We start from the raw sequence: 57,671 nt of genomic DNA on the forward strand, positions 1-57,671 counted from the left end.
TAGTGGAGTCGTCGAGCACCTGGGCCCGCCCGGTGGCCGCCCCGGCCAGTAACACCACAAGCAGCACCAGTAGCCGGATATTCATACGCAACGAAGGCAACAATAAGTCAGACAACAGCTTGGGGCTGAATGAAGGGTGACAGCAGCTGGCGCAGGCGGGCAGCGCCATCGGCCAGAAACTCCACGGTGATAGGAATGTAGAAAACGGGCAGGCGGGCTATTTCCGTATGCAGCGCGGGCGCCAGCAGCCGGGTGGCGTCTTTCTGCGTGGTAAAAATACAACGTCCGGGCCCGCAATGCGCGGCCACGGCTGCAATTTCCGCGGCCGTGAAGCTGTGGTGGTCGGCGAAGGCGGCGTGATGCACCACCTGGAAGCCCGCCGCCGTGAGGTACTCCAGCAGCGGTCCGGGCTGGGCAATGCCCGTCAGGAGCACGATTTCCGGCCCGCCCGGGGCTGGCGGGGCCGCGCTGCCGGCCAGCGGCACCGGCGCGGCGTAGGCATAAGTGGAAAACAGCACTGGCACCTCGGGGCGGGCGTAGCGACGGATGCGGCGCGCAATTTCCTGCTGCCGGGCGGCGTCAAGGTCAGCGTCGCACTTGGTCACCACCACCACGTCGGCGCGGCGGGCGCCGGCACGGCTTTCGCGCAGGCGCCCGGCGGGCAGCACGTAGTCATCGTAAAAAGGCCGGTGCTGCTCGGTGAGCAGCACGCTGAAATCGGGCTGCACGCGGCGGTGCTGGTAGGCGTCGTCGAGCACCACCGCCCCCACCTGGGGCAGGGCAAACAGCTGGTTGAGGCCGGTCAGGCGGTCTTCGCAGACGGCCACCGGCACGGCGCCGCCAAAATCCTGGTAGTGCTGCAGCGGCTCGTCGCCGAAGGTTTCGGCGGTTTCCTGGGCGTTGCCGAGGCGGAAGCCGCGGGTGCGGCGGCCGTAGCCGCGGCTCAAAATGGCCGGCTGCCGGCCCTGGCGCAGCAGCTCGCGCACCAGCCAAGCCACATGCGGCGTTTTGCCGGTACCGCCCACCCGCAGGTTGCCCACGCTCAGCACCGGTCCCGGCCAGAAATTCCCGGACGACTTACGGCCCGTATCATACAGCCAGTTGCGCACGGCCATCACGCCGGCATAAAGCCAGCTGAAGGGCAGCAGCAACAGCGTCAGGAACGGGGGCATAGGCGGCAAAGGTAGCGCAGCAGGGCCTTGTGTACCGTAGAGACGCAATATTTTGCGTCTCGTCGTTGCTGATGTTGTTTTAGCTGTGATTCCGGGCCGGGAAGTTGTACTCGTCGGGCAGCGCGAGGAGTCCAGCCAGCGTGGCAAACAACGTCAGCAACGAAGAGACGCGAATACGCGTCTCTACAGGCCATGCCCGATACCTTCGCCAGCCGATTGCTGCAACTGCTTACCACGTTTCCGCCGGCCCCCACCCTGCCTGACGGAGTGCAGGCCTACAACCCCTATCAGGAGCCGGCCGTGGCGGCGCTGCTCACGCAGTTTGCGCAGAAATTCTACGCCGACCACCAGCCGCGGGTGGCGCTGCTGGGCATCAACCCGGGCCGGTTCGGGGCAGGCCGCACCGGCGTGGCCTTCACCGATCCGGCCGCCCTCTCTGAGCACTGCCACATCCCCAACGACCAGCCGCGCCACCCCGAGCTCAGCAGCCAGTTTGTGTACCGGGTAATTGCCGAGCTGGGCGGCCCGACCGAGTTCTACCGCCACTTCTACCTGGGCTCCCTCTACCCGCTGGTGCTGCTGCGCGACGGCAAAAACTACAACTATTACGACTCGCCGGCCCTGCAACGGGCCCTGGAGCCCGAAATCCGGGTGGCGCTGCAACGGCAGGTAACTGAGTTGGGACTGGCTCGGCACGCGGCCGTCTGCCTGGGCCGCCGCAACGGGCTGCTCTTCGAGAAGCTGAACCAGGAGCTGAAACTCTTTGACAGAATTGTTGTGCTGGATCATCCGCGCTACCTGATGCAGTACAAGCGCCGCGAGCTACCCGATCAGGTAGCGCGCTATACAGATGTGTTGCTTGAAGTAAAAACGATGAATTGAAGCCAGCGGCGCAACTTGCGGCGGACCGGCGCAATAACCGTATGCGAAAACCGAACGGCCGCCTCCCGCGCCGAGACGACCGACGGTCAAATTTTTAATTCTCAATTTTTAATTGACTCCCATGCCAACCGTTCAGGATCTGGCCCGCGCGCTGGAAGCCGCGGCGCCCCTCGCCTACCAGGAATCCTACGATAACGCCGGCCTGCAGTGCGGCAACCCCCAGCAGGAAATCACCGGCGTGCTGATTGCGCTGGACTGCACCCCGGCCGTGGTCGACGAAGCCATCCGGCGCGGCTGCAACGTGGTGGTGGCCCATCACCCGCTCATTTTCAAGCCCCTCAAGCGCCTCACCGGGGCCAACGAAGTGGAGCAGACGCTGCTCAAAGCCATCCGGCACGACGTGGCGCTCTACGCTGCTCACACCAACCTCGACAACGTGCGCCACGGCGTCAACCGCAAGCTGGCCGACAAGCTGGGGCTGCAGAATGTACGCATCCTCGAGCCCAAAACCGGCCTGCTGGCCAAGCTGGTCACCTACGTGCCCGCCACCCACACCGAGGCCGTGCTGGCCGCCCTGTACGCCGCCGGCGCCGGTCAGATCGGCGACTACTCAGGGTGCAGCTTCCGCACCGATGGCACGTTCACGTTCACGCCCGGCCTAGGCACCAACCCGTTTGAGGGAAAGCCGGGCCAGCCCCACACTGGGCCCGAGCAGCGCGTGGAGGTGCTGCTGCCGTTGCACCTGCAGCGGGCCGCCCTGCAGGCCTTACGCCAGGTACACCCCTACGAGGAAGTGGCCTACGAAATCATTCAGCTGGAAAACGAAAACCAGGAAGTGGGCTCCGGCATGGTGGGCGAGTTGCCCGAGGCCCTGAGCCCGCAGGCGTTCCGGCAGCGCCTCAAAGACGCCCTCGGCGTGCCCGTCGTCAAGCACACCGACTTCGACCAACCCATCCGGAAAGTGGCCATTTGCGGCGGGGCGGGCAGCTTCCTGATTGGCAAGGCCCGCGCCGCCGGCGCCGACGCCTACGTCACCGGCGACCTGAAATACCACGAATATTTCCTGGCGGAAGGCCACTTACTGCTCTGCGACGTAGGACACTTTGAGAGCGAACAATTCACCGGTGAAATCTTCCGGGATTTGCTTACCGCCAAGTTTGGAAGTACTTTTGCGCTCTTCATTGCCGAGACCTACACCAACCCCGTCCGATATGACTGCTAAGACCGTCGCCACTGCCCCGGCCGATGCCCCCGTTGCCAGCAAGCTGGAAGCCCTGCTCAACCTGCAACGCATTGACTCGCAGCTCGACGAAATCCGGCGCGTGCGCGGCGATTTGCCCGAAGAAGTACGCGACCTGGAAGACGAAATTGCCGGCTACGAGGTACGCGTAAGCAAGTTCGACGAGGAAATCTCCGGCCTCAACGACCAGATCAAACAGCGCAAGCAGGCCGCCAAAGATGCCGACGGCCTGATCAAGCGCTACGAAGACCAGCAGCAGAACGTGCGCAACAACCGCGAGTACGAGGCTATTGCCAAGGAAATCGAGTTGCAGAAGCTGGAAATCCAGATTTCTGAAAAGAAAATCAAGGAGGCCCAGTACCAGATCGACATGAAGAATGTGGAGATTGGTGGCACCAAGCAGAAGCTGGAAGAGCGCAAGAAAGACCTTGAGAACAAGAAAGGCGAGCTGAACGTCATCGTGGGCGAAAGCGAAGCCGACGAGAAAAAGCTGCTGGATGAGCGCGAAGGCGCTAAGCAGCCTATCGAGGAGCGTCTCTACACCGCCTACACCCGCATCCGCGGCAACGTGCGCAACGGCTTGGCCGTGGTGACGGTGAAGCGCGACGCTTGCGGCGGCTGCTTCAACACGGTGCCCCCGCAGCGCCAGGCCGACATCATCGCCCACAAGAAAATCATCGTGTGCGAGCACTGCGGCCGGGTTCTGGCCGACGTGGAAGCCCGGGCGTAAGCGCTTTTTAGTTGAAAACTGCGAAAGGAACGGCCTTGTGTCGTTCCTTTTTCTTTTGCCTGAATGACGATGGTTTTTCTCGCTGAGGTTGGCCGAGAGGTGCGTAGAGGGTTGCTAAGGCTGGTGTGGCTGCTGGTGCTGGCCTTCGCGCCCCTCGGCGTAGCCTTCGGCACCTCCCAGCTGGAAACTGCGCGTCTGCCCGAAGCCAGCAGCATCACGGCGGCGCAGGCCCGCGCCTACGCTGAGGTGCTGAAGCTGCGCCCCGACGCCGCCCGGGCCCAGTTGAAAGACGCCTCGGCCGGCTCGTTGCTGGTGCTGGATGCGGCGGCCATTACGGAGCTGCTCGTCACGCAGGATGCCGGCCTGTACGAGGCCACGGTGGCGGGCCAGAACCGGCGCCTCGCGCAGCTGGAAAAAACGGTGGAGCGCGGCGCCCTGCCCGAGTACGCCCGCGCGGAAATCCGGCTGCACCAGGCGGCGGCGCAGGTGGTGTTCGGGCATGAGGTGCAGGGAGCCTGGAGTTTGCGGCAGGCCTACCAGCAGATGGCGACCGTAGTGCAGCGCTACCCCACCTATCTGCCTGCCCGCAAAACCCTGGGGCTGATGCAGTTCTTTATTGGCTCGCTGCCGGAAGGCTACCGCTGGTTTCTGAAGCTGCTGGGGCTGCCCGGCAGCGTGGCGGGTGGCCTGAGCAACCTGCGCGCCGCCGCCCGCCAGCCCAACGACTTCCAGCCCGAAGCCCGGATTCTGCTGGCGCTGGTGGAAGAAACCTACTACAAAAAGCCCGACGAAGGCCTGCAGCTCATCCGCCAGCTGCACCAGCAGCAGCCCGACAATCTGCTCTACGCCTACCTGCTGGTGAGCATACACAAAAAGCAGCACCACACCGAGGCCGCACTGGCCGCCTACCGTGCCCGCCCCACCGGCCCGGGCTACGTGGCCCTGCCCTACCTGCGCCACATGGCTGCCGACCTACTGCTCTACCAAGGCGAATATGCCGCTTCGCGCCGTGAAAACGAGCTGTTTCTGCAGCAATACAAAGGCCAGCACTACCGCAAAGACGCCTGGTTCAAGCTCTACCTGGCCGCCTGGCTGAGCGGCGACGCGCCGGCTGCGGAACGCTACCGGCGCCAGATTGACGCTGGCGGCCGCACCGTGGTAGAAGAAGATACCTACGCCCAGCGCTTCGTGGAAAGCCGCCTGCCGCTCAACCCATTGCTCACCCGGGCCCGGCTGCAGATTGACGGCGGCTACTACCGCGAGGCCCTGGCCACGCTGGCCGGGTTCCGGAGCACCGCCGCCACGCCCCTGCGCGACCAACTGGAAGACCCCTACCGCCGCGCCCGCGCCTGGCACCTGCTCGGCCGCCCCGACTCGGCCCGGCTGCTCTACGCCCGCACCATTGCGCTGGCCGGCAACGCGCCTTACTACTTCGCGCCCCAGGCCGCGCTGCAGCTCGGCTACCTGTACCAGCTGGAAGGCCAGCGCAATACGGCCCGCGTGTATTTCCGCAAGGCCCTGAGCTACCTGAAGCACGAGTACAAAAACAGCACCGACACCAAAGCCAAGCTGGCGCTGAAAGAGCTGGAATAACGCTTCCCCAAGGAACGGGAGAAGCTGGTCCCGGCCGAAAAACTGGCCCCGGTCTGCGCCGACGCAGTCGGCAAGACCGGCGGCCGCCAAACCACCCCGGTCTCCGACCGGAGGGCGCGCAGCGGCCATCCGAAACCGCGCAAACCCAGCGGGCACACCCACGCCGCCGGCCCCGTATCTTTGCCGCGTGCTGTCTATTCCCCTTGCTGAGCTTCCAGCTGATTTCCGGGCCCGCGCCCTGCGCTGGGCCGCGCAGTTCTCACACTGTGCTTACTTCGAGCCCAACGGCCAGGCCTACCCCGAAGGCCCCTTCGACCAGCTGCTGGGCGTAGCGCCCGCCGCACCCGACGCGCCCCGCACGTTGGATGAACTGCGCGAGTGGCTGCCGCGCCCCCAGGATGGAGCCCCGCGCCTGGGCTTCCTCACCTACGACCTCAAAAACGAAATCGAAGACTTGGACAGCGACAATCCCTCGGGCCTCGACTGGCCTACGCTGCACTTCTTCCACCCGCAGACCTGGCTGATCTGGCGGCCGGAGACGCTGGAACTGCACGGCTTCACGGATGGCGTACTGACCACCATTCTGGCCACGGAACTCCCGGACTGGCCCGCACCCGCCGTGCCCGCCTTCACGCCCCGCATGCCCAAAGCCGACTACCTGCGGGCCGTGGAATCCGTGCGCGAAGACATTCTCAACGGCGAGGTGTACGAGTTGAACCTGTGCCAGGAATTCTATGCCGAAGGCGTGCAGCTGGACCCGGTGGACGTGTTTTTGCGCCTCAACGCGGCCTCACCGGCGCCGTTTGCGGGTTTTTTCCGGCACGAAAGCCACTTTCTGCTGTGTGCCTCGCCCGAGCGGTTCTTAGCCCACTCCGCGCCGGTTATCGTCTCCCAGCCCATCAAAGGCACCATTCGGCGCGGCAACACGCCGGCCGAGGATGAGCAGCAGCGCCTAGCGCTTCTCCACGACGAAAAAGAGCGCGCCGAAAACCTGATGATCGTGGACCTGGTGCGCAACGACCTGGCCCGCGTGGCCCAAACCGGCACCGTGCAGGTGCCCGAGCTGTTCGGCCTCTACCCGTTCCGGCACGTCTGGCAGATGATTTCGACGGTTACCGCCGAGCTGCGCCCAGGCGTGGACCTCCCGGACGTGCTGCGCGCCACCTTCCCAATGGGCTCGATGACCGGCGCACCGAAAATCCGGGCCATGCAGCTCATCGAGCACTACGAAACCGCCCGGCGCGGCCTCTACAGCGGCAGCATCGGCTACGCCTGGCCCGACGGCGCGTTTGAGTTCAACGTGGTCATCCGCAGCCTGCAATACCGCCCCGACACCGGCTACCTCAGCTTCCAGGTCGGCTCGGCCATCACCTACGACTCCGACCCGGAGCGCGAGTACGCGGAGTGCCTGCTAAAAGCCCGCGCCATCCTGGACATGCTGGGCGCAGTGGTGGCGGAGTGATGAGGTGAAAAGAACGTCATGCTGAGCGAAGCGAAGCATCTCGCCCGCCAAGCTAACCCCAACCGTCAGGCTCCCCCTCTCTGAAGTAGAGGGGGCCGGGGGGGTGAGGCCCACCGTTAGAACGAAGCGGTAGAGATGCTTCGGCAAGCTCAGCATGACGTTCTTTTTACCTCATCACCCCATCACCTCATCACCAACCCACTCAGCCGCCGCTCGAATTCCTGCAGGAACAGCCCGACGTGGTAGCCGTCGGCCAGGGCGTGGTGCACGTTCACCGAGACGGGCATGTAGGTGGCGCCGTTTTCCTCGTAGAGTTGGCCGAAGGAGATTTTGGGGCAGCTGTCGGGGTGCGAGAAGCTGCGGGCGTGGGTGAGGCCGCTGAAGCGCACCCACGGAATGGCCGAGCAGTGCAGCACATCCACGCGGGCCGTGGTGTCACTCAGGCGCAAACCGGTGCTGGCCTGCACGGCCGCAATTTCCGCCTCAGCCGAGGCCACAAACGTGGTCAGGTCTGGGTTTTGCTCGATGAAGGAAAAGGAAAACGTGTGGTCGGGGCGGCCCAGCGTGGCCGAAACGTGTACCTCGTCATACTGGTATACCTGCCCGTCTTCGATGCGGGTGCGGAACTCGGGCACGGCGTTGGCCGCCTGCGCAGCGTGGTGCAGATAGTAGAGAAAGAACGACACGCCCAGCCGCTTGGCCTCCGCCTGGGCGCCGGTGCAGTTCACGGGGGCCACCAGCCCGAAAAACGGTTCCTCGAACTGGGAGAAGAAGGCAAAATGCTCGCGGCGGTTCCAGGCGGCCTGGTTGATTTGCTGTTTCATGGCCGGCAAGTTCGGTAACTTTGCCGGCTCTCCGGGCCGGTGGCGCGGGTTGAAAGCCCTTTCCTGCCCATGTCCGCTCCCCTACTTGTTGCCTTCGACGCCGACGACACGCTCTGGCCCAACCAGCCCCACTTCGACCAGGTGGAAGCCCGCCTGTTCGAAATCATGGCCCACTGCGGCGACGCCGCCCACATCAGCCGGCACCTCAACGACGTGCAGCGCCGCAACATGCAGCTGTTCGGCTACGGCGCCAAGTCGTTTATGCTGTCCATGATTGAAACCGCTATTCAGCTCACCAACGGCAACGTGCGCGGGTCCGACATTCAGGAAATCCTCGACATGGGCAAGGACCTGCTGCGCTACCCCATCGAGCCCCTGCCCGGCGTGGTGGAGGTGGTGACGGAGCTGCGCCAACGCGGCCACCGCCTGCTGGTGCTCACCAAAGGCGACCTGTTCGACCAGGAAAGCAAAATTGCCCGCTCCGGCCTCGGCGACCTGTTCGACCACGTGGAAGTGGTCAGTGAGAAAAACGAAGCCACCTACCAGCGCCTGCTAACCCGCTACAACGCCTCCGCCGCCGACTTCGTGATGATCGGCAACTCCCTAAAATCCGACATTCTGCCCGTGGCGCGGCTAGGCCTGCGCGCCGTGCACGTCCCCTACCACGCCAACTGGATTTTCGAGCACGTGGAGCCCGAGCAGTTGGCTGGCCTGGCGTTCCATACCGTGCAGGACGTCCGCGAGGTGCTGGATTATCTGGGGTGATGAGGTGATGGGGTGATGGGGTGATGGGGTGATGGGGTGATGAGGTAAAAAGAACGTCATGCTGAGCTTGTCGAAGCATCTCGCGTGCTGATGTTGTAATACTATTCAGCTGTCAGCACGCGAGATGCTTCGGCCGCGCCTCTGCATGACGTTCTATCACTCCACCACGCCACAAACCCACTAATCCAGCTTCTGCCATTCTGTCATTTTCGCCCCGAAAAGCCTACCTTTGCCCTCCACCGAACCGTGAAGCTGACGCCGCCGAGGCCTTTTTCCATGTCCCAACCGCTGATTACGCTCGACTTTCTCGATACGCCCACCCTGCCCACGCCCGCCGTGGATGCTACCACCCACGCCCACGAGCCCTCCGGCGAGGTGCGCGTGAGTGCGGCCACCCGCACCGGCCAGGGCCGCAAGCTCTACATTGAAAGCTACGGCTGCCAAATGAACTTCTCGGACTCGGAAATCGTGTCCAGCATCCTGTTTGAGCAGGGTTTCGATACCACCGACGACCTGGCCAGCGCCGACCTCGTGCTGCTCAACACCTGCTCCATCCGCGAGAAGGCCGAGCAGACCGTGCGCATGCGCCTCTCCCAAATCAACAGCTACAAAAAGCGCCGCCCCAGCATGCTGGTGGGCGTATTGGGCTGCATGGCCGAGCGCCTGAAAAGCAAGTTTCTGGAAGAAGAAAAGCTGGTGGACCTGGTAGTGGGCCCCGACGCATATCGCGACCTGCCCCAGCTCATCCAGCAGGTAGACGGCGGCCAGAAAGCCGTGAACGTGCTGCTGAGCCGCGAGGAAACCTACGCCGACATCACGCCCGTGCGCCTGAACTCCAACGGCATCACGGCCTTCATCAGCATCATGCGCGGCTGCGACAACATGTGCTCGTTCTGCGTGGTGCCCTTCACCCGCGGCCGCGAGCGGAGCCGCGACGCCTACAGCATCGTGCGCGAGGCGCAGGACCTGGTGGCGGCTGGCTACAAGGAAGTTACCCTGCTCGGCCAGAACGTAGATTCCTACAAGTGGGCTTCTGAAGACGGCCAGGAGCACGTAAATTTTGCGCAGCTGCTGGAGCGCGTGGCGCTGGTGAGCCCGGAGCTGCGGGTGCGCTTCTCCACCTCGCACCCCAAGGACATCACCGACGAGGTGCTGCACACCATGGCCCGCTACGACAACATCTGCAAATACATCCATTTGCCGGCCCAGAGCGGCAATTCGCGCGTGCTGGCCCTTATGAACCGCACCTACGACCGGCCCTGGTACGAGGAGCGCGTGCAGGCCATCCGCCGCATCCTCGGCGACGACTGCGCCATCAGCACCGACATGATTTCGGGCTTCTGCTCTGAAACCGAGGAAGAGCACCAGGACACGCTCAGCCTGATGGAATACGTGAAGTACGACATGGCCTTCATGTTCTTCTACTCCGAGCGCCCCGGCACGCTGGCCGCCCGCAAGCTCGAGGACGATGTGCCGCTGGAGGTGAAAAAGCGCCGTCTGGCCGAGGTCATTGCCACGCAGCAGCAGCACAGCCGCCTGCGCAACCTGGCCGGCGTAGGCAAGGTGCACCGCGTACTGGCCGAAAACTTCTCCAAGCGCAGCAACGAGCACCTCAGCGGCCGCAACAGCCAGAACCAGGTGGTCATCTTCCCCAAGAAGCACTATCAGAAAGGCGACTACGTGAACGTCCTCGTGCATGAGTCCACGACGAACACGCTGCTGGGCGAGGCAGTGGACTAAGCAGTCTATCATCCTGAACTGGCAAAGAAACCTGTCACGCTGAAACGACATCGTTCGGCAGTAACTCCTGCCTGACTGGAGCCTTCACCAGCTCAGGATGACGGATTTTCTTTGGTCTGCCTGAAAATAAACCGCCCCGCTTTTCGTCTACCCTACGAAAACCCTCCCGACTTGACACCTTCCGAAATACAAAGCATCAAACAGCGGTTCGGCATCATCGGCAATGCGCCGTCGCTGAACTACGCCATTCAGGTGGCCACGCAGGTAGCGCCCACCGACATGACGGTGCTGATAACGGGCGAAAGCGGCTCCGGTAAGGAGTCGTTTTCCAAGATTATTCATGCCCTGTCGCCGCGCAAGCACGGGCAGTTCATTGCCATCAACTGCGGCGCCATCCCGGAAGGTACCATCGACTCGGAGCTGTTCGGGCACGAAAAGGGCTCGTTTACTGGTGCCCAGGAAGCCCGCAAAGGCTACTTCGAGGTGACCAACGGCGGCACCATCTTCCTCGACGAGATTGGCGAGATGCCGCTCGGCACCCAGGCCCGCCTACTGCGCGTGCTCGAAAACGGCGAGTTTATCCGCGTCGGCAGCAGCAAAGTGCAGAAGACCGACGTGCGCGTAGTGGCCGCCACCAACGTGAATCTGCTCGACGCCGTGCGCGAAGGCCGCTTCCGCGAAGACCTCTACTACCGCCTGAACACGGTGCCGATTACGGTTCCACCACTGCGTGAGCGTGGCGATGATATTTATCTGTTGTTCAGAAAGTTTACCACTGATTTTTCTGACCGTTACCGCGTCAAGCCGATTACGCTGACGCCCGATGCGGTGCAGGAATTGCAGCGGTTCCGCTTCCCCGGCAACATCCGCCAGCTCAAGAACGTGGCCGAGCAGTTGTCGGTGCTGGAGACGGACCGCGAGATTGACAGCCGCCGCCTGCGCCAGTACCTGCCGCAGGAGCAGGCCAGCCAGCTGCCCATGCTGCTGCACGCCGCCGGCCCCGACGCGGCTGGCAGCGGCTACTCGGAGCGCGACCTGCTCTACAAGGTGCTCTTCGACATGCGCCGCGACATGACCGACCTCAAGAAGCTGGTGCTGGAAATGGCCGCCGGCCAGCGCCCGCAGGACTCGCAGGAGTTGCTGCGCCAGAACAGCCACCTGTTCACCAACCTCAACGCCGCCCCCTACGACGGCGGCGCCCGCCCGCTGCGCCAGCCCTCGCCCGATGGTGGTGCCACGGAGTACATCCTCACCCCCGGTCAGCTTGATGACGCCACCGACTACGAGGACGAGGTGCAGCGCGTGGAAGATATTCCGCACGAAACCGAGGAGGAAACCCTCTCGCTGGAAGCCAAGGAGAAGGAAATGATCCTCAAGGCCCTGAAAAAGCACCACAACAAGCGCAAATACGCCGCCCACGACCTGGGCATCTCGGAGCGCACTCTCTACCGCAAACTCAAGCAGTATGATCTGGAAAACGCGTGATTATGCGCTACAAGCCGTGAGCTACAAGCTGCAAGCTTTTATCCGCCAGGCCAGAACCACGTGGACTTCCCTCCTGGCTTGCAGCTTGTGGCTTATAGCTTGCAGCTTTTTGAGCGGGTGTTCGGTTTACTCGTTTTCGGGCACCAATATCGACCCGGAGGTGAAGACCATTTCCATCAGCACCTTCCAGAATAACTCCAGCAACGGCCCGTCTTTCCTGGCCCAGCGCTTCACCGAGGACTTCAAGGACTACTTCCAGCGCAACACCACGCTCAAGCTGGTGCCGCGCGACGGCGACCTGCAGTTTGAGGGCGCCATTACGGCCTATGACTATGCCCCGGCCGCCATTCAGAACCAGAACGGCATCGACCAGGCCGGCGTCAACCGCCTTACCATTCAGGTGCGCGTGCGCTACTCCAACACCAAGGACCCCAAGCAGGACTTCGAGCAGACGTTCCAAAGCAACGGCGACTTCCCGGCCGACCAGGACATTACGCGCATCAACAACGACCCCACCGCCACGCGCCGCATCACCCAGAACATCATCACTGATACGTTCAACAAGTCGGTGGCAAACTGGTGAGGGAAACCAGCCGGATGGTTAAATGGCTAAATTGCTGTATCGTTGCGGCCCCATAAGGCGCCGGCAGGTTTTGCCTTGACAGGTTTTGCTTCGACTGAATTAGGCTGACTATCCAGCCCTTCAGCTATTTAAATAATTCAAAGGAAATGACCCGCGCGTCGCTGTTACATATTCTGGACCACGTAGGCGGGATTTCGGAAACGGAAATCCGGGAGCTGGAGCAGCTGGCCGCGGCTTTCCCGTATTGCCAGACGGCCCACCTGCTGCTGGCCAAAGCCGACCACGACCGGGGCAGCATGCTGGCCAGCCAGCGCCTGCGCCGGGCCGCCACCTACGCCGCCGACCGCCAGCTGCTGCGCCACTTGCTGGAGCAGCCGGTGCAGGAGCGCTTGGCTGCCCCCGCGCCGCAGCATCTGGTGGGCACGGCTGCCGCGCCGCAGGCAGCGCCCGCCCAGCCTGCCGGCAACACCGCCGCTTTCCTGCAGACGCTGGAGCCTGAAGACGTGCTGCCGCTGGACAACACGCTGGAAGACACTGACGGCAGCAGCGCTACGCTGGTAGAAGAAGAAGCCCCCACGCCCCTTGCCGCCACCATTCCGGCAGAAACGGTCGCCCCACTGGCCCCGGCCGCCGCAGCTGCCAGCGCTGATACCACAGTCGCAGCAGATGCCGTAGAGCCCACCGAAACGACCAGCACTGAAGCTGCAGTTTCTCTGGAGCAAGTGGAGCACATTGAAGCGGTTGGTAATGAAGCCGCAGTTGCTTCAGATACCGCCGTGTATCCGGAAACGGCTGGTGCTGAGGCCTCAGCAGCCACTGGAGCTGCGCCGGAGCCAGCCGTTCCAGCCGCCTCAGAAATGGACGCGCCGGCCGAAACAGCAGCTTCCACAGATGAGGCAGCTACCCTAGACGCTTCTGAAGAGACGGAACCAGCCGCCGCCCCAAACGAAACCGACAGCCCAGCTGCCACCGCCAGCGCAGAACCCACAGTAGCAGCAGAAGAAGCGCCAGCCGCCAGCTCGCCGGAAGCCACCACGGAGCCGGTTCCGGCGGAGGAAGAGTTGCTGCCCCCGGTGGCGCCGCCCATCCGGCCGCCGGCAGAAGCCGGTATTTCCCGCTTCGAGTTTGGGCTGGCCGTGCCGGATGCTCTGCCGGCACCGTCCTCCTACCAGCTCACCGGTGCCGATTCCGACGACGACCTGGCACTGCTGCTCCCGCCCGCGCCCAAGCCGGTAGTGCCTGCTTTCCACTCGGATGCGGCGCTGGCATACGCCCTGATGGGCGGTGGCAGCCGCCTCGGCTACGCCCTGCAGATGCAGGACGGCGAGCTGACCACCGGCCTGCCCACCGACGAGTTCTTCGCGCCCGATGCCCTGCTGCAAGCGCACGCTGCCGCGCATCAGCCCAAGCGCCGCCCGGCCCGCTCCTCCCTGGCCCTCATCGACCAGTTTCTGCAGAATCAGCCGCGGCTGAAGTCGGCGGCCAAGCGCCCGGCCCCGGCCGAAGAGCAGGACGATCTGTCGGTGCGCAGCACCAGCGTGGTGCCGCAGCTGGCCTCTGAAAGCCTGGCCAAAATCATGGTCAAACAGGGCAAAATCGATAAAGCCATTGAAATATATGAACGGCTAATAGTGCGCCAGCCGGAAAAAAGCGCGTACTTTACCGACCAAATTCACCAACTGCAAACTCCGGAGTAGATGTACACTGCGCTCATTATTGTAATCCTTCTTGTGTGTTTCCTGCTGGCCCTGGTGGTGCTGGCCCAGAACCCCAAAGGGGGCGGGCTTTCCAGCCAGTTCGGCTCGGGCGGCGCCGCCAACCTGATGGGCGTGAAGCGCACCGGCGACCTGCTGGAGAAGCTCACCTGGGGTTTTGCCATTGCCCTGATGGTGCTCACGCTGGGCACCCACGTGCTCAACGGCACCACCGATGCCGGCCCCGGCCGCAGCATCAACCAGCAGAAAGCCCTCGAAACCCGCCTGCCCGCCGCTCCAGCTCCGGCAGTACCCGGTGCTCCGGCCCCTGGTGGCGCAGCTGCTCCAGCTACTGCCCCCACTCAGGCACCAGCCCAGGCCCCCGCACCCGCTCCGGCCCAGTAGTCAGCTTCGGCTTTCCACAGTCTGCAACGGCGGCTTCCTTCACCGGAAGCCGCCGTTTTCTGTGTTGGCTGGTGTTCTGCCGTAATGGGCAGCAGGCTGCCACGGCCCGAATGCTGCACTTTCGTCAGCCCTGCGTTCTGCTACCTTCGGGCCGCCAACTGCCGTGGCGGGTGGTGGTGGAGCCGTATTTTCTGTCAGCTTTGGCAGGCTGGCGTAGCAAGCTGACCGATTTAAGGCCATTCTGGCGTTCATTCTGTCAGGTTTGGCGGGCTGGCACGGGAAGTGCGGAACGCTCGGCACCACCTTGTTTCAAGTAAACCTTTCAACCAAAACGTACAATATGTCGCTTAGCATCAAACCGCTGGCTGACCGCGTGATTGTCGCGCCGGCCGCTGCCGAGGAAAAAACCAAATCGGGCATCATCATTCCCGACACGGCCAAGGAGAAACCCCAGCGTGGCGAAGTAGTAGCCGTGGGCGAAGGTAAAGTTGCCGACAACGGCACCACCATCAAGCCCCAGGTAAAAGCAGGTGACCAGGTGCTGTACGGCAAATACGCCGGCACCGAAATTACGGTGGATGGCCAGGACTACCTCATTATGAAGGAGTCGGACATCTTCGCCGTACTGTAGGCCTCCCTTTCTCTCTTTCTGAATTCCCCATACCCGAATAACTGATGGCTAAGAACATCCAATTCGATACTGACGGCCGCGACAAGCTGAAACGCGGTGTAGACAAACTGGCTAACGCCGTGAAAGTAACCCTCGGCCCCAAAGGCCGCAACGTGGTTATCGACAAGAAATTTGGCGCCCCGAGCATCACCAAAGACGGTGTGACGGTAGCTAAGGAAATTGAGCTGAGCGACCCGGTGGAAAACATGGGCGCCCAGCTGGTGAAGGAAGTAGCCAGCAAAACGGCTGACCAGGCCGGCGACGGCACTACTACCGCCACCGTACTGGCCCAGGCTATCTACGCCGCCGGTTCCAAGAACGTGGCCGCTGGTGCCAACCCCATGGACCTCAAGCGTGGCATCGACAAGGCAGTAATTGCCGTGGTTGCCAACCTGAAGGCTCAGAGCAAGAAGATTGAAAACTCGTCGGAAATTGCCCAGGTAGGCGCTATTTCGGCCAACAACGACATGGAAATCGGCAAAATGATTGCCGACGCCATGGACAAAGTGGGCAAGGAAGGCGTTATCACGGTAGAAGAAGCGCGTGGCACCGAAACCGAAGTGAAAACGGTGGAAGGCATGCAGTTCGACCGCGGCTACCTCTCCCCTTACTTCGTGACCAACCCGGAGAAGATGGAGGCCGAGTTCGATAACCCCTACATCCTCATCTACGACAAGAAGGTGAGCACCATGAAGGAGCTGCTGCCCGTGCTCGAGCAGGTGGTGCAGACCGGCAAGCCGCTGGTTATCATCTCCGAGGACGTAGACGGCGAAGCCCTGGCGACGCTGGTAGTAAACAAGCTGCGCGGCTCGCTGAAAATTGCGGCCGTGAAGGCTCCCGGCTTCGGCGACCGTCGCAAGGCCATGCTGGAAGACATTGCCGTTCTGACGGGCGGTACGGTTATTTCGGAAGAGCGCGGCTACAAGCTCGACAGCGCCACGCTGGAGTATCTCGGCACGGCCGAGAAAGTTATCATTGACAAAGACAACACGACCATCGTCAATGGTAAAGGTGAGAAGGAAACAATCACCGCCCGCATCAACGAAATCAAAGCCCAGATCGTCACCACCACGTCGGACTACGATAAGGAGAAGCTGCAGGAGCGCCTGGCCAAGCTGTCGGGTGGTGTAGCCATCCTCTACATCGGTGCCAGCACTGAGGTGGAAATGAAAGAGAAGAAAGACCGCGTAGACGATGCCCTGCACGCTACCCGCGCCGCCGTTGAGGAAGGCGTGGTACCCGGCGGTGGCGTGGCTCTGGTGCGCGCCCTCGATGCCCTGGAAGCAGTTGATACCCTCAACGGCGACGAGCGTACCGGCGTGAACATCATCCGCACGGCCCTGGAAGCTCCTCTGCGTACCATCGTGCAGAACGCCGGTGGCGAAGGCTCGGTAGTAGTGCAGAAGGTGCGCGAAGGCAAAGGTGACTACGGCTACAACGCCCGCGAGGACCGCTACGAAAACCTGATGGCCGCTGGTATCCTCGACCCAACCAAAGTAACGCGCCTGGCGCTGGAGAATGCCGCTTCGATTGCCGGCCTGCTCCTGACCACCGAGTGCGTGATTTCGGACGAGCCAGAGGCTGAGAAAGACCACGGCCACGGCGGCGGTGCCCCCGGCATGGGCGGCATGGGCGGCATGATGTAAACATCAGCCGCTAAGCCAACCGCTTAGACAAAAAGCTCCGCTGGACGCTGGTCCGGCGGGGCTTTTTTGCGTCCGATGACAGTACGCATTACTTTCTTCGAATCAGTTGATTAATGCAGACAACGAGAGTAACTACGGCCCCTATTGCGGCCCAGCTTAGCCATTTCAGTTACTCGTAGTCAGCAGGTAGTAGCGCGAACTTTGTAGTTCGCGTCTTCGCGCCGTGATGGTCGTCCGAATGGCCTTGGGTCGCGAACTACAAAGTTCGCGCTACTAGTCATCCACCGAAACTCCACAAAAAAGCCCTGCCAGATAATTCTGGCAGGGCTTTTCAACACTCAGTAAGCCTTACGCAGCCGTTGCTACGGGCTCGTTCATCATGGTGGTGAGCTTGCGGTAGAGGAAGAACAGCACCAGCGAAGCAGCAGCCGACAGCACCACGAAGATCAGGAAGAACTCGTAGAGGCCGGTGATTTCGAAGCCCACGAAGTGCGGAGCGGCTTTGCCGGGCTCGGGATACAGACCGCTCAGTACGCCCGCAAACTTGTTGCCGGCGGCCGTAGCCAGAAACCAGACGGCCATCAGCAGCGACGCGAAGCGGGCCGGAGCCAGCTTGTTTACCAGTGCCAGGCCAATCGGCGACAGGCAAAGCTCGCCGAAAGTGTGCATCAGGTACATCGTAATCAGCCAGAACATGCTCACTTTGGTGCTGGCATCTACCCCCTTCACGCCGAAGGCAATAATGAGGTAGCCCACAGCCAGGAACATCAGGCCAATCGACATTTTCAGCGGCGAGGAAGGCTCCAGGCCGCGCTTGCCCAGCATCGTCCAGATAACGGCAAAAACCGGCGCGAAGATGATGATGAACAGGGCATTGGCCGACTGGAAGTAAGAAGCCGGTACCACGTAGGAACCCAGCGTACGGTCGGTCTGCTCGTCGGCGAAGAACGTGAGCGAGGCCCCGGCCTGCTCAAACGCGCCCCAGAAGAAGATTACAAAGAAGCTCAGAATCAGAATCACGTAGATTTTCTCCCGCTCCCGCGGCGTCAGCGAAGCGTCCGACAGCACGGCCATCGGCATAACCACCATGGCCGAGAACACCAGGGCGCCAATCCAGTCGTAGTCCATGAACCAGGCAATGCCGGCGTACACCACCACGAAAATGCCGATCAGCTTGGGTAGCTGGCTGGCGAAGCTCTTGGTGGGTTGAGCAATGGTTTCGGAGCGCACCGGCGAGTCGGTGTTGACCGGTACCACCGGCGCGTGCTCTACGGTGCGCTCGGGCTTGGCGCCCAGGGCCGCGCCGTCGGGCGTCACCACGTACTTGTTTTTGAACATCTCAAACGTGAGCGAGCCAATCAGCATGCCGAAGCCGGCGGCCAGGAAGCCCCATTTGAAGTCGGCGGGGTTGCCGGTGTCGCCGAGCGTGCCGCACACCAGCGGCGAGAAGAACGCGCCTAGGTTGATGCCCATGTAGAAGATGGTGTAGGCCGCATCCACGCGCCCGTCGCCCTTGGGATAGAGCGTGCCCACCATCGAGGAAATGTTGGGTTTGAAGAAACCGTTGCCGAAAATCAGCAGTCCCAGACCCAGGAAAAACAGCGCCAGCTGCGCCGTAGAGGCCGACGTCTGGCCGGCCGAGTACATCGAGGCCGAGAAAAACAGCGCAAACTGCCCCAGCGCCATCATCAGGCCGCCGGTCAGGATAGAGCGGCGGTTGCCCCAGTAGCGGTCGGCCATATAGCCCCCGAGCAGCGGCGTCAGGTACACCAGGGAGGTGTAGTCGCCGTAGATGCGGGAGGTAAGTTCTTTATCGAAGAACAGGGCTTTGCCCATGTAAAGCGCCAGCAGGGCGCGCATGCCGTAGTAGCTGAACCGCTCCCACATCTCGGTGGCAAAGAGCACATAAAGGCCCTTCGGATGGCCGGTGGAAGCGGCCATCGGGGGCTGCTCCCGCACAGCGGAGGTCGTTTGCATGTAATAGAAATGAAGTGGTAGAAAGGAAGGAAAAGCCGCCGGCTGCAACCGCACGGAGGTTGGTAAAGCTACAAAAGTTTCCCAACCCCCGAATAGCCCGCCCCGTTTGCCTGGCTTGAGTCTTTCATCGACCGGCCGGCGCCAGCGAATTTTCGCAAAATTTCTGCTGGCAACGTTGCCAGCCCGGCGTTTTGCCTATTTTTGTCTTACCGTTCCCCCATTTTCCCACCCAACCCAGTTTTCGGCTTCTGATATGCTAGATTCCGCCGCTACTACCCGCCTGGCTCCGCTGGGCATCACGCAGGCCGCGCAGGTGCACCTGAACCTCACGCCTGAGCAGCTCACCCAGGAGGCTCTGCGCCGCCACGAAGGCGTGCTCACCGACACCGGCGCCCTGATGGCCGACACCGGCCAGTTCACCGGCCGCTCCCCCAAAGACCGTTTCGTGGTGAAAGACGCCGGCACCGCCGACAGCGTGTGGTGGGGCGACATCAACATCCCCTTCGCCGAAGACAAGTTCGACCAGCTCCACCAGAAAATGGTGCAGTACCTGGCCGACAAGGAGATTTACGTGCGCGACGCCTACGCCGGCGCCAACCCCGACTACCAGCTCAAGCTGCGCGTGGTAAACGAGCTAGCCTGGCACAACCTGTTCTGCTACAACATGTTCCTGCGCCCCGCCGAGGGCGCTGACACCAGCTGGACGCCCGATTTCAGCATCATCTGCGCCCCCGGCTTCGAGGCTGACCCGGCCGTGGATGGCACCCGCCAGAAGAACTTCGCCATTCTGAACTTCTCCAAGAAGATGATTCTGATTGGCGGCACAGGCTACGCCGGCGAGATGAAAAAGGGCATCTTCGGGGTTCTCAACTACCTGCTGCCCCACGAGCGCGCCACGCTGCCGATGCACTGCTCGGCCAACGTAGGCAAAGACGGCGACACGGCCATCTTCTTCGGCCTCTCGGGCACCGGCAAAACGACGCTTTCCGCTGACCCCAACCGCGGCCTGATCGGCGACGACGAGCACGGCTGGACGCCCGATGCCGGCATCTTCAACTTCGAGGGCGGCTGCTACGCCAAGGTTATCGACCTGAGCGCCGAGAAGGAGCCCGAAATCTGGAACGCCATCAAGGCCGGCTCCATCGTGGAAAACACGCGCTTCGTGCCCGGCACCACCACCGTGGACTACGCCAACAAGAGCGTGACCGAAAACACCCGCACGGCCTACCCGATCAACTTTATTCCGAACGCCATTGAGCCCAGCGTGGCCGAGGCGCCCAAGAACATCTTCTTCCTGACGGCCGACGCCTTCGGGGTGCTGCCTCCCATCAGCAAGCTCGACAAGAGCCACGCCATGTACCACTTCATGAGCGGCTACACCGCCAAGGTGGCCGGCACGGAAATGGGCGTTACGGAGCCGCAAACCACGTTCTCGGCTTGCTTCGGCGCCGTGTTCCTGCCGCTGCATCCCACCAAGTACGCCGAGATGCTGGGCAAGAAGATGGACGAAAACGAGGTGAACGTGTGGCTGGTGAACACCGGCTGGAGCGGCGGCAGCTACGGCGTCGGCTCGCGCATGAAGCTGGGCTACACCCGCGCCATGATTACGGCCGCCCTCAACGGTGAGCTGAACGACGTGGAGTTCAAGAAGCACCCCATCTTCGGCGTGGAAGTGCCAGCCTCGGTGCCGGGCGTGCCCACCGAAATCCTGGACCCACGCGCCACCTGGGCCGATCAGGAAGCCTACGACAAAACGGCCGCCGACCTGGCCCAGAAGTTTGTGGCTAACTTCCAGAAGTACGCCGATTTCGCCAACGACGAAATCCTGGCCGGCGCCCCCAAAACGGCCGTTGAAGCCAGCGTATAACGCTTGACACATACAGAAAAGAGCCCCGCTGGCGTTGCCGGCGGGGCTCTTTTTTTTACGGCAACATTGTGCTTTCTATGGGGTGGCCCAGTGATGTCAGCCAGTGACGCAGGCCCGCGTAGGTGGCGGCATCTGCAGTCAGCTCTTCTCCCTCCTGCGTCACGATGGTGTCGCACCCCAGGCAGATGTTGAGCACGCCCACCACCTCATCAGCCGCGCTGTGAAAGACAATACCATCCCGGTAAACGGGCACACACATCCAGTCAAACATCTTGATAGCGGGTAGGCTCAGCAACTCCAGCAACGCCTGAACCCGTGAGTCGGAACTGGGCAGAGAGACTATGGGCGTGGCCGTGAGATTGTATGCGCCGGGCACTTCCATCAGGGTGGAGGTAGCTAGGTCGTTGGTACTTCGCAGTCGGTTCAGATACGCCCGCAATGCAGGCAGATCCGGGGCGGCACAGGTCAGCAGACACTTACGGGCCTGTTGCAGCCGTTCCCACTTCGGCCCGCGCAGCAGTGAATAGGTAGTTAAATAAGCAAATGACAGCGTAGCAATATAGTCGGCAGTAGTTTTCATGGGTCAGTTAGGATGCGGCCGGCGAAGCTGCGATGATTCCTCATGTTTGCCGCAAGTTTAAAAGGAAGATTGCCGCAAATCCTTGAAATGCCAGTAATTTGCCCAACTTTTCCAACCCTTCCACCTTCCCTTTCTGATTATGCGCAAGCTTTTGCTGCCGCTGTTTCTGTTGTTTCTGTCGCCGCTGAGCTTGTGGGCCTGGGGCGTTGACGGCCACCGCGCCGTGGGCCAGATTGCCGAGCAACACCTCAACCGCAAGGCCCGCCGCGAAGTACAGCGCCTGCTGGGCACCGAAACGCTGGCTTTGGTGAGCACCTGGCCCGACGAAATCCGCTACTATCCGGAGTTCAAGGAAACCGCCCCCTGGCACTACGTCAACTCGCCCGCGGGCCTGAACGAAACGCAATATCTGCAGGACCTGAAGAGCCAGACCGGCCCCAACGCCTACAACATGCTGCAGGCCAAGCTCAAAGAGCTAACCGATTCCAGCAAGACGCAGGCCGAGAAGCTCGCCGCCCTCAAGTTTGTGGTGCACCTCGTGGGCGACGCCCACCAGCCCCTGCACGCCGGCCATGCCGAGGACAAGGGTGGCAACGACATCAAAGTGAAGTACCGCGGCAAGGACACCAACATGCACAGCCTCTGGGACAGCGGCCTAATCGACTACCAGGGCCTGACCTACACGGAAATGGCCACCAAGTACGATGGCCCCATCCGGCGCCAGCAGGTGCGCGAGTGGCAGGCGTCGTCGCCGGAAAGCTGGTTCTGGGAGTCGTACCAGGCCAGTGAGCAGGTGTACCGCAGCGCCCCGGCCAACGGCGACGTAGACTACAACTACTACCCGGCGCACTCCGAAATGATGAAGCAGCGTATCCAGCAGGCCGGCGTGCGGCTGGCGGGGTTGCTGAACGAGGTGCTGGGCTAGGCCCTTCTGTTGCTGAATTGAACGCCAAACGGCCCCGCTGACGCGTGTCAGCGGGGCCGTTTGGCGTTTTATTGAAGGCTGGCTTACGCGTTTTGCTTGGCCTTGCCGCTCAGCCAGGCGGCGGCCGCCACGCCGGCTCCTACCAGCAGGGCCGCTTTAAGGCCGGTGTTGCCGCGCGTTACGGCCTCGGTGTAGTAGCTGGTTTCGCGGGTGCTGCCGGGGTAGTTGCCGCGCTCCTCCAGCTGGCCCACGGGCCGGTCGAGGCCGTTTTGCTGCAGCGGGCGCCGGGCGTAGTCGGCCTGCTCCTGCTTGGCGAAGGATTTCTCCATGAACTGGTCGAGCAGCGCGGGCGTCCAGCGGTTCAGGCCGATGAAGGCCCGGCCGCCGCCGCCCACCACCACGTCGCGCTCAGGGTTTTCGGCAGCGTACAGGATGGCGCGGGCCACGGTTTCGGGGGCGTAGGCGGGCGGCGCGTGCTGGGCTTCGCGCTCCATGTAGTTTTTGGCGTGCAGCGGGTAGGGCGTGTCGATGGCGGCGGGCTGAATCAGGGTCACCGAAATCGGGGCCTCGTCCATTTCCAGCTCCATGCGTAGGCCGTCGGTGAAGCCCTTCACGGCGTGCTTGCTGGCCGAGTAGATGGTTTGCAGAATAGCCGTGACTTCAGACAGGATGCTGCCCACGTTGATGATGGCGCCGCCCTTGCCTTTCAGGTGCTTGGCAGCTTCCAGCGAGCCATTCACCAAACCCCAGAAGTTCACGTCGAACAGGCGGCGCATGTCCTCTACCGGCACCTGTTCCAGCTTGCCGTAGATGCTCACGCCGGCGTTGTTGATCCAGGTATCGTAGCCACCATAGCGGCTGGCGGCCTCCCGGGCTAGGCGCTGCACGTCTTCGGGCTTGCTCACGTCGGCCACCACGTAGTCGGCCTGGCCGCCGGCCTGCCGGATTTCGCTGGTTAGCTGACGCAGGGCGTCTTCGCTGCGGGCCGCCAGAATCAGGCGGGCGCCGGCTTTGGCAGCCATGCGGGCCGTTACGAGGCCGATGCCGGACGAGGCGCCGGTGATGACGATGGTTTGCCGGGAGAGTTTTTTGAGCTTGACGGACATAGTGAGATTATGCAAGGTGGAAGGAATAGCGTAGCGCGCTGCCACTGGCAGGCACCTTCTGGCATACGCACCCGCCGGCCAGGCGTTATGTTGAGCTTGGCGCGGCCCAGCCGGCGGCGCGTGCTTTTCCGGTTTACCTTTGCCCCATGCCGCACACTTTCTTCGCCCCCGACCTCTCCGGCCTTACCTACACGCTTCCCGAAGACGAAAGCAAGCACGCCGTGCGGGTGCTGCGCCTGAGCGCCCCCGACCCCGTGGTGCTGGTGGATGGCCGCGGCGGTGTATTCCAGGCCGAAGTAGCCGATGCCAACCCCAAGCGCTGCCAGCTACGCATCACCCACGAGGCGCAGGTGCCGCGCCGCGCCTATTTCGTGCACGTGGCCGTGGCGCCCACCAAAAACCTCGACCGGATGGAATGGCTGGTGGAGAAAGCCGTGGAAATCGGCGTCGACCGCCTCACGTTTCTGCGCTGCGCCCGCTCCGAGCGGCGCGAGCTGAAGCTGGAGCGCCTGCACAAAATCGCCGTCAGCGCCCTTAAGCAGTCGGGCCAGGCGTGGCTGCCGCAGCTGGACGAGCTGACGGACTTTGCCGACTTCCTGCCCACCATTGATGGCGCCACCAGCTTCATCGGCCACCTCGAGGAAGGCGACCGGACGCCACTTTCCCGCGTGGCGGCAACCGGAACTAGCTGCTGCGTGCTCATCGGGCCCGAAGGCGACTTCACGCCCCAGGAAATTGCGGCGGCCTTTGCCCGCGGTGTCCGGCCCGTGACGCTGGGCGCCTCCCGCCTGCGCACCGAAACGGCCGCCCTGGCCGCCGTGCACACGGCACACGTGGCCCGGGAGTTGGCCGAAAACCGCTAAGTTGAACGCCTGCCGCTCTCTTCTGCGTTTCTGTCTGAACACCGCTGCCCCCACCTTTCTCGCCCACATATGCTGAAGACCCTCTGCCTGGCCGTTACGTTTCTGCTGCTGCTCACGGCCGCTGCGCCGCCCGCCGCGGCCCCCAGCTTCCGCATTGCCAAGCTGCACTACGGCGGCGGCGGCGACTGGTACGCCAACAAAACCAGCCTGCCCAACCTCATCCGCTTCTGCAACCAGACGCTCAGCACCAACATGGCCCCCGACGAGGCCACCGTGGAGCTGGACTCGCCGGAGCTGCTCAGCTACCCGTTCGTGCACATGACCGGCCACGGCAACGTGCTCTTTTCCGATGCTGAGGCCAAAAACCTGCGCCGCTACCTGATGGGCGGCGGCTTCCTGCACATCGACGACAACTACGGCCTCGACAAGTTCATCCGGCCCGAGATGAAGAAGGTGTTTCCGGAGCTGGAGTTTGTGGAACTGCCCTTCTCCCACCCCATCTACCACCAGAAGTTTCAGTTTCCCAGAGGCTTGCCCAAAGTACACGAGCACGACGGCAAGCGCCCTCAGGGCTTTGGCCTGCTCTATAAGGGCCGGCTGGTGTGCTTCTACAGCTTTGAGTGCGACCTGGGCAACGGCTGGGAAGACCTGGGTACCTACCCCGAAGACACCCCCGCCACCCACGAGGCGGCTCTGAAGATGGGCGCCAACCTGGTAAGCTACGCCCTGACCCAGGACTAAGTCCCGCCGCATAATTCTGCCTCCGTTTCTGTGGGTAGCCGGCCAGCCGCCCGGGCTGGCTGGGCCTGGGCGGCTGGCCGGCATTTTTTTGGCAAAACGCGGCACCTCGGGCGGCTTTGCCGTAGTTTTAGTGTTTCAATTCCGACCCTCTGTATGCCGCCTGCTTTGCAAGCGCCAGGGATTCTGTCCCGGCTGCGCACCGAAACCCGCCCCTCCCACGACGCCGTCGAGCTGAACCCGTTCAACCAGGCCCTGGCCGCCGGCACCGTCACGGCGGCCGATACGGCGCAGTTTCTGGCCCGCATGCACGGCATCATCGCCCCTTTTGAAGCCCAGCTGCGGCAGCACGCCGCCGACTTCGGCCCCACCTGGGAGCTGAACGAGCGGTTTCGCGCCCACTTCATCCTCGCAGACCTGCACCACTTGGGCTACGCGGGCACCCCGCCGCTGTGCCCCGGGTTTCCGGTGCTGGCCACCAGGCCGGCCTTGCTGGGCGCGCTCTACGTGCTGGAAGGCTCCACGCTGGGCGGCCAGGTGATTGCTCGCCAGCTCAGCAAGGCCGGCATTCCCGCCTCCCGCTACTTCCAGGGCTACGGCCCGCTCACCGGCCCCCGCTGGAAAGCCTTCTGCCAGCTCCTGACCGAGGCCACCACCGAGGAAAACGAGCAGGAAATAGTAGATTCGGCCATTACCCTTTTCACCACCCTTGCTGCATGGCTCAATCGTCCGTAAGCTACTTCGACGAAAACCTTCTGGCCTCGGACATCACGCTTACCAACTGCGACCGGGAGCCCATCCATATTCCAGGCCTGATCCAGCCCTATGGCTTTCTGCTGTGCCTCGACGAGCATACCCGCCGCATCGTGCAGACCAGCGCCAACGTAGAGCCGGTGCTGGGTTTGGCGCCGCCCGCCCTGCTGGGTGCGGGGCTGGAGCTGCTGCTGGACGCGGCGTATCTGGCCGAAGTAGACGCCCTGTGGCCTACTCTCACCGAAACGGCCCGCCTGCTGGGCGTGCGCCTCACCGGGGTGGCGGGCCAGCCCTTTTACAAGCTGATTCTGCACCGCCACGATGGCTTAGTGTGGGTGGAAGGCGAGCCGGTGGCCGAAGCCGGCAACAATGCCTTCGACCTGCCCGCCCTCAACCTGACCATGGGCCAGCTGCTGGCCGCCGACAGCGTGCTCGAATGCTGCCAGATTGCGGCTGAGCAGGTACAGGCCCTCACCGGCTTCGACCGGGTGGCCATCTACCGGTTTGCGCCCGACGACAGCGGCGAGGTGATTGCCGAAGCCATCCGCCCCGACCTGGCCCCGTGGCTGGGGCTGCGCTACCCGGCCTCCGACATTCCGCGGCAGGCCCGGGCCATGTACCTCAAAAACTGGCTGCGCTTCATTCCCGATGCCCGCTACCAGCCCGTGCCGCTGGTGCCCACCCTGCGCCCCGGCGCCTCCCGCCCCCCCGACATGACCTACGCCGTGCTGCGGAGCGTGTCGCCCATCCATCTGGAGTACCTGCACAACCTGGGCTCGGCCGCCACCATGACCATTTCCCTGATCCGGGAAGGCGCGCTGTGGGGCATGATTACCTGCCACCACGAAACGCCGCGGCTGGTAAGCTACGAGCTGCGCGAGCTGTGCCAATTCATCGGCAAAACCCTGTCGATGCTGCTCAGGTCAAAGGAGCAGCAGGACGAGCAAAGCTACCGGCAGCATGTGCGGGAGCACCAAGCCCGTTTGTTCGAGCTGGTCACGGTCGACAGCAGCTTCACAACCGAGCTGGCGCACTACACGCCCACGTTGCTGGACATGTTCCGGTGCGGCGGCGCGGCCATCTGCTACGGCGGCGAAATAACCCGCCTGGGCCAGACGCCCGATGAGCCCCAGATAGCCGCCCTGGTAGCCTGGCTCGATGCGCACAACCGCCAGCCCATTTTTCACACAGATTCCTACCCCCGGTTGAACCCAGCTGGCCGCGACATCCGGGAAACGGCCAGCGGCATCCTGGCCATTTCCCTGTCGCAGGCGCCGGGCGAGTACATCCTCTGGTTCCGCCCCGAGCAGGTGCAGACCGTAACCTGGGCCGGCCGCCACGAAAAACCCGTCACGCTGGCCGACGGGCAGGTATTTCTGTCGCCGCGCCAGTCGTTTGAGGCCTGGAAGCAGCTGGTGGAAGAAACGGCCGCGCCCTGGCAGTCGTTTGAGCTGGAAGCCGCCGCCGCCGTCCGGCAGCACATTTCCGATGTACGCCTGAAGCGGTTTCAGGCCCTGGAGCAGCACGCCACCGACCTGGCCCGCCTCAACACCGAGCTGGAGCGCAGCAACGAAGAGCTGGACTCGTTTGCCTACGTGGCCTCCCACGACCTCAAGGAGCCACTGCGGGGCATCCACAACTACGCGCTGTTTCTGCTGGAAGACTACGCCGACGTGCTGGACGCGGAAGGCGTCAGCAAGCTTCAGACGCTGGTCCGGCTCAGCCAGCGCATGGAAGGCCTCATCGAGTCGCTGCTGCAGCTCTCCCGCGTGGGCCGCCTCGACCTGAGCCTGGAGGAAGTGTCGCTGGCGGAGGTGCTGGCGGCGGTGGTGGATCTGCTGTATCCACGCATCGCCGAAACCGGCACCACGGTGCACGTGCTCGACAACCTGCCCACCGTGCGCGCCGACCGGGTGCGCCTGCAGGAGCTGTTCAACAACCTGCTGACCAACGCCATGCGCTACAACCTCTCGGAGCAGAAGTTTGTGGAGATTGGCCAGGCGCCCGACACCGCACGCGGCCCCCAGGGCACCGGCGACACGGCCGACTACCACGTATTTTACGTACGCGACAATGGCATCGGCATTGCCCGCAAACACCACGAAAGCATCTTCCGGATTTTCAAGCGTCTGCACGCGCAGGACAAATTTGAGGGCGGTACCGGAGCGGGCCTGGCCATTGCCAGAAAAATGGTGGAAAAGCACGATGGCGAGCTGTGGGTGGAGTCTGAGCTAGGGCAAGGCGCTACTTTTTATTTTTCGATTTCCAAGCACCTGTAAATGAAAGCCTCTCCTTTTGCTCCCATCCTGATTGTCGACGACAATGCGGAAGATTTTACGGCCCTGAACCGGGCCTTCCGCAAAAACGACGTGCGCCACCCGGTGGTGCGGTGCGAAGACGGCGACCAGGCCCTGGAATACCTGCAGGGCTACGGCCGCCACCCGGCCTGGCCCAGTGTGCTGCCCAGCATCATCCTGCTCGATCTGAATATGCCTGGCACCGACGGCCAGGCAGTGCTATCCGTGCTCAAGCACGACGCCGTGCTGCGCACCATCCCGGTTATCGTTTTCACGACTTCCGCCAATATCCGCGACATTGCCGAGTGCTACCGCCTGGGGGCCAACAGCTACCTGACCAAGCCCATCGAATACCACATGCTGGAAGAAAAAATAGGGCTTATTGCCCGGTATTGGCTGGATTCGTCTGAACTATATCCTGTTAGCTAGCGCACTGTGAAGCGTATTCTGCTCATCGACGACAACCCCGAAGACCGGATGCTGTACCGGCGCTATCTGGGCCAGCAGGTAGGCCACGAGCGGCTGGAAATTGCCGAAGCCTCCTCGGGCGAAGACGGCCTTGAGCTGTTCCGCCAGCTCCGCCCCGATTGCATCCTGCTCGACTACAACCTGCCTGACACCGACGGCTTGGACATGCTCACGCAGCTAAGCCAGCTGGCCCCGCCCGAAACCCTGTGCGTGGTGATGATTACGGGCGGCGGCAACGAGTCCATTGCGGTGCGGGCCCTCAACAACGGCGCCCTCGACTACCTCGTCAAGCAGCACTTCGACCGGGAGCTGCTCTACAAAACGGTGGTCTACGCCATCGAGAAAAACGAGTGGCGGCAGTACCAGAACCGCTACCATGCCGAAATCCAGACCATGAACCGCCAGCTGCGCGACTCGCTGGCGGAGCTGACCCACACCCGGCAGGCCCTGCACAGCAAGAACGCCGAGCTGACGGCCGCCAACGACCAGATAACGGCGCGCAACCAGCAGCTGGCCCGCAGCAACCAGGACCTGGACAACTTCGTGTACGCCGCCAGCCACGACCTCAAGCAGCCCGTCAACAACCTGCAGGGCCTGTTTGAGGAGCTGCGCCGCACCGCCGTGGTGCAGGAGCCCGATGCGGCTACCATCATGCGCCTGCTGGAAGAGTCGCTGCACAGCCTGTCCACCACCATCAACGACCTGGCCGCCGTGGTGCAGGAGCAGCGGCCAGCCAGTCCACCCGTCAGCGAGTCGGTCAACCTGGCCGAGCTCACGGCCGATGTTATGCAGGCCCTGCGCCCACAGATCTTAACCACGCGGGCACGCATCAGCACCGATTTTTCGGCCCTGACGCAGCTGCAGTACGTCCGGATCAACCTGCGAACCATTCTGCTCAACCTATTGGGCAACGCGCTGAAATACCGCCACCCCGCCCGGCCCCCGCACATACAGCTGCGGGCGTATCAGGACGGCGGGCAGCCGGTGCTGGAAGTGCAGGACAATGGCCTGGGCCTCAATCTGGAGCGCCACGGGGCCGAGCTGTTTCATCTCTTCCGGCGCTTCCACCCGCAGACGGCAGAGGGTACCGGGGTCGGTCTGTTTCTGGTCAACCGGCTGGTGGAAGGGCCTGGCGGCCACATCGAAGTGGAAAGCCAGGAAGACTGCGGCACCACGTTCCGGCTGTTTCTGCAGAACGACAGCCAGGCATAACCCGCTGGTGCTACCGGCTCACCGCACCAATAAGCTCAGCGCCTGCGAGGAAAAAAAGCAGAACGCCCAGCTATAAGTTAAAAAAATAACACGCTAGATAATAGCGCGTTACCCATATCAGTTAAAACCGACGCTGCAGGATTTCGCTTAGCACGAAAGCAGCCCGCAGGTCGGCCGGATTGCGCAGCAGATCGGTGACGGTGGCCCGGGCGGGCTCCTGGGCGCGGGCCTGCTGGCGGGTCCAATAGTCGGCGGGCTCGTGGGGGCGGCGGCTGGCGCGGGGCTGGCTGGCGGCCCGGCGCGCCTCGTGCAGCGGCACCTCCAGCGACCGGGCCTCCGGCGTGGTTTCCAGCGAAGCGGCCATCGGCTGGCGTTGTTCTAGGCTGCGGGCCGGGGCGGCCGTTTCACGCGGCAAAGGCCGGCCGGCCGGCGTCGTTTGCTCGGCCGCGGCCGGGGTGGCAGTAGCGGGACGGTTGCCGGCCTGCATCTGCTTCAGCAGTTCCTCAAACGAGGCGGCCGGCAACGGCGGCACCTGGCGCGTGCGCGGTGGGCGCTGCTGCTGCTCACGGGCCGTGGTAGCCCGGGCCTTCTGCACCATCCGCCAGATAAACACGCCCAACCCCAGCACTATCCAGAGCAATGTCTGCAGCTTTTCCATGATTTTGGCCTGAACAACTGGTTTAGGAAGGAACAGCAGGGCCGCGCCCTACTCACTTAGCGTACGCCTTTCTCTGGGAAGCGGCCCTGCTTGGTGCGGTAGAAGGCCTTGATTTCCTCCAGATCCTTCTCGTAGTCGCCGGTGGGCCAGAAGGCGGGGCCCACTCCGGCCTCCTTGTTTTTGTAATCGAGGTAGCCGAGCTGGATGGGCACCCCGGCCCCCACCGCGGCGTGGTAGAAGCCTTTGCGCCATTTGGGCTGGTACGAGCGGGTACCCTCGGGCGTAATCAGAATCACCAGCTCATCGTGTTCCTTAAACAGCTGCACCATACCATCTACGAGGCTGTTGTTGCGGCTGCGGTCTACGGCCAGGCCGCCCAGACCACGCACCAGCGCGCCCAATACCGGAATGGTGGTCCACTCCTTTTTGATGGTGAGCTTCACGTCCACGTCCATCAGAAAAAACGCGGCCCGCGCGAAGATGAAGTCCCAGTTGCTGGTGTGCGGCGCGGCAATCATCATGCTTTTCTTGATGTCGGCGGGCACCCGTGGCCCCAGCCGCCAGCCCGCTACCGCGAAAATGGCTTTGGAAATGTAGTACCAGAACGTAGAGGTTTTGCGAGCGGCCATGCAGAAAGAAGCGGAAATAAAGTGGTAGCGGCGGAATGCCGGAACTGCCGGAAGCCAAAACTAGGAAAATGTAAGGTAAGCCGCTTACTCCGGCTCTGGCGAATCGGCCGGCGCGGTTAGCAGCGCCCGCAGCGCCAGGGCCTGCGCCAGCGTGTAGCGGTAGCCGATATCGAACAGCTCCTGCCCGCGCCGGTAGTCCAGCGGGCGGTAGGCGCGCAGCTCCGGCGGCTCCAGCAGCAGCTGGCACTGCTGCTTGCTGAGGGTGCTGTTGGCTCCGATAATCAGGTTGAGGGTGCGTTCCACTAGGTTGCGGAAGCCTGTAATCCGCCCGCCCGTGTTGGTAGGAATGCAGTTGACGGCCACCACCGGCCAGCCCCGGCCCAGCAGCGCATCCACGGGCAGGTTGTTAAGCAGGCCCCCATCGGCCAGCTGCCGGCCCTGGTACTCAATGGGCCGGTACAGCACCGGCACCGCCGACGAGCCCAGCAGCGGCGGAATCAGCAGGCCCTGCGAAAAATGCACCGACGCCCCGGCCGTCAGGTCGGTGGCCACCAGCGTCAGGGGCAGGCGCAGGCTCTCGAAGGTGCAGCCGGCCCCCAGATGCCGGGCAAATAGCGCCTCCACCGCCCCCAGTTGCAGCAGCCCGTAACGGCTGAAAGCCATCCGGGTGAGCCGCGTGATGCTGACGCCCATAAACAGCTGCAGAATCTCGCGGGGCGCAAACCCGGCCGCGTAAAACGCCCCTACAATGGCCCCCGACGATACGCCGGCCAGCGCCGCTACCGGCAGCGCCAGCTCGTCGAGGGCGGCCAGCACGCCCAGGTGGGCCAAGCCGCGCGCCCCTCCCCCCGACAAGGCCAAAGCCAGGCCGGGAGGCGTTGCTGAAGGTTGGCTGGTGCTTATTGGCTTCTCGGTCAGTGTCACGGTGCCGGTAGTGCTAGTATCAACTCACAACGAAAACCCACTGCCAAAAGGCGAAAAACGACCTTACAGATCCGACAGTTTGAACGTATCGGCCAGACGCACGCCTTTTTCGGTGTGCTGCACCGTGCAGCACTCGTGGGCGGCATCGTGCTCCAGCACCAGCACCCAGTTTTCGTCGGCGGCGCGGCGCAGCACCTGCTCCTTTTCGGTGAGGGTCTGCAGGGGGCGCACGTCGTAGCCCATCACGTAGGGCAGCGGAATGTGGGCGGCGCTGGGCAGCAGGTCGGCCATGAAGGCCAGTTTGCTGCCTTTGTAGTCGAGCAGCGGCACCATCATCTTTTCGGTATGGCCGTCGGCGAAGATGATTTCCCGCACAGCGCCCAGTTCAGCCGGCACATCGGCGGCCGAATCAATAAAGCGCAGGTGGCCGCTTTCCTGGATGGGCAGAATGTTTTCCTTCAGAAAGCTGGCTTTTTCGCGGGCGTTAGGCGTCACGGCCCAGTCCCAGTGGCTTTGGTTGCTCCAATAGGTGGCGTTCGGGAAGGCCAGCTCCAACTGGCCGGCAGCCGTGCGCACCACCGAGCCGCCGCAGTGGTCGAAGTGCAGGTGCGTCAGCAGCACGTCGGTGATATCCGCCGAGGTGTAGCCCAGGCGGCGCAGCGACTTTTCCAGCGTGTCGTCGCCGTGCAGGTAGAAATGGCCCCGGAACTTCTCGTCCTGCTTCTCCCCGATGCCGTTGTCAATCAGCAGCAGCCGGCCGTTGTCTTCCACCAGCAGGCAGCGCATGGCCCAGGTGCACATGTTGTTGGCGTCGGCGGGCACCAGCTTCTGCCACATGCTTTTGGGCACCACGCCAAACATGGCGCCGCCATCGAGTTTAAACAGGCCGGTATCGAGGGTATGAACGGTCATGGGAATTGGGTTGGGAGGGATTCAGTAGGCGAATAAATGAAAAAAGCACGTCATGCCGAGCGGAGCGAAGCATCCCGCCAGTGTAGTAACTGATTGTACCACACTGGCGAGATGCTTCGCTCCGCTCGGCATGACGTGCTTTGGGTGCTTGTGTTCTACTCCAGCACCACGCCCATCGCCGAGAACTTGTCGATGCGCTGGCTGATGCGCTCCTCGTGGGGCAGGGCTTCCAGCTCGTCGAGGGTTTTGAGGATGGTTTTCTTCAGGGTTTTAATCATGGCGGCCGTGTCGGTGTGGGCGCCACCCAGGGGCTCCTTCACGATGCCGTCCACAAGCTTGTTGCCCAGCATATCGGTGGCCGTGAGCTTGAGGGCCTCGGCGGCCTGCTCCTTGTAGTCCCAGCTGCGCCACAGAATGCTGCTGCACGACTCCGGCGAAATCACCGAGTACCAGGTGTTTTCCAGCATCAGCACCCGGTCGCCGATGGCAATACCCAGGGCCCCGCCCGAAGCACCTTCGCCGATGATGATGCAGATGACGGGCACCTTCAGCAGGAACATTTCCTTGAGGTTGCGGGCAATGGCCTCGCCCTGCCCCCGCTCCTCGGCCTCGAGGCCCGGAAACGCGCCGGGCGTGTCAATCAGCGTCACGATGGGCTTGCCGAACTTCTCGGCCAGCTTCATCAGGCGCAGGGCCTTGCGGTAGCCTTCGGGGTTGGGCATGCCGAAATTGCGCATCTGCCGCTGCTTGGTGTTGCGGCCCTTCTGCTGGCCAATGAACATCACCGAGCGGCCGTCGATTTCAGCGAAGCCGCCCACCATGGCCTTGTCGTCGCCCACGGTCCGGTCGCCGTGCAGCTCTACAAACTTCTCAGTCATGCCCTCAATGTAGTCGAGGGTGTAAGGCCGTTCGGGGTGGCGCGAGAGCTGCACGCGCTGCCAGCGGGTCAGGTTGGCGTAGGTTTCCTTTTTAAGGGTCTTGATTTTGGCTTCGAGGGCCGCTACGGCATCCGAAACGTCCACCTGGCTATCGAGCGCCAGCTGTTGCATTTCACGGAGCTTGCCTTCGAGCACGGCAATTGGTTGTTCAAAATCGAGGAGCATTGCCACGGCAGAATGCGTCAGGTTTGCAAAGTGAGAGAAGAAAGCAAAGGTAAGCGAAGCCATGCACACGGCGCACTGCCAGCTGCCGCGGATTTTTGCATTTTTTTTCTCCCTGATAAACAGGCGTCAACACCCGCGTCCGGAAGTTTTTCGCACTTTTTTACCCAGGCCTATTGTGCAGTCCAATCCGGCCCCCTACTTTTGCATCATCAAAACGGAAACGACACATGGTCTGCCCCGCATTGAGAACTGGTTCGGTAGTTCAGTTGGTTAGAATGCCGCCCTGTCACGGCGGAGGTCGCGGGTTCGAGTCCCGTCCGGACCGCAAAGGCCCTTCAGAGAAATCTGGAGGGCCTTTTGCTTTTTCTGGCTTCTCGGTTTGAACGATGTAGAGACGCGACACCTCGCGTCTCGTGGTTGCTGACGTTGAAGCTGTTTAGGAAACAACAGCACGTCATGCAGAGCGCAGCGAAGCATGACGTGCTGTTGATTTTCAAGTTGCTATTGAAGCAATTCCGCTGTGTAGCTGGCGTGGTTCCAGTCGTTCAACGGGGAGACGCAAAATATTGCGTCTCTACATCGTGATGGCGGCGCAGAGTCAATCGTTCAACGAGGAGATGCGAATACGCGTCTCTACACGGCCGGCGGATTTTATTTGGTTGGCGGTAGGCTTGCTGCGGTGCGTGGCGCATCTTTACCCTTGTGAAAATTCTGCTGCTCGTCTGCGTTCTGGTGGGTTCGGCTCTGGTGGGCCGGGCGGAGCCGACGGCGCCTTCTCCCCTGCTGCGCAACCTGCAAACGGCTCTGGCCCACAAAACCCGCTACGACCAGCAGCGGCAGCAGCGCATTGCGGTGCTCACGGCCGCCTTCCGGGCCTCGCCGGCCAACCCGGAGGCCCGTTTCGGGCTGGGGCTGCGCATTTACGAGGAATATAAGGCGTTTCAGTACGACTCGGCGTTTGTGTACAGCCAGCAGCTTACCCGGCTGGCCCGGCAGCTGGATAGCCCCGAGAAAACCGAGCTGGCCCGGCTGAAGCTGGCGTTTATCCTGCTGTCTTCGGGCATGTTCAAGGAAACCTTCGAGGAGCTGAACCGCATCCGGCCGGCCTACCTGAGCCGGGCCGACCGGCAGGAGTTCTACTTCCTGCAGGCGCGCGCCTACAGCGACCTGGGCGACTTCAACCACGACCAGGTGTACCGCCCCGCCTACCACACCCAGGCCCTGGCCTACGCCGATTCGGCGCTGCGCTACAGCCGGCCGGGCTCCTACGAGCAGCTGTCGGTGCAGCAGTTCCGGGCCGTGAAAACCGGGCAGCTGGCGCAGGGCGCGGCGTTGTACCGGCGCATCCGGCAGCTGCCCGGGCTCACGCTGCACCAGCTGGCGGTGAGTGCCAGCACCACGGCCTACATCTACACCCTGCAGGGGCAGGAAGACCGGGCGTTTGCCCTGCTGCTGGAGTCGGCGGCGGCCGATGTGAAATCGGCTACCAAGGAAACGGTGGCGCTGTTTCAGCTCTCGGAGTACTGCTACCGCCGCGGCGACCTGGAAAACGCCTACGCCTTTATTAAGGAGGCGCGGGCCCAGGCCACGTTTTATAAGGCCCGGCAGCGGCAGCTTGAAATCAGCCACATTTCCTCGGTGATTGAGGGGCAGAAAATCACCATCATTGAGCAGCAGCGCCGCTCGTTGCGGCTCTACGCCGGGGCCGTGACGCTGCTGGCGGTGGTGGTGGCGGCGTTTATCGGGGTGATTTGGCGGCAGCTGCGCAAGCTGCAGCGGGCCGGGGAGCTGATTTCGGCCACCAACCACGCCCTGCAGGAGCGCAACGAGGAGCTGGCCCGGCTGAATACGGGCCTGCACGAGGCCAGCCAGATCAAGCAGGAGTATATCGGCTACTACTTCCACAACAATTCCCGCCTGCTCGACCGGCTCGAAACCCTCAAGCAGGCCCTCGATACCCAGCTGGCCGGCAAGCAGTACGGGGCCGTGCAGAAGCTGGTGAGCGGCCTCAACATCCGGCAGCAGCGGCAGGAGCTGCTGCGCGGCTTCGACGCGGTGTTTCTGCGGCTGTTCCCGCAGTTCATCCCGCAGTTCAACGCCCTGTTCCAGCCCGAAGACCAGTTCCACCTTCCCGAAGACCAGCTGCTGAGCACCGAGCTGCGCATCTTCGCCCTCATCCGCCTGGGCATCCAGGACAGCGAGCAAATCAGCCGGATGCTGGGCTATTCCATCAACACCATCTACACCTACAAAACCCGGGTGAAGAACCGCTCCATCGTCCCGAACGAGGAATTCGAAGCCCGGATTATGGCCATTGAGGCGGTGTAGGTTGGGGCGGTTTGAACGATGTAGAGACGCAATATTTTGCGTCTCGTCGTTGAACGGCCGGCACCATGCTGTTTGAACAACGTCAGCAACGACGAGACGCAAAATATTGCGTCTCTACATCGTGCACCTCAATCCAATACTCTTCCCAATTGCTGAAATCGGCTTCAACTCATGCTATATCCCGTCTATATTTTCACCAACTATTTTCAATACAATAAACTATAAATCAAAAACTTAAACCCAATACCCAATTATATTTTCTTGACGCGGGCTTGATAAATTCCGCGGGTGGGCACGGATGGGTTGCTTTGTAGTGTTCCGGGCCGACAGCTGGTCCGGCCACCACGTTCCGCTCCCCTTTTCTAATTCCCATGCGTCAGTATTTCTGGCTGCTGCTGTTGCCGGCGGGTTCGGCGGCGGCGCAGGCCACCGCCCCGCTTACCGTGCAGCTTGCTAACGTACGCCTGCAGGTGGCCCGCAACGCCGCCGGCCAGCCCACCTACGCCGTGCAGTTCGGCTCGAAACCCGTCATCAACACCTCCCGGCTGGGTTTGGCTCTGGCCGACGGGCCGGGCTTCGAGGGGCCGCTGGAAATCACCGGCTCCGAAACCAAGGACGTGGATGAAACCTGGAACCCGGTGTGGGGCGAGGTGAAAACCATCCGCAACCACTACCGCCAGCTCACGGTGCATCTGCGCCAGCCCCAGCAGCCCGGCCGCCGCCTCGACGTGGTGTTCCGGGTGTTTGCCGATGGCGTGGGCTTCCGCTACGAAGTGCCGCGCCAGCCGGGCCTGAGCTACTTCACGGTGCAGCAGGAGCTGACCGAGTTCAACCTGCCCGCCAACCACAAGGCCTTCTGGATTCCGGGCGACTACGACTCCAACGAGTACGCCTACACCACCTCCCGCCTGAGCGAGGTGAACACCACGCCCATCGAGGCCATTCAGCAGAAAGCCTCCCCCCACCGCGTGCAGACGCCCCTGATGCTGAAGGCCGACAACGGACTGTACGTGAACATCCACGAGGCCGCGCTGGTAAACTACCCGGCCATGATGCTGGACGTGGCCCCCGCCACCTACAGCCTGCGCAGCCACCTGGTGCCCTCGGCCACCGGCGCAGCCGCCTACCTGCAGGCCCCCGAGCACACGCCCTGGCGCACCATCGTGGTAAGCGACAAAGCCCCCGAGGTGTTGGCCAGCAAGCTGATTCTGAACCTGAACGAGCCCACGCAATTTCCCACCACCAGCTGGATCAAGCCCCAGAAATTTGTGGGCGTGTGGTGGGAGATGCACGTAAACAAGGCCAGCTGGAACTACGCCGACACCAGCAATATCAAGCTGGCCGGCACCGACTGGAGCCGCCTCCGGCCCAACGGCCGCCACGGCGCCAACACCGCCAACGTGAAGCGCTACATCGACTTTGCTGCCCAGCACGGCCTGCAAAGCGTGCTGGTGGAGGGCTGGAACGTGGGCTGGGAAGACTGGGCCGGCAACTGGAAGGAGGAAGTGTTCGACTTCGTGACGCCCTACCCCGATTTCAACGTCACGGAACTGCAGCAGTACGCCGCCGCCAAAGGCGTGCAGCTGATGATGCACCACGAAACCTCGGGCTCCGTCACCAACTACGAGCGGCGCCAGGATGCCGCCTACCGCTTCATGAAGGAGCATAACTACGCGGCCGTGAAAACCGGCTACGTGGGCCGCATCATCCCGCGCGGGGAGCACCACGACGGCCAGTGGATGGTCAACCATTACAACCACACCGCCGCCCTGCTGGGCCAGCATGAGTTGATGGTGGACATGCACGAGGCCGTGCGGCCCACCGGCCTGCACCGCACCTACCCCAACTGGCTGGCCTCGGAAGCAGCCCGGGGCAACGAGTTCAACGCCTGGAGCACCGGCAACCCGCCCGAGCACGAAACCATTCTGCCCTTCACCCGCCTCATGGGCGGCCCCATGGACTACACGCCCGGTATTTTCCGCATCAAGCTGGAAGCCTGGAACCCCGCCCAGAACAAGGGCCGCCAGGTACACACCACCCTGGCCAAGCAGCTGGCCCTGTACGTGACCATGTACAGCCCCGTGCAGATGGCCGCCGACCTGCCCGAGGCCTACGAGCAGCACCCCGACGCCTTCCAGTTCATCAAGGACGTGGCCGTGGACTGGGACGATACCCGCATTCTGGCCGCCGAACCCGGCGAGTACATCACCACCGCCCGCAAAGCCAAGGGCCGCGAGGACTGGTACGTTGGCAGCATCACTGACGAAAACCCGCGTCAGCAAACCATCAAGTTCGATTTCCTGACGCCCGGCCGGCAATACGAGGCTACTATCTACGCCGACGCCAAAGGAGCCAGCTGGGACCAGAACCCCGAGGCCTACCAAATCCGCAAGCAGAAAGTCAGCAGCAAATCCACGCTCAAGCTGCAGCTGGCCCCCGGCGGCGGCGCAGCCATCAGCCTCCGGCCGATTGGCCGCTAAGCAGTAGCGCGAACTTTGTAGTTCGCGTCCCCGCGCCGTTAGAACGAACCACGCGGCGTGGAGGCGCGAACTACAAAGTTCGCGCTACTACCCCTTTTAAATTCCCACCACTTTCCGTTGCCTTATGTCACTGTTTACCAATGTCAACCGCGCTAGCCTGACCCTGCTGTTGGCGGCCGGACTGCTGGGCGCCTGCAAATCGTCGGGCACCGACGACCCCACGCCTACGCCACCCACGCCGCCGACCAACCCGGGCCCGCCACCAATTCCGCAATACGGCACGCCTTTCGCGGGCGTACCCAACCGCCAGGACGCGGTGATGTACCAGGTGAACATGCGCGCTTTCAGCCAGACCGGCAACTTCGCTGGCGTTACGGCCCGGCTTGATTCCATCCGGGATTTGGGCGTGAACGTGCTGTACCTGATGCCGATTTACCCGATTGGCACCGACAGCAAATCGGTGAACTCGCCCTATGCCGTGAAGGACTACAAGTCGGTAAACGCCGAGTTCGGCTCCCTCGCCGACCTGCGGGCGTTGGTGGACGGCGCCCACCAGCGCAACATGGCCGTAATGCTCGACTGGGTGGCCAACCACACCAGCTGGGACAACCCCTGGATTACGGATCACCCCGACTGGTACCAGAAAAACGCGGCCGGCGCCATCACGCCCGTATCCAACAACGGCACCACCTACAACGACGTGGCCCAGCTGGATTTCAGCAATGCGGCCATGCGTCTGGAAATGATTTCAGCCCTGAAATCGTGGGTGTACACGGCCAACGTAGACGGCTTCCGCTTCGACTACGCCGATTTCCAGCCCAACGACTTCTGGAAGCAGGCCACCGACACGCTGCGCAACATCAAGAGCCACAAGCTGCTGCTGCTGGCCGAGGGCACCCGCGCCGCCAACTTCAGCTCCGGCTTCGACTACAACTTCGGCTTCAGCTGGTACGGCGGCATCTACCAGGTGTACAAGAACGGCGCCAGCGCGGTCAGCAACTTCGACGCCCTCAACAACAGTGAGTACAATGGCGCCTCCGGCACCCAGCAGGTGGTGCGCTACATCACCAACCACGACGTAAACGGCTCCGACGGCACGCCCGTCACCCTGTTTGGCGGCAAGGAAGGCGCCATGTCGGCCTTCGTGGTGACGGCATTATATAAAGGAGTGCCCATGATCTACAACGGGCAGGAAGCCGGCATGAGCCAGGCCATTACGTTCCCGTTCACCAGCGTGAAAGTGCGCTGGGGCCGCAACCCCGACGTGAAGCGCGCCTACCAGCAGCTGCTGGCCGCCCGCGCCGGCAGCGCCGCCCTGCGCGTGGGCACCCCCACGCCGCTCAGCACCCGCAACGTATGCGCTTTCACCAAAACGGCCGGCTCCGAGCAGGCGTTTGTGGTAGCCAACGTGCGTAACACCCCGCAGGTGTACACCCTGCCCGCCAACCTGGCCAACACCACCTGGACCAATGCGCTGGCCGGAGGCTCCGTGACGCTGGACGCCCAGATTTCGCTGTCGGCCTATGGCTACCTAGTGCTGAAGAAATAATCCCGCGCTACTGGCTACCTGGTGCTGAAGAAATAGTGCCACGCTACGCCGTTTGGCCCTCTCACCTCACCACAGGACTAGGCCCGATAAAAAAATAAACATTTTTTTTATCGGGCCTAGTGGGTTTATTCACAGTTCAATACCTTTCAAAAAACCCCTACCCTACGCTGCTAAGGCAGTTTTTTGTTTGCACAGTCAGAATCGGCCTTCTATATTTGCATCATCAAAACGGAAGGACACACGGTCTAACCGGAAAGATGAACTGGTTCGGTAGTTCAGTTGGTTAGAATGCCGCCCTGTCACGGCGGAGGTCGCGGGTTCGAGTCCCGTCCGGACCGCAAAGGCCCTTCAGCGCAAGCTGGAGGGCCTTTTGCTTTTTCTGGCCAGCTGCGCGGCAACCCGCACGTCATTCCGAGCCTGCGAGGAATATCGCGTGCTGCTGTTACCATGGTAATTCTGTGTCGGTCATCCTGTGGAAGCACGCGAGATGCTTCGGCTGCGCCTCTGCATGACGTTCTATCAGCACCAACAGGGCCGCCCGCTAGGAAACGCAGGGAACAAAGGGCTAGGAATCGGGAAGATTTGCCGAGCTGCCTGTTAGCCCCTCAACCAAGCTCCTGTTCGCCCGATGACCGTTCTCTACTGGCTGCGCAACGACCTGCGCCTGCACGACAACGCCGTGCTGACGGCCCTGCCGCCCCACGCCACCACCCTGCTGCCCGTCTACTGCTTCGACCCCGTGGCCCTGGGCCCCGACCCGTATCTGGAGCTGCCCCGCACCGGACCGCACCGGCTGCCGTTTTTGCTGGAAACCCTCACCGATCTGCAGCAGCGCTACGCGACCCTGGGCAGCGGCATTCACTTTGTGGTGGGCCGGCCCGAGGACGAGCTGCCCGCCCTGGCCCGGCAGGTGGGGGCCGAAGCCATCTGGGCCAGCGCCGAGCACACCACCGAGGAATGGGAAACTGAAGATGCCCTGGAAGCCGCGCTGAACCCCAAAACACCCCTGCGCTTCTTCGAAACCCTAACGCTGCTGCGCCCCCAGGACCTGCCCATTCCGGTGCGCAACCTGCCCTATTCGTTCAGCAAGTTTCGGTTTGATGTCTTCTCCAAGATGACGGTGCGGCCCGCGGAGCCCGCCCCCACCCAGCTGCCGCCGCTGCCTGCCGGCTTTGCGCCGGCCGCGCTGCCTAACGCCGCCGCGCTGGCAGCCGCCCTGGGGCAGCCGGCCCCCACCACCCGCCCCCGCGACCGGCGCTCGGCCCTGCCCGCGCTGGGCGGCGGCGAAACCGCCGCCCTGGCCCGCCTGCACGATTACGCCGTGGAGCGCCACCTCATCGGGCGCTACGACGACACCCGCAACCAGATGCTGGGCGAGGCCTTCAGCACCAAGTTTTCGCCCTGGCTGGCCAACGGCAGCCTCTCGGCCCGCCAGATCTGGGCCGCTATCGACGATTATGATGCCGTGCACGGCGCCCGCAGCAAGGGCGTCATGCAGCTGCGCCTGGAGCTACTCTGGCGCGACTATTTCCGGCTGCTGGCCCTGCGCGCCGGCGCCGACTTCTTCCGCTGGCGCGGCCTGCGCGACCAGCTGCCCAAGCCCACCAACCCCGACCGCGCTGTGTTTGCGCGCTGGACCCAGGGCCGCACCGGCCAGCCCTTCGTGGATGCCAACATGCGCGAGTTGGCCGCCACCGGCTTCATGAGCAACCGCGGCCGCCAGAACGTGGCCAGCTACCTCATCCACGACCTGCACCAGGACTGGCGCTGGGGCGCGGCTTGGTTTGAGCACCAGCTCATCGACTACGACCCGGCCTCGAACTGGGGCAACTGGAAGTACATTGCCGGCACCGGCACCGACGTGCGCGACACCGCCTTCGACGTGCCGCAGCAGGCCCAGCGCTACGACCGACAGGGCCGCTACGTGCGCACCTGGCAGCAGCCCTAGCCTACCGCCTGCCCGCTCCTTACCGGCGGCAGCGGCTACGCTGCGGCGCTGGCTTTGCCCTTGCCCAAAAATCAAACGCCCTTCCGGTTATGCCGGAGGGGCGTTTTTCTTTGCGTGGCTGCCCATCCCAGTTTTGCCTGCCTCAGGCGCAGTACGGCACCCCGAACCGTCTTTGCGGCGCGACGGAGAAGGCTGCAACGGCCCGGGATAAGTCCGGTTTACCCGGGCAGATGACCGTTCGGCTGCTGCCGCCGCGGGTTCGTCGCTGCGGGCCCGTTTTCCGTCGAAAACGCGCTAGGGCCGACCAGCATCCTGAGTATATTCTATCCAAGAAGCCGCTCCGCTATACCCCAACCCGGACTTTCCTGCCTGGCTCACTATCACACCTATGCCCGACCTCACGACCCTGTTCCCAGCCCAGGAACAGCAGCGCCAGCAGGCCCTGCAGGAGCTCTACATTGCCGGCACGCCTCCGGAAGAGCTGTTTGATGATCTGGCCGCCCTCTCGGCCCTGATCTTTGATACGTCCATCAGCCTGATTTCGCTGGTCACCCGCGAGGCGGTGTGGTTCAAGGCGCAGGCCGGCCTGCCGGGGGCGGTGTGGCTGCCGCGGCAAGACAGCCTGTGCTCGGTGGTAGTGCTGCGCGGCGCCACCACCGTGTTCGAGAACCTGGAGCAGCCGCCCTGCCAGCTGGTAAACCAGGCCGTGGCGCGGGAGCTGCAGCTGCGCTTCTACGCCGGCAGCCCCCTGCTCACGCGCCAGGGCTACGCCATCGGGGCGCTGTGCGTGCTCGACCAGCAGCCGCGCGTATTTACCACCGAGGAACAGCTGCTGCTGCGCCAGCTGGCCCGGCTGGTGATGGGCACCATCGAGCTGCGGCTGGTGGCGCTCTACCATCCGACCGGCCCGCCGCCGGCCCTGACCAGCGCCTTCCGCTACCTGGGCACCACCGTCGACCGGATTGCCGGGCAGCTGCCCGTCGCCGGCAAGGCCACATCCGACAACTACCGCCTGATCGGCCGGATTCTGGCCGATACGGAGCAGGTGCTGGCCGGAGCGCAGCAAACGCTGGGCGCCCCGGCTACGGCCCGCACGGCCCTGGCCGTGCAGCACCTGCTGTCGGCCCGCCCCACCTGAGGGCCGGGCCAGGCAGAATCCAGACAGCTACCGGGCGGTCATGCGCCGGGCCAGGTCCTCGATATCGGGGCGGCGGGCCAGCACGGCCAGCCACTCGGCCGGAATGGCGGCTTCGCCATAGTACAGGCCGGCCAAACCGCCGGTTACGGCCCCGGTGGTGTCGGTGTCGTCGCCGAGGTTGACGGCGGCCAGCACGGTTTCGGCAAAGGTTTCGTGGCGGAGCAGGCACCACAGGCTGGCTTCCAGGGTGTGCATGACGTAGCCGCCGCTTCGGATCTTCTGCTCCTGAAAATCAGCCAGTTTTCCGGTTAGCAGATAGTCGAACTGCGCTATTTCCGGTTCTGGAACGCGCAACTCCCGCAGCTGGGCCGGGGCTTCGGCGCACAGTTGGGCGTAGGCCTCGGCCGGGGCCCGGCCGGCACGCAGGTGGCGGGCCACTTCCAGGTACAGCCAGCACGCCACCGCCGAGCGAATATGGCCGTGCGTGACGGCCGAAGCCTCCCGGATCAGCTGAAACCGGGCGGCTGGCTGGGCCTGCTCCTGGTAGAAAGCCAGCGGCAAAATCCGCATCAGGGCGCCGTTGCCGTTGCTGTATTCGTCGGTGCCACCCGCCAGAATTAGGTCAGGGTCGGCTTTGAGCTTCTGCAGGGCCTCGCGGGTGGTGATGCCGATGTCGAACACGGAGCCGTGGGGCGTCCAGAAGTTTTTGTAGTACCAGCGGACGCAGTTTTCGGCCAGCTTGCCCACGGTGTAGCCGTCGGCAATGGCTTCAGCCAAACAGAACGTGAGCGAGGCATCGTCGGACCAGGTGCCGGCGGGCTGGTGGTGGGTGCCGTAGGCGCGCATGTGCACCACGGGGTCGTGGCGGCGGGCAGCGCGGCTCTGGAACTCCACGGGCACGCCCAGCGCGTCGCCCACGGCCAGACCCAACAAAGCGGCGCGGAGCTGGGCTTCGGAGGTATCTATCATAGAGGTGAAGGTTACTTCATCAGCTCCAGCACCAACGCCGTTTTGGCGGGCAGCTGCAGGGTTTTCAGGTCGGAAATGGTTTCGCCGGTTAGCACGTTGCGGGCTTTGGTGAAGCCGGCCATGCGTTCGGAGAAGCGGGCGGTGGGCAGGCTGGCGGCTTTATCGGTGGTGTTGGAGGCTACCATCACGGTGCCGGCGTCGGCGTAGCGGAAGTACACGTACTGGCCGTTTTCGGGCAGGTACTGCATCAGCTGGCCGGAGCTGAGCACCGGGTGGGTGCGGCGGTAGTTGGCCAGGGTGCTCACAAAGCGGAAGGCGTCGTTTTCGGCCTCGGTGCGGCCGGCGGCCGTGAACTTGTTCTGCTGGTCGCCGGGGAAGCCGCCGGGGAAGTCGCGGCGCACTTCGGCGTCGGAGGGGTCCTTGAAGTTTTTCATCAGGATTTCCGTGCCGTAGTACATGCTCGGGATGCCGCGGGTGGTCAGCAGCCAGGTCAGGCCCATCTTGTACTTGGCCACGTCCTCGCCTACTTCCGACAAGAACCGGTTATGGTCGTGGTTGTCGATGAAGGTGACGAGCTTGGTGGGGTCCTGGTACACGGCGTCCTGGGCCAAGGCCTGGTACACGCGCTGGGCGCCGTTGTCCCAGCCGGTGGCACCCGGCGTACCCACTTCCTTCAGGCCGGCCAGCATGGCGTTTTCCAGCACGAAATCGAGGCCGCCGGGCTGGTTGGACTTGAAGGGAAAGTCAATCTTGTTGCGCACGTAGTAGGCCTGATCCACGATGCTGGTCACCGACGATTCTCCGAAAATGTGAATCTTTGGGTACTCCTGCAGCAGCGCCGCGTTGCAGCGGTTCATGAAGGGCTGGTCGTTGTACATGTAGGTGTCGATGCGCCAGGCATCCACCCCGAAGTTCTCCACCGTCCAGAGGGCGTGCTGGATCAGGAAGTTGGCCACGTAGGGGTTCTGCTGGTTGAGGTCGGGCAGGAAGGGCACAAACCAGCCGTCGAGGGTCACTCTGCGGTCAATCTGGGCGGCGTGGGGGTCGGTGATGGGCTGCTGGCGGTAGCTGGTGTTGGTGTACGTGGGCCACTGGTGCAGCCAGCTTTTCATGGGCAAGTCCTGGATAAACCAGTGATTGTTGCCGATGTGGTTGTACACGGCGTCCTGCACCACTTTCAGGCCCATGCCGTGGGCTTTCTGCACGAAGGCTTTGTAGGCCGCATTGCCGCCCAGGCGCTTATCCACGGTGTAGTGGTCGGTGAAGCCGTAGCCGTGGTAGGCCGAGCGTTTGGCCCCGCCTTCGTCGGTGAGGCCCTGGTTGTTTTCGATGACGGGAGTAAACCACACAGCCGTCACGCCCAGCTCCTTCAGGTAATCGAGGTGCTGGCTGGCCCCTTGCAGGTCGCCGCCGTGGCGCAGGAAGGGCTGGGCGCGGTCGGAGCTGGGGTCGGCCATATCGGCAAACTTGTCGTTCGAGGGGTCACCGTTGGCAAACCGGTCGGGCATGGCCAGGTAGATGAAGTCGGCCTGCGTTACGCCCTGGGCTTTCACGGCGTTGTCGCGAGCCTTAAGCTCCCAGTTCTGGGTTACGGTTTTCGCGCCCTTCTTGCCCACCAGCGCCACCTGCCCGGGTTTGGCCGTGGGCGCAATGATGAGGTCGAGGAAGGCGTAGTTGGGGTTCTCGACGGTGTTGGTTTTCACCAGCTTCACGCCGGGGTAGTTCACGGTGTAGGTGAGCGTGCCGGCCTGGGGGCCGTACACCAGCACCTGCACGGTGTTGTGCTTCATGCCCACCCACCAGTTAGTAGGGTTCAGGCGGGTGATGGACTGGGCCGCGGCGCCCAGCGGCAGCAAAGAAGCCGCCAGCAGCAGCGTATAGAGCGTTTTTTTCATGGGAATAGTGCGTGAGAAACCAGGCAACGGCGTTAGCAGGCCGGAAGTTATTGGTTTCGGCGGGTACGCCCACCGGCCCGGCAGCTTTTCGGAGCCGTCGGACCAGTCGTTGCCAGGACGTATGCACCGATTGGTAGAACGGCATAGAGACGCAATATTTTGCGTCTCATCGTTGAACGACCGATGCCGCGTCGACCCACCCACAACTGCGCAGCCTAAACAACATCAGCAACGACGAGACTCCAACTATTGCGTCTCTACACCGTTCTATATTCGTCCGCTACTCCACCACCGTTTGCTTGCTGGCCGAGCGGCCGAACCGGGTGGGGAAGTACATCAGCTCGGCTTTGGCGGGGTTGAGGGTGTAGCGGCCGCGGTAGCGCGGCTGCAGCGCCAACCGGAACGTGTGGCGCCCAACGGGCAGCACGTCGATGAAGATGCCGACTTGGTGGCGCAGGTATTCGCGGTGCACCTCGAACGAGTTACCGGGCGCTTTTTCGCCGTAGGAGCAGCCGGCCGGGATGGGCACTTCCAGCAGCACGTAGTGGGCTTCGGCCTTCACGTCCACGGTCACGAGCAGCTCGGCGGGCTGGCCGGCCTTCAGCAGCACGCGGCTGCCCTCCTGCCCGGCCAGCGCGGTGCGCACCCCAAACGGCGCGGCCACCGCCACCGGCGCGGCATTCCAAAACGACTGATACGCCGTGGCATACACCGGCAGGCCGCCTTCCTTGCGCAGCACCAGCGGCCCGGCCCCGGCCGCCACGATGGTGTCGAACGGAAATTTGCTTACCTGCTGGCTGAGCGCGCCGCTAAATTGGGCGCGGGCCATCAGGCCCTGAGAACCAGCCACCAGCAGGTCGGGCACAATAGTTTCCAGAATGAGGGCGGCCTCGTAGGTGCTGCCCCAGTGGCTGGCGCTGCGGCGCTGCTGCAGCAGGTAGGTCCGGATGCGGGTCAGCTCGGCTTCCTGGCCACCGCGGGCGCGCAGCAGGCGGTAGGCCAGCAGCGTGTTGGCGGTGCGGTCGGGCAGCAGGTAGCGGTAAAACGCGCCGTCGCGCAGCGTATCGGCATAGAACACGCCGCCGAGCTCAGTGCGCAAACGGTAGCGGCGCAGCGTGTCCAGCTGAAACGGCAGCCCCAGCTGCTGGCGCAGGTTGGCCAGGGCCAAGTACCGGTCGAGGGGCTGGCGGACCTTTTTGCCCGCCGGGGTTTCGCGCTCCAGGCGCAGCACGTAGGTGCGGAAATCGGGCTGGGCACCGAGGCGGTGCAGCAGCTGCAGCAGCCGGATCCGGTCGTCGTCGGATTGGAAATACAAGGCCTCGTAGCGCTGACCGGTGGGCGTGGCGGCCAGCGCAGCGCGGGCGGCGGCATCGGCAAAGGCCACATCCAGCTGCCGCAGCAGGTAGCTGCGCAGCGCGTCCCGGTCGAGCTTCACGGCGTAGCCCTGCTGGGTGGCTTCCAGCAGCGCTTCCACCACGTGCAGCGTGGCCCAGGGGCTGACGGCCGCGCCGGGCCAGGTGCCCCACAGGCCTTCGGGCTGGTGGCGCCCGCGCAGCAGGTGCCGGATCAGGCGGTTCACGTCCTTCTCGCCCTCAAACGGCTGCTTGAGCTGCTCGCGGATGCGCTGCTCCAGCAGCAGGGTTTTCAGCTTGGAGGCGGCCTGCTCGTTGCAGAGGTAGGCGTAGCGCTGCACGTGCCGGATTTCATCCAGCAGCGTGGGCAGCGGGTCGCTTTCCAGGCGCACCGTCACGGGTCCCAGCTCGGGGCGGATGGGCAGCGTGAGGGTAGTATCGGTGGCGGTGAGCACGGCGAAGGTGCCCACCCGCTCGCGGGTGCCGGCCGGCAGCACCGGCAGGTAGCGCAGCTCGCCGTCCTGGTAGCCATTGGGCTGGGTGAGCTGGAAGCTGACCGCCACCGAATCGGGGCCGCCGCTGGGGGCCGTGAGGGTGAGCGTGTCGAGGGCGGCGGTGGCTACCTGGTGGCGCTGGCTGCGGGCCGGCCCCTCGCCCACCCGGAAGCTGGTCGTGACCTGGGCCGTGTCGGGCAGGTAGTTGAGGGTTTTGCCGAGCAGCTGCGCCCGGTCGCCTTCGATGAGGAAGCGCGGCGCGGCCAGCTCGCCCAGCACGGCCTTGAAGGAGCGCATCAGGGCCGTGAAGCTGCCGGTGCGGGCGTGGTCGTCGGAGGCCAGCACGAAGGTGTCCCAGCCGGTGATGTCGTCGGGCACGATGACTTCGGTGCTGGCCCGGCCCTGGGCATCGGTGACGAGCGAGGGCCGCCACCAGCCGGAATCCGAGAAGCGGCGACGCAGCGAGAGGCGCGGGTCGCGGCTGGCGGTGGGCTGGCCGTCGGGGCCGATGGCCGGGGCCGGATCGGCGTCGAAGCCCAGCGCCCTGCGGCCGCCGACGCCGGATTTGGTGGTTATGATGATGACGCCGTTGGCGGCGCGCGAGCCAAACGTAGCAGCCGCGGCGGCCCCTTTCAGCACCTTCATCCCCGCAATATCGTCGGGGTTGATATCGGCTTGGTTGCCCGAAAACGGCAGCCCGTCCACAATCAGCAGCGGCAACCCGCTCCCGCTGAGCGTGCTGCTCCCGCGGATCTGCACGCCCGCCACCCGGCCCGGCTGGCCGTCAATAGAAACACCCGCCACCCGGCCCGACAGTGAGGCGCTGGTGATGGTGGAAACCGAAGCCGACAGGTTGCGGCGGCGCTGCTCCACTCCGAAGCCTACCACTACCACTTCATCCAGATGCTTGCTGTCAGCGACCATTCCCACCAGCATATCGCGCCCATCCAGCCGGTACTCCATGGTCACAAAGCCGACATAGGAAAGTTGCAGCAGGCCGCCGTCCGGCGGCACGCTCAGCTCGAAGCTGCCGTCGGCGTTGGTGCTGACACCGATAGTAGTGCCTTTGAGCAGCACCGTGACGCCGGGCAGGCCTTCGCCGGTTTGCTTGTCTTCGATGCGGCCGCGCTGTACGCGCCAGCCTGGTTGCGGCACCACGGGCACCGTTACCTGTACTTCGCGGCGCTCCTCGCGGGGCTGAGTGGTAGCATTTGGGCGGGGCAGCCGCTCCTGCACCAACTGCCGGAAGCGGCGGCGCAGCGCCCGCGCTGCCGGGCCGGCCGGAAGCACGTCCGCGGAATCCAGCTGCACGTAGGTGGCGCCGTTGGGCTGCACGCTGACTTCCGGGGCCGGGGCCAGCACGGTGCTGTCGGCCAGCAGCAGGGCCAGGCGGTAGCGGCCGGTGGGCAGCGCGTGGATGGTCTGGGGCAGGCCGCGCTCCAGCCGCACGAATTTGGGGTTGCCGGGCTGGGTGAGCAGCGTGTAGAGTACCGGCGGCAGCGTGGCAGGCTGGCGCCGGGCCGCATTGGCGGCGGGTGGCACCGGCAGGCGCACGGTTAGGCGCCCCTGCCCGGCGGGCGTGGTTACAGGGTTGTGCAGCTCCGGCTCGGGGCTGTAGCTGCTGCGGTAGTAGCCGGTGGCGGGCTGGGGCTTGAGGTCGGCTTCGGTGTAGGCGAAATCCTGGAACGGCAGCACCCCGAAGCTGGTGGCTTCGCCCAGGCGGCCAAACTCCGAGCCGGCCACGCAGCGCATCTTCAGCAGCCCCGCCCCGAAGGTGAAGCGGTAGTTGGGCTCCAGCAGGAACTTGCGCCGCAGCCCATCGGAGCGGCGCAGCAGCACCGAATCGGGCCGGAAGGGGCCGGCGAGGTGGAAGTCGGCGCGGTCGTAGCGGTTGTAGCTGCTGTAGCTGAAGCGGCGCGTGGAAGCGCCGGCTACCGGCACCGGGCGGCCCGCGCCGAGGGGCTGCAGGCGGTTGCCCTGGCGCAGCAACACCTGCTCGTCGTAGTCGCGCTTATCGATCAGCAGCAGAAAGCGTTGCAGCTGCTGGCGCTCGGCCTCCGTGAGCGGGCCGCGCTTTTCCACCGTCAGCTCGTGGCAGGGTCGGTTGGGGTCGATGCTGAGCGTGAGCTTGTGCAGATGGCGCAGCCGCACGCCGCGCAGGGTCACGAGGCGGTTGGGCGTGCGGACAGCCACGGCGTGCTGGCCGCTGTCGGCCACCAGCGCAAACGGCTCCTCACCGTTGACACCGGCCACGTACACCGGCACGCCATCCACGTACACGGCCACCGCCGGCTGCACCCGCCCCGAGTCCACCACAAACGGCGCAATCTGGGTGATGCCGCCCGGCGCGGGCTGGTACTCATGGAACGTGCCGTACTCCGGATACAGAAACTGGTAGAAGCGCAGCGAGTCCAGCCCGAGGCGCTGCCGCCACGCGCCCCAGCTCAGCGGCTGCTGCCCCGGCCGCTCCGCCTGGTTCTCGAAGCCGGCCCCCAGCCGGAACCGCCGCAACGACAGCCGCCCGGCCACGGCCGGCTCGAAATCGGGGATTTCCGGGGCTTCGTCCACTTCAAACTTGCTGGTGTGGGCGTAGGCCGTGAGGTCGGCGCGGGGCACGGGCCGCCCGCCGCCATCCGTGACGGTGTACTGCAGCCGCACGCGCTGGCCCGGGTACACCACCTCGGGCTGGTCGGCTTGGATCAGCAGGCGGTGCTGGGGCAGCGGCACATTGTACTCGGCCGTCAGCAGCTGCCCGCCCCAGAAGTAGTGCACCGACACGTACCACGGCTCCGGGCCCGCGGCGGCCGTCTGCAGGGCAAAATCCGGCCCGTAGCCGCGCTGCACCAGCGTGTTGCCGCGGTAGAGGTAGTACCAGAACGGCAGCCGCCGCGGGTTTTCCACGGCCAGCCGGATGGAGTCGGTGGTGCGGTCGGACCGCAGCAGCAGGCCGGCGTTGTCTTCGTGGAGGGTGAGTTGGATTTCGTGGCCGGCGGCGTCGAAGAGGCGGTAGCGGGTGGCACGGGCGTCGAGCGGGCGTGCCAGGGGGAGCGTCAAGGTTTCGCGGCGCAGCGTGGGCACCTGGAGGTAGTTGAGGGCCTCGGTTTCGAGGGTGGCCGTAGCCGGTTGGCTGCTGCCGCGCACCGCGTAGCGGGCCAGCAGCGAGTCGTGGCGCAGCTCCAGCAGCAGCTCGCCGGGGTCGAGGGTGTAGCTGACGGCCTGGGCCTGGGTGCGGCGCTCGTTGTCGGAGTTGAGGAAAGTCGCCTGCACCGAGTACGTGAGGTTGGCGGCGGGCAGCGTGGTCTCAGGCAGGTTGAGGCGGGTTTCGCCGGTGGCATCGAGGGGCTGGGCGCGGGTCCAGAGCGTGTCGGGCACAAACACTTGGCGGCCGAGGAAGGCCTCCACCCCGGCCGGCGTCACGCTCAGGCGCACCCGCGCATCCAGCAGGTTGAGGTCGTTGGCGTCCTGGCCGCGCAGAAACAGGGCCTGCGGCGTGCCGCGCCGGTGGGGCGTTTCGGCGGCCCGCAGCGTGTAGCGGGTGTTTTTCAGCTCATAGTCTTCCAGCCGGAAGCTGCCGCTGGCCAGCTGCTTGCCCGCGTCGCCGGGTTCCAGCAGCCGAACGCGCACGGTCTGGTCGGCGCGCAGATTCAGCGTATCGCTCAGAGGCAGCGTGTACTCGTAGGAGCCGGGGCGCACGGGCTTCAACACCGCCAACGGCCGGGTTTTGGCCTGGTAGTCGCCGGTGAGCCACAGCTCCAGCGGGCGGTTGTAGGGGCGGCCGTCGCGCTGGCGCAGGATGCGGGCCTTGAGGCGCAGTGTGTCGTGGGTGGGGCGGTACAGGGGCTTGCTGAGGGCGAGGTAGCTTACCCATTCGTCCTGGTGCCGGTCCTGGCGGCGGCTCTGGCGCTGGTCGCGCACGTCTTCGCTGAACACCGAGCGCAGCAGCCCCACCAGCCCGGTAGTGGTGTACGAGGGGTTGCGCAGCTGGAAATACAGGCTGCGCACCGGCCGCGTGAGGTAGCCCAGCGGAAACCCGTACACCACCCGCCGCCAGCCCCAGACCGGCCGCCGCCGTTCCCCACTCGGAAACGTCTGTTCCAGCGCATGAAACGTGGTGCGCCCGCCGTGCTCCACGGCCAGCAAACCGGCCCGACCGGCTTTGCCGGGCAGGCGGTAGCTGCGCGTGGCGGCATCAAAAGGCACCAGCTGTCCTTTGGGCAAGCTCACGTGGGCATCTTCGAGCAGCCGGCCCAGCGAGTCGCGCACCAGCAGCGTGAGGTCGGTCTGGTTGTCGAGCAGCGTGAGCTGGCGGTCCGTGACGGCACGCAGCCAGTACACCAGCTGGGCGCCTTCGGTGTGGGCCACCAGGTAGTAGCCCGGCGGCAGCGGCCGGCGCCGGCCGAGGGCGGCGCTGTCGGTCGGGAACGAGTCGACGGGCTGGGTGAAAAACTCGGGCCGGGCCCGGCTGAGGTCGGTTTCGTAGAGCTGCCGGGTCTGGGCGTCGGTGAGGTGGAAGACCTTGGTGAGGTAGCTGCGCTGGCGGGCGGTGGCCAAGCGCTGCTGGGCGGGCAGATGCAGCGGCAGCGCAAGCAGCAGCAGGCAGAACAGGGCGCGTAACGGTAGGGACATAAGCAGGGACGGATAGAGCGTTTCCCTGCTGATGCCGCCCGGCCCCACATTCCACACCGCGCCGGTAGACGGCAGCAGCTTTTGGGGACGAAACCGGCAAAATTTCGTTTAGAAGGAATACTTTTTTGGCATCATTCGAAGAGCTAAGTGGCACAATGGCAAGAATATGCCACCATTTCGGCCCGCAATGCAATTTTATGCCCAACCGCTCAGTTTTAACGGCACACCAACGCTGCTTGCCTTATGTTCAGGATCCTGCTGCTGTTTTTTGCCCTGCTACTCGTGAGTGGCGCCGAGCCCTCCCAGGCCGCCCGGCCTACCGCCTACGCCCGCGCCAAGATGAAGGGCCGCACTTTCACGCACCGCCCCTTCTACAAAAGCTACAAGGGCCGCAAAAGCCACAAGAAGAAGCTTTTCCGCTTCGGCCAGAGCGGCCGCAGCAAAGCCAAGTATTCCAACAAGCGCACCGGCCGGCTCTAGGCCAGCCGGACGCCCCACCGACAAAGCCCGCCGTGCAGTCAAGCTGCGCGGCGGGCTTTGTCGTGTGTTTAACACCCTCGCTCTGGCGGTTCGCCTCACCCCCCGGCCCCCTCTCCGAAAAGGAGAGAGGGAGACGAACGATTGGAGTTGGTTTGCCGGACTCCATTTCGAAGATGCTGCCAATAAGCGTCTTGCAGAAGCCTGGACGGCAGGCGTTTTACGCCACCTACGCTGCGTACCACGCCCGTCGCACCTGCACCAGCAGTTTCTCAGCAGCTTCCCGGTCGGGGGTTTCGGGCAAACCGGAGGCGGCAAAGGAGGCTTCTACGCGGGTTACCAGGGCTTCGGCCTCGGCTACCAACTGCTCGTACTCGAACTCGCCGCGGCGGATTTGCAGCAGGAACTCCCGGTTGGGGCGGCGCACGTGCAGGCGGCCAGTGGTGGCAATTTCCTCGGCCATGCCCAGTAGCCGGAACACGTGCAGCATGTTCTTGGCGTCGTAGTTTTTGCCGTGCTGCACCGTGTTCTGGTACCGCTCGGGGTTGCGCTTCTGCTCCCACTCCTGGTACTCCCGAAATACCCGGCAGTAGGTGCTGTAGCCGTTGCGGTTGAAGCTCAGATAGGCCACCGGCGTCTCCCCCTTCGGTACGGCCGAGAGCAGCACGTCCTGAGAGGTTTCCGCGTCGCGCAGCAGGCCCCGGTAGCCGTGGCGGCCATCGGGCGTTTCGTCCACGAATAGGGCGTACAGGTCGTGGAGGTGGTTTACGTTGGCCAGGCCGCACTGGCTGGCAGCGTAGCCGCGCCGCGCCAGCCAGGTAGCTACCGGCTGCGCCCCGGCCCCTACCGTCACGTAGCAGAAATCCAGCACCGATTTGCGGGCGGGCGGCTCGGGGTGGTTGATTTTCTTGTTGAGGCCCTTGGCTTTGCGAATCTGAGCCACGGCGTACTCGGCGAAGCTCTGGCGGCACAGCTGCGAGAGGAAATCCTCCACCTGAAACACCTCGAACAGCGGATGCCGCAGCCGCACGCAGTCCGCGGGCGAGGCCAGCAGCTCCAGGGCCGTGGGGTTGCTTTTGAGCAGCAGCTCCACGAATCGGCGCAGCTCGTAGTACACCTCGTCGTTGGTGGCGTTGGCTACCTGGGGCACGTAGTCGAGGCCGTAGAACTCGGTTTCGGGCAGGATGAACACGCCCTTTAGGTCCACGTCGGAGTGGGGCAGGTCGGTGCCGTAGGCGCGGCTGCCGCTCAGGGCTTCAAACAGGATCAGGCCCCGCTGGCGCAGGTCGTCGATAGTCAGCATATTGCCACGAATGTAACCCCATTGATTCAGGATGTCGGCTACCCTTGTACAATTGCGGCCCACCCAGGAGGCCGATTTACCGCACCTCTTCACGTTTCAGCTGGATGCCGAAGCCTGCCGCCTGGCCGCCTTCGTACCCGCCGAAAACGCTGACCAAACCGCCTACCTCGCCAAATTCCGCCGTTTTCTGCTCAACCCCACCATCCATATGCAAAGCATTCTGGTAGCCGGGGAGCTGGCGGGCAGCATCTCCAAGTTTGAAATCGAAGGCGAAGCCGAACTCACCTACTGGCTCGACCGGCGCTACTGGGGCCGGGGTGTGGCCACGGCTGCGCTGCGGCAGTTTCTGGAGCTGGAGCCCGCCCGTCCCCTGCGGGGCCGGGTCGCCTTCGACAACTTCGGCTCCCGGAAAGTGCTGGAAAACTGCGGCTTCGTGCCAATCGGCACCGATACAGGCTTCGCCCCGGCCCGGCAGATGGAAGTGGAAGAGGTTATCTACCAGCTTTCCTAGCGCTGCCGTTACCTCCGGTCCGACGGCGTAGCCGTCCGACCGGTTGTGGTCCGGAGCCGTTGTTCCATCGTCGTGCCGGTGTCAGCACGCAGCCAACCGGTCGGACGGCTGCGCCGTCGGACCGGGGGAGCCTATTCGCTACAGCCAGGCCCGGAGCACGGCATCCAGGGCCGGCGTGGGATTGGACTGGTGCGGGACGGGCAGGGTGGCGCGAGCGGCCTGGCCGGCTTCGTATTCCTGCTGCAGGTAGGCTACCAGCGCCGCCGGCCGGGGCACGGTGGTTTTCTCGTTGGCAGTAGCTTTCTGGTTAAGCAGCTCATCCACAATGCTGTTCAGGGCCGGGGGCAGCAGTTCCCGCAGTTGGGCAAACTCCATCGGCGGCACTTGGTCAGGATAACGCTGCATCCAGCGGGCGGCCAGGGCCGAGCGTAAGGCGTAGAACAGCCGCTTCAGACGCATCTGCTCGCCGGTCAGGTCCTCCTCTACCCCGCGCCGCAGCTGGCCCAGGTAGTGGTGCAGGCCGGCCCGGGGGTTCCAGCAGGCGGTCAGCAGCGGCTGCAGTGCCGCCCGAAACCCAGCCGCCTCCCGGTACACCACCGGCGACTGGAGCCACTCGAAAAGTGCCGCGTTGGAGCCGCGCAGCAGCTTCAGCGTCTTGCGCAGCTCCCAGCCACCCAGGTCCAGCTCGTCGTCCACGGGGAAGCTGAGCGTGTCGGGGCCATCATCAAGGGTCAGGTACCAGTCGGCCGGGTGGGCGTAGATAAAGCGCACGTCGTAGTCGGAATCGGGCGAGGGAAAGCCCCAGGCTCGGCTGCCCGACTCGCATGCGTATAGAATACGGATGTTGTGCGTGGCTTCGAGCTGGGTGAGGGCGGTTTGGATGCGGGCGTACATACTGTCTGACAATACAAAAAAGTCTATCGAAGGTAGCACCCTGCCTGCAGTGTAGCCTACCCGGCTGCCGGAAACCCAGCAAATAGAAAGCCGTGTATATTTAGCCGCTCCGCAGCGTGTACTGCGGTTTTAACTGCTGTCAGTTGATCAGGCTTCTGTTTCTGCTCCTTCTTGCTCTAACATTCGGGGCCTGTTCTTCCCCCGATAACCCAGTTGAGTATCCCGTGAAAGTTCCGCCCGTTCCGGCCGCCGCGCCCGCGCCTGCTCCAGCTGATACCGTGGCCTCGTTTACTTAGGAAGATGCGGCTTGCAGCTATACCGGGCGCTATAATATCCGTAAATACACTGCCCGGCAGCTCGCCGACACCTACGACCTGATTGGCAGTGGCACCTTGTTTACCGCTGCCACCGCGTTGAACCCCGAAGATGTGACCAAGCTCAGCCTCGATACATTGGAAGCAGAGTACACCAAAGTCCGGGCTCACGTTGGGCAACTCCAACTGGTACCAGGTGCTGGCTGGCAGGAACTGAAGCGGCTGAAACTTCGGGAAATAGACGATCAGTACCGTGCTATGAAGCTGACCGTTCTGGGCTATGCCAACCCCAGCCTATTGGTAAACTCGACGTACCCGGCCGCGTGCAAAACCTACGTCAGGGGCCTGGCGGCCAACAACGATAGTATGATCATTGCCGACTGGCAGCAGCTGGTACGGGAGCAGCAAAAGAATAACATCATTCCGGAAAGTCTGCAGGAGCAGTTTGAACAGGAGGCCACCGCCCCTAACTGGCGCGCATACGCCCAGGTGGAGCTGATGGGCTTTGGCTGGTGGAACTGCATCAACGAAACCATTCGCCGCGTCGAACCCACCGAAAAAATGCACCGGCAGTACGAGCAGCTCTTCACGCAGGTGCAATCGGAGTGCGAGGATGTGGATTGATACCTCTCTCGCTCAGGTTTCCGTCCTATACTATTGCCTACATGGGCATTGGCCGGCACCAGCCAGGAGTTGACCACGTAACTTCTGCTACCTTACTCTCCTAAAGTAACGCTCTGCTCTTATGGCACTGTCTCGCCTGCTTCCTCCCTCCCTCCTGCTCGGCCTGGCCCTGGCCGGCTGCCAGTCGAAGCCCGCCGCCACCGAAACGGCCGCCACCGCTACCCCGGCCGCCGGCCCGGATACTGCTACTGCCATCGGGGCGGCCAGCATCAGCAGGTATCTGCGGGCGGTGTCGTCGGATGAGATGCTGGGGCGCAAGCCGTTTACCGAGGGCGAGACGCGCAGCACCCAGTATCTGGCCGATGAGTTCCGGCGCCTCGGCCTGCAGCCGGGGCCCAACGGCACGTATTTCCAGCCGGTGCCGCTGGTGGAAATTACCGGCGCGCCCGCCCCGGCCCTGCTCATCAAGGGCCAGGGTCAGCCGCTGAGCCTGGCCTATAAGACGGATTTCGTGACCTTCACCCAGCGTGAGCAGCCCACGGTGAGCTTGCAGAACTCGCCGCTGGTGTTTGCCGGCTACGGCGTGGTGGCCCCCGAGTACGGCTGGGACGACTACGCGGGCCTCGACGCGAAGGGCAAAACCGTGGTGGTGCTGGTGAATGACCCCGGCAACGCGGGCCAGGATTCTACCCTGTTCAAGGGCCGGGCCATGACGTACTACGGCCGCTGGACCTACAAATACGAGGAAGCCGCCCGCCACGGGGCCGCCGCCGTGCTCATCGTGCACGATACCCAGCCGGCCGCCTACCCCTGGAGCGTGGTGCTGAGCGGGGCCGTGAGCCCCAAGCTGCGCCCCCAAACCGACA

At 63.7% G+C, this 57,671-nt stretch carries 46 protein-coding genes and 2 tRNA genes (2 of these 48 only partly in view); 32 read left to right on the top strand and 16 right to left on the bottom strand.

Features of this window, described 5'->3' with window-relative positions:
* Positions 1-85, bottom strand: the start of a protein-coding gene (locus tag O9Z63_RS08540) for a putative porin (protein ID WP_270128882.1). Its footprint begins 1,850 nt before the window's first position; the window shows 85 of its 1,935 coding nt (coding positions 1-85); it begins with the start codon at positions 83-85; its stop codon lies off the left edge, out of view.
* A gap of 22 nt (positions 86-107) precedes the next feature.
* On the bottom strand, positions 108-1,172 hold the full coding sequence (lpxK, locus tag O9Z63_RS08545) for a tetraacyldisaccharide 4'-kinase (protein ID WP_270128883.1): 1,065 nt from the start codon (positions 1,170-1,172) through the stop codon (positions 108-110).
* 192 nt (positions 1,173-1,364) lie between these two features.
* Between lpxK and O9Z63_RS08550 the strand changes: the two genes are divergently transcribed.
* The 5 genes from O9Z63_RS08550 to O9Z63_RS08570 all read left to right on the top strand — a co-directional run bounded on the left by O9Z63_RS08550 (position 1,365) and on the right by O9Z63_RS08570 (position 7,079).
* Complete coding sequence (locus tag O9Z63_RS08550; RefSeq protein WP_270128884.1) at positions 1,365-2,054, top strand: uracil-DNA glycosylase family protein; 690 nt, start codon at positions 1,365-1,367, stop codon at positions 2,052-2,054.
* Positions 2,055-2,175: 121 nt separating this feature from the next.
* A complete protein-coding gene (locus O9Z63_RS08555; protein WP_270128885.1) occupies positions 2,176-3,276 on the top strand; it encodes a Nif3-like dinuclear metal center hexameric protein in 1,101 nt (366 codons plus the stop codon).
* A complete protein-coding gene (locus tag O9Z63_RS08560; RefSeq protein WP_044017505.1) occupies positions 3,266-4,024 on the top strand; it encodes a zinc ribbon domain-containing protein in 759 nt (252 codons plus the stop codon). The genes O9Z63_RS08555 and O9Z63_RS08560 overlap by 11 nt, the downstream gene beginning before the upstream one ends.
* 69 nt (positions 4,025-4,093) lie before the next feature.
* On the top strand, positions 4,094-5,617 hold the full coding sequence (locus O9Z63_RS08565) for a tetratricopeptide repeat protein (RefSeq protein WP_270128886.1): 1,524 nt from the start codon (positions 4,094-4,096) through the stop codon (positions 5,615-5,617).
* 187 nt (positions 5,618-5,804) lie between these two features.
* Complete coding sequence (locus tag O9Z63_RS08570; protein ID WP_270128887.1) at positions 5,805-7,079, top strand: anthranilate synthase component I family protein; 1,275 nt, start codon at positions 5,805-5,807, stop codon at positions 7,077-7,079.
* Positions 7,080-7,261: 182 nt separating this feature from the next.
* Here O9Z63_RS08570 and O9Z63_RS08575 read toward each other — a convergent pair whose 3' ends face one another.
* Positions 7,262-7,903 carry a chloramphenicol acetyltransferase gene (locus O9Z63_RS08575; RefSeq protein ID WP_270128888.1) on the bottom strand — a complete coding sequence of 214 codons (642 nt, stop codon included), beginning with the start codon at positions 7,901-7,903 and terminating at the stop codon, positions 7,262-7,264.
* A 69-nt stretch (positions 7,904-7,972) separates the two neighbouring features.
* On the opposite strand from O9Z63_RS08575, the gene O9Z63_RS08580 reads away from it, so the two are divergent.
* From O9Z63_RS08580 to groL, 8 genes are all read left to right on the top strand, one after another.
* Positions 7,973-8,668 (top strand): HAD family hydrolase, encoded by a 696-nt coding sequence (locus O9Z63_RS08580; protein ID WP_270128889.1) that lies wholly within the window; start codon positions 7,973-7,975, stop codon positions 8,666-8,668.
* Positions 8,669-8,944: 276 nt separating this feature from the next.
* Complete coding sequence (gene miaB / locus O9Z63_RS08585; RefSeq protein ID WP_270128890.1) at positions 8,945-10,408, top strand: tRNA (N6-isopentenyl adenosine(37)-C2)-methylthiotransferase MiaB; 1,464 nt, start codon at positions 8,945-8,947, stop codon at positions 10,406-10,408.
* A gap of 171 nt (positions 10,409-10,579) precedes the next feature.
* The gene (locus O9Z63_RS08590) at positions 10,580-11,893 is read left to right on the top strand and encodes a sigma-54 interaction domain-containing protein (RefSeq protein WP_270128892.1); all 1,314 of its coding nucleotides are present in this window, start codon (positions 10,580-10,582) and stop codon (positions 11,891-11,893) included.
* 109 nt (positions 11,894-12,002) lie between these two features.
* Positions 12,003-12,476, top strand: a complete 474-nt coding sequence (locus tag O9Z63_RS08595) for an LptE family protein (protein ID WP_270128893.1) — start codon at positions 12,003-12,005, stop codon at positions 12,474-12,476.
* A 146-nt stretch (positions 12,477-12,622) separates the two neighbouring features.
* Positions 12,623-14,173 (top strand): hypothetical protein, encoded by a 1,551-nt coding sequence (locus O9Z63_RS08600; protein WP_270128894.1) that lies wholly within the window; start codon positions 12,623-12,625, stop codon positions 14,171-14,173.
* A complete protein-coding gene (secG, locus tag O9Z63_RS08605; RefSeq protein WP_044017501.1) occupies positions 14,174-14,575 on the top strand; it encodes a preprotein translocase subunit SecG in 402 nt (133 codons plus the stop codon). It begins immediately after the preceding gene.
* 340 nt (positions 14,576-14,915) lie between these two features.
* Positions 14,916-15,206 (top strand): co-chaperone GroES, encoded by a 291-nt coding sequence (gene groES / locus O9Z63_RS08610; RefSeq protein WP_044017500.1) that lies wholly within the window; start codon positions 14,916-14,918, stop codon positions 15,204-15,206.
* A 44-nt stretch (positions 15,207-15,250) separates the two neighbouring features.
* Entirely contained in the window at positions 15,251-16,891 is a 1,641-nt protein-coding gene (groL, locus tag O9Z63_RS08615; RefSeq protein WP_270128895.1) for a chaperonin GroEL, read from the top strand.
* A 348-nt stretch (positions 16,892-17,239) separates the two neighbouring features.
* On the opposite strand, the gene O9Z63_RS08620 is transcribed toward groL, so the two are convergent.
* Entirely contained in the window at positions 17,240-18,868 is a 1,629-nt protein-coding gene (locus O9Z63_RS08620; protein ID WP_270128896.1) for a peptide MFS transporter, read from the bottom strand.
* Positions 18,869-19,121: 253 nt separating this feature from the next.
* On the opposite strand from O9Z63_RS08620, the gene pckA reads away from it, so the two are divergent.
* Positions 19,122-20,735: a phosphoenolpyruvate carboxykinase (ATP) gene (pckA, locus tag O9Z63_RS08625; protein ID WP_044017498.1), complete on the top strand. Its 1,614-nt coding sequence runs from the start codon at positions 19,122-19,124 to the stop codon at positions 20,733-20,735.
* A gap of 55 nt (positions 20,736-20,790) precedes the next feature.
* Here pckA and O9Z63_RS08630 read toward each other — a convergent pair whose 3' ends face one another.
* Positions 20,791-21,315 (bottom strand): hypothetical protein, encoded by a 525-nt coding sequence (locus tag O9Z63_RS08630; protein WP_270128897.1) that lies wholly within the window; start codon positions 21,313-21,315, stop codon positions 20,791-20,793.
* A gap of 139 nt (positions 21,316-21,454) precedes the next feature.
* Here O9Z63_RS08630 and O9Z63_RS08635 point away from each other — a divergent pair, with 139 nt between their 5' ends.
* Positions 21,455-22,240 (top strand): S1/P1 nuclease, encoded by a 786-nt coding sequence (locus O9Z63_RS08635; RefSeq protein ID WP_270128898.1) that lies wholly within the window; start codon positions 21,455-21,457, stop codon positions 22,238-22,240.
* An 83-nt stretch (positions 22,241-22,323) separates the two neighbouring features.
* Here O9Z63_RS08635 and O9Z63_RS08640 read toward each other — a convergent pair whose 3' ends face one another.
* Positions 22,324-23,346, bottom strand: coding sequence for an SDR family oxidoreductase (locus O9Z63_RS08640; protein WP_270128899.1), 1,023 nt, complete (start codon positions 23,344-23,346; stop codon positions 22,324-22,326).
* Positions 23,347-23,492: 146 nt separating this feature from the next.
* Here O9Z63_RS08640 and O9Z63_RS08645 point away from each other — a divergent pair, with 146 nt between their 5' ends.
* From O9Z63_RS08645 to O9Z63_RS08670, 6 genes are all read left to right on the top strand, one after another.
* Positions 23,493-24,209: a 16S rRNA (uracil(1498)-N(3))-methyltransferase gene (locus O9Z63_RS08645; protein WP_270128900.1), complete on the top strand. Its 717-nt coding sequence runs from the start codon at positions 23,493-23,495 to the stop codon at positions 24,207-24,209.
* A 69-nt stretch (positions 24,210-24,278) separates the two neighbouring features.
* Positions 24,279-24,950, top strand: coding sequence for a DUF4159 domain-containing protein (locus tag O9Z63_RS08650; RefSeq protein WP_269561330.1), 672 nt, complete (start codon positions 24,279-24,281; stop codon positions 24,948-24,950).
* Positions 24,951-25,103: 153 nt separating this feature from the next.
* A complete protein-coding gene (locus O9Z63_RS08655; protein ID WP_270128901.1) occupies positions 25,104-25,682 on the top strand; it encodes a biliverdin-producing heme oxygenase in 579 nt (192 codons plus the stop codon).
* Positions 25,664-27,979, top strand: coding sequence for an ATP-binding protein (locus O9Z63_RS08660; protein WP_270128902.1), 2,316 nt, complete (start codon positions 25,664-25,666; stop codon positions 27,977-27,979). Before O9Z63_RS08655 ends, O9Z63_RS08660 begins: the two co-directional genes overlap by 19 nt.
* Positions 27,980-28,426, top strand: coding sequence for a response regulator (locus tag O9Z63_RS08665; protein WP_270128903.1), 447 nt, complete (start codon positions 27,980-27,982; stop codon positions 28,424-28,426). It abuts the gene before it with no gap.
* Positions 28,427-28,432: 6 nt separating this feature from the next.
* Positions 28,433-29,677, top strand: a complete 1,245-nt coding sequence (locus O9Z63_RS08670; RefSeq protein ID WP_270128904.1) for a sensor histidine kinase — start codon at positions 28,433-28,435, stop codon at positions 29,675-29,677.
* Positions 29,678-29,798: 121 nt separating this feature from the next.
* Here the strand turns inward: O9Z63_RS08670 and O9Z63_RS08675 are convergent, their stop codons facing one another.
* The 5 genes from O9Z63_RS08675 to O9Z63_RS08695 form a co-directional block, all read right to left on the bottom strand.
* On the bottom strand, positions 29,799-30,335 hold the full coding sequence (locus O9Z63_RS08675) for a hypothetical protein (RefSeq protein WP_270128905.1): 537 nt from the start codon (positions 30,333-30,335) through the stop codon (positions 29,799-29,801).
* Between the two features lie 56 nt (positions 30,336-30,391).
* Positions 30,392-30,964, bottom strand: coding sequence for a 1-acyl-sn-glycerol-3-phosphate acyltransferase (locus tag O9Z63_RS08680; protein WP_270128906.1), 573 nt, complete (start codon positions 30,962-30,964; stop codon positions 30,392-30,394).
* 84 nt (positions 30,965-31,048) lie between these two features.
* A complete protein-coding gene (locus O9Z63_RS08685) occupies positions 31,049-31,888 on the bottom strand; it encodes a patatin-like phospholipase family protein (protein ID WP_270128907.1) in 840 nt (279 codons plus the stop codon).
* Between the two features lie 63 nt (positions 31,889-31,951).
* Positions 31,952-32,800, bottom strand: a complete 849-nt coding sequence (locus O9Z63_RS08690) for an MBL fold metallo-hydrolase (RefSeq protein WP_270128908.1) — start codon at positions 32,798-32,800, stop codon at positions 31,952-31,954.
* Positions 32,801-32,955: 155 nt separating this feature from the next.
* Entirely contained in the window at positions 32,956-33,903 is a 948-nt protein-coding gene (locus O9Z63_RS08695) for an acetyl-CoA carboxylase carboxyltransferase subunit alpha (protein ID WP_270128910.1), read from the bottom strand.
* 251 nt (positions 33,904-34,154) lie between these two features.
* Here O9Z63_RS08695 and O9Z63_RS08700 point away from each other — a divergent pair.
* The 7 genes from O9Z63_RS08700 (at position 34,155) to O9Z63_RS08730 (ending at position 43,346) form a co-directional block, all read left to right on the top strand.
* Positions 34,155-34,228 (top strand) — tRNA-Asp (locus tag O9Z63_RS08700).
* A gap of 377 nt (positions 34,229-34,605) precedes the next feature.
* A complete protein-coding gene (locus O9Z63_RS08705; RefSeq protein ID WP_270128911.1) occupies positions 34,606-36,231 on the top strand; it encodes a DUF6377 domain-containing protein in 1,626 nt (541 codons plus the stop codon).
* Positions 36,232-36,602: 371 nt separating this feature from the next.
* Positions 36,603-38,711, top strand: a complete 2,109-nt coding sequence (locus O9Z63_RS08710) for a glycoside hydrolase family 97 protein (RefSeq protein WP_270128912.1) — start codon at positions 36,603-36,605, stop codon at positions 38,709-38,711.
* Between the two features lie 124 nt (positions 38,712-38,835).
* On the top strand, positions 38,836-40,260 hold the full coding sequence (locus O9Z63_RS08715; protein ID WP_270128913.1) for an alpha-amylase family glycosyl hydrolase: 1,425 nt from the start codon (positions 38,836-38,838) through the stop codon (positions 40,258-40,260).
* A 264-nt stretch (positions 40,261-40,524) separates the two neighbouring features.
* A tRNA-Asp gene (locus tag O9Z63_RS08720) sits at positions 40,525-40,598 on the top strand.
* 290 nt (positions 40,599-40,888) lie between these two features.
* The gene (locus tag O9Z63_RS08725; protein WP_270128915.1) at positions 40,889-42,208 is read left to right on the top strand and encodes a DASH family cryptochrome; all 1,320 of its coding nucleotides are present in this window, start codon (positions 40,889-40,891) and stop codon (positions 42,206-42,208) included.
* Between the two features lie 388 nt (positions 42,209-42,596).
* Positions 42,597-43,346 (top strand): GAF domain-containing protein, encoded by a 750-nt coding sequence (locus O9Z63_RS08730; RefSeq protein WP_270128916.1) that lies wholly within the window; start codon positions 42,597-42,599, stop codon positions 43,344-43,346.
* A gap of 27 nt (positions 43,347-43,373) precedes the next feature.
* Here O9Z63_RS08730 and O9Z63_RS08735 read toward each other — a convergent pair whose 3' ends face one another.
* The 3 genes from O9Z63_RS08735 to O9Z63_RS08745 all read right to left on the bottom strand — a co-directional run bounded on the left by O9Z63_RS08735 (position 43,374) and on the right by O9Z63_RS08745 (position 52,682).
* Positions 43,374-44,315 carry an ADP-ribosylglycohydrolase family protein gene (locus O9Z63_RS08735; protein ID WP_270128918.1) on the bottom strand — a complete coding sequence of 314 codons (942 nt, stop codon included), beginning with the start codon at positions 44,313-44,315 and terminating at the stop codon, positions 43,374-43,376.
* Between the two features lie 11 nt (positions 44,316-44,326).
* On the bottom strand, positions 44,327-46,210 hold the full coding sequence (locus O9Z63_RS08740) for a glycoside hydrolase family 13 protein (protein ID WP_270128919.1): 1,884 nt from the start codon (positions 46,208-46,210) through the stop codon (positions 44,327-44,329).
* Between the two features lie 280 nt (positions 46,211-46,490).
* Positions 46,491-52,682 (bottom strand): carboxypeptidase-like regulatory domain-containing protein, encoded by a 6,192-nt coding sequence (locus tag O9Z63_RS08745; RefSeq protein ID WP_270128920.1) that lies wholly within the window; start codon positions 52,680-52,682, stop codon positions 46,491-46,493.
* A gap of 243 nt (positions 52,683-52,925) precedes the next feature.
* Between O9Z63_RS08745 and O9Z63_RS08750 the strand changes: the two genes are divergently transcribed.
* Complete coding sequence (locus tag O9Z63_RS08750; RefSeq protein ID WP_270128922.1) at positions 52,926-53,162, top strand: hypothetical protein; 237 nt, start codon at positions 52,926-52,928, stop codon at positions 53,160-53,162.
* Between the two features lie 226 nt (positions 53,163-53,388).
* On the opposite strand, the gene O9Z63_RS08755 is transcribed toward O9Z63_RS08750, so the two are convergent.
* Positions 53,389-54,462 carry a DNA polymerase beta superfamily protein gene (locus O9Z63_RS08755; protein ID WP_270128923.1) on the bottom strand — a complete coding sequence of 358 codons (1,074 nt, stop codon included), beginning with the start codon at positions 54,460-54,462 and terminating at the stop codon, positions 53,389-53,391.
* 31 nt (positions 54,463-54,493) lie between these two features.
* Between O9Z63_RS08755 and O9Z63_RS08760 the strand changes: the two genes are divergently transcribed.
* Positions 54,494-54,973 carry a GNAT family N-acetyltransferase gene (locus O9Z63_RS08760; RefSeq protein ID WP_270128924.1) on the top strand — a complete coding sequence of 160 codons (480 nt, stop codon included), beginning with the start codon at positions 54,494-54,496 and terminating at the stop codon, positions 54,971-54,973.
* Positions 54,974-55,111: 138 nt separating this feature from the next.
* Here O9Z63_RS08760 and O9Z63_RS08765 read toward each other — a convergent pair whose 3' ends face one another.
* Positions 55,112-55,867 carry a nucleotidyltransferase domain-containing protein gene (locus O9Z63_RS08765; RefSeq protein WP_270128926.1) on the bottom strand — a complete coding sequence of 252 codons (756 nt, stop codon included), beginning with the start codon at positions 55,865-55,867 and terminating at the stop codon, positions 55,112-55,114.
* A gap of 572 nt (positions 55,868-56,439) precedes the next feature.
* Between O9Z63_RS08765 and O9Z63_RS08770 the strand changes: the two genes are divergently transcribed.
* Both O9Z63_RS08770 and O9Z63_RS08775 read left to right on the top strand, forming a co-directional pair.
* Entirely contained in the window at positions 56,440-56,805 is a 366-nt protein-coding gene (locus tag O9Z63_RS08770; RefSeq protein WP_270128927.1) for a hypothetical protein, read from the top strand.
* 121 nt (positions 56,806-56,926) lie between these two features.
* Positions 56,927-57,671 carry the 5' end (the start) of a M28 family metallopeptidase gene (locus O9Z63_RS08775; RefSeq protein WP_270128928.1) on the top strand. The gene runs 950 nt beyond the window's last position, so only the first 745 of its 1,695 coding nucleotides appear in the window; it begins with the start codon at positions 56,927-56,929; its stop codon lies off the right edge, out of view.

The organism is Hymenobacter yonginensis, from assembly GCF_027625995.1.
Classification (GTDB): domain Bacteria; phylum Bacteroidota; class Bacteroidia; order Cytophagales; family Hymenobacteraceae; genus Hymenobacter; species Hymenobacter yonginensis.

What these genes read in the sequence shown, in the direction of transcription:
- lpxK (WP_270128883.1), bottom strand. Translation starts at nt 1,172, where the DNA reads ATGCCCCCGTTCCTGACGCTGTTGCTGCTGCCCTTCAGCTGGCTTTAT.
- O9Z63_RS08550 (WP_270128884.1), top strand. Translation starts at nt 1,365, where the DNA reads ATGCCCGATACCTTCGCCAGCCGATTGCTGCAACTGCTTACCACGTTT.
- O9Z63_RS08555 (WP_270128885.1), top strand. Translation starts at nt 2,176, where the DNA reads ATGCCAACCGTTCAGGATCTGGCCCGCGCGCTGGAAGCCGCGGCGCCC.
- O9Z63_RS08560 (WP_044017505.1), top strand. Translation starts at nt 3,266, where the DNA reads ATGACTGCTAAGACCGTCGCCACTGCCCCGGCCGATGCCCCCGTTGCC.
- O9Z63_RS08565 (WP_270128886.1), top strand. Translation starts at nt 4,094, where the DNA reads ATGGTTTTTCTCGCTGAGGTTGGCCGAGAGGTGCGTAGAGGGTTGCTA.
- O9Z63_RS08575 (WP_270128888.1), bottom strand. Translation starts at nt 7,903, where the DNA reads ATGAAACAGCAAATCAACCAGGCCGCCTGGAACCGCCGCGAGCATTTT.
- O9Z63_RS08580 (WP_270128889.1), top strand. Translation starts at nt 7,973, where the DNA reads ATGTCCGCTCCCCTACTTGTTGCCTTCGACGCCGACGACACGCTCTGG.
- miaB (WP_270128890.1), top strand. Translation starts at nt 8,945, where the DNA reads ATGTCCCAACCGCTGATTACGCTCGACTTTCTCGATACGCCCACCCTG.
- O9Z63_RS08600 (WP_270128894.1), top strand. Translation starts at nt 12,623, where the DNA reads ATGACCCGCGCGTCGCTGTTACATATTCTGGACCACGTAGGCGGGATT.
- secG (WP_044017501.1), top strand. Translation starts at nt 14,174, where the DNA reads ATGTACACTGCGCTCATTATTGTAATCCTTCTTGTGTGTTTCCTGCTG.
- groES (WP_044017500.1), top strand. Translation starts at nt 14,916, where the DNA reads ATGTCGCTTAGCATCAAACCGCTGGCTGACCGCGTGATTGTCGCGCCG.
- groL (WP_270128895.1), top strand. Translation starts at nt 15,251, where the DNA reads ATGGCTAAGAACATCCAATTCGATACTGACGGCCGCGACAAGCTGAAA.
- O9Z63_RS08620 (WP_270128896.1), bottom strand. Translation starts at nt 18,868, where the DNA reads ATGCAAACGACCTCCGCTGTGCGGGAGCAGCCCCCGATGGCCGCTTCC.
- pckA (WP_044017498.1), top strand. Translation starts at nt 19,122, where the DNA reads ATGCTAGATTCCGCCGCTACTACCCGCCTGGCTCCGCTGGGCATCACG.
- O9Z63_RS08630 (WP_270128897.1), bottom strand. Translation starts at nt 21,315, where the DNA reads ATGAAAACTACTGCCGACTATATTGCTACGCTGTCATTTGCTTATTTA.
- O9Z63_RS08635 (WP_270128898.1), top strand. Translation starts at nt 21,455, where the DNA reads ATGCGCAAGCTTTTGCTGCCGCTGTTTCTGTTGTTTCTGTCGCCGCTG.
- O9Z63_RS08640 (WP_270128899.1), bottom strand. Translation starts at nt 23,346, where the DNA reads ATGTCCGTCAAGCTCAAAAAACTCTCCCGGCAAACCATCGTCATCACC.
- O9Z63_RS08645 (WP_270128900.1), top strand. Translation starts at nt 23,493, where the DNA reads ATGCCGCACACTTTCTTCGCCCCCGACCTCTCCGGCCTTACCTACACG.
- O9Z63_RS08650 (WP_269561330.1), top strand. Translation starts at nt 24,279, where the DNA reads ATGCTGAAGACCCTCTGCCTGGCCGTTACGTTTCTGCTGCTGCTCACG.
- O9Z63_RS08655 (WP_270128901.1), top strand. Translation starts at nt 25,104, where the DNA reads ATGCCGCCTGCTTTGCAAGCGCCAGGGATTCTGTCCCGGCTGCGCACC.
- O9Z63_RS08660 (WP_270128902.1), top strand. Translation starts at nt 25,664, where the DNA reads ATGGCTCAATCGTCCGTAAGCTACTTCGACGAAAACCTTCTGGCCTCG.
- O9Z63_RS08665 (WP_270128903.1), top strand. Translation starts at nt 27,980, where the DNA reads ATGAAAGCCTCTCCTTTTGCTCCCATCCTGATTGTCGACGACAATGCG.
- O9Z63_RS08675 (WP_270128905.1), bottom strand. Translation starts at nt 30,335, where the DNA reads ATGGAAAAGCTGCAGACATTGCTCTGGATAGTGCTGGGGTTGGGCGTG.
- O9Z63_RS08680 (WP_270128906.1), bottom strand. Translation starts at nt 30,964, where the DNA reads ATGGCCGCTCGCAAAACCTCTACGTTCTGGTACTACATTTCCAAAGCC.
- O9Z63_RS08690 (WP_270128908.1), bottom strand. Translation starts at nt 32,800, where the DNA reads ATGACCGTTCATACCCTCGATACCGGCCTGTTTAAACTCGATGGCGGC.
- O9Z63_RS08695 (WP_270128910.1), bottom strand. Translation starts at nt 33,903, where the DNA reads ATGCTCCTCGATTTTGAACAACCAATTGCCGTGCTCGAAGGCAAGCTC.
- O9Z63_RS08710 (WP_270128912.1), top strand. Translation starts at nt 36,603, where the DNA reads ATGCGTCAGTATTTCTGGCTGCTGCTGTTGCCGGCGGGTTCGGCGGCG.
- O9Z63_RS08715 (WP_270128913.1), top strand. Translation starts at nt 38,836, where the DNA reads ATGTCACTGTTTACCAATGTCAACCGCGCTAGCCTGACCCTGCTGTTG.
- O9Z63_RS08725 (WP_270128915.1), top strand. Translation starts at nt 40,889, where the DNA reads ATGACCGTTCTCTACTGGCTGCGCAACGACCTGCGCCTGCACGACAAC.
- O9Z63_RS08730 (WP_270128916.1), top strand. Translation starts at nt 42,597, where the DNA reads ATGCCCGACCTCACGACCCTGTTCCCAGCCCAGGAACAGCAGCGCCAG.
- O9Z63_RS08735 (WP_270128918.1), bottom strand. Translation starts at nt 44,315, where the DNA reads ATGATAGATACCTCCGAAGCCCAGCTCCGCGCCGCTTTGTTGGGTCTG.
- O9Z63_RS08740 (WP_270128919.1), bottom strand. Translation starts at nt 46,210, where the DNA reads ATGAAAAAAACGCTCTATACGCTGCTGCTGGCGGCTTCTTTGCTGCCG.
- O9Z63_RS08745 (WP_270128920.1), bottom strand. Translation starts at nt 52,682, where the DNA reads ATGTCCCTACCGTTACGCGCCCTGTTCTGCCTGCTGCTGCTTGCGCTG.
- O9Z63_RS08750 (WP_270128922.1), top strand. Translation starts at nt 52,926, where the DNA reads ATGTTCAGGATCCTGCTGCTGTTTTTTGCCCTGCTACTCGTGAGTGGC.
- O9Z63_RS08755 (WP_270128923.1), bottom strand. Translation starts at nt 54,462, where the DNA reads ATGCTGACTATCGACGACCTGCGCCAGCGGGGCCTGATCCTGTTTGAA.
- O9Z63_RS08760 (WP_270128924.1), top strand. Translation starts at nt 54,494, where the DNA reads ATGTCGGCTACCCTTGTACAATTGCGGCCCACCCAGGAGGCCGATTTA.
- O9Z63_RS08765 (WP_270128926.1), bottom strand. Translation starts at nt 55,867, where the DNA reads ATGTACGCCCGCATCCAAACCGCCCTCACCCAGCTCGAAGCCACGCAC.
- O9Z63_RS08770 (WP_270128927.1), top strand. Translation starts at nt 56,440, where the DNA reads ATGAAGCTGACCGTTCTGGGCTATGCCAACCCCAGCCTATTGGTAAAC.